Consider the following 44,014-nt stretch of genomic DNA (forward strand, 5'->3'; position numbering starts at 1 on the left):
CGCACTGCGCAACGTGCTGGCCCACAAGGGCCGACTGCTGATGACGGCACTCGCCGTCATGCTCGGCACCGCCTTCGTCGCCGGGACCATGGTCTACACCGACACCTTCGGCAACGCGCTCAGGTCCCAGAACTCCAAGAGCTACACCGACATCGCCGTCACGGTCAGCGACCGCAACGCCGTCAACCGGGGCTACGACCACGGCGGCAGGACCGCCTCCGGCCCGGCCCTGACCGAGGAGACCCGCAAGGCGGTCGCGGCGCTGCCCGGCGCCGCCGAGGCGCGCGGCGTGGTCAGCGGCTTCGCCGGCATCGCCGACCGGAAGGGCGCGCTGATCGGCGACGGCTTCTCCACCACCGGCACCAACTACGTACCGGGCGCCGACGGCACCGACGCACGCTACCCGCTGGTCGCGGGGCGCGGCCCGCGGACCTCGGGCGAGGTGGCGCTGGACGCCAGGACCGCCGAGAAGGGCGGCTACCGGGTCGGCGACACCGTCCGGGTGGCCGTCAACGGCCCGGTGATGGAGCTCAAGCTCACCGGTACCCTGCACGCCAACGACCCGCGCGTGATCTCCGGCGGTTCGCTCGCGGCCTTCGACACCGCCACCGCCCAGCAGCTCTACCTGAGCCCGGGCCGCTTCGCCGAGCTGGACGTCAAGGGCAAGCCGGGCGCCGACGACACCGCCCTGCTCGCCGCCGTCCGGCAGGCCCTCCCGCAGGGCGGTGACATCGAGGCCAGGACCGGCCGCGAGCTCGCCGACGAGCAGGACCGGATGATCGCCGAGGGCACCAAGGTCATGAGCACGGTGCTGCTGGGCTTCGCCGCGATCGCGCTGTTCGTCGGGATCTTCATCATCGCCAACACCTTCACCATGCTGGTCGCCCAGCGCACCAAGGAACTCGCCCTGCTGCGCGCCGTCGGCGCCAGCCGCAAGCAGATCACCCGCTCGGTGCTGATCGAGGCGCTGCTGCTCGGCCTGACCGCCTCGGTGGCCGGTCTGCTCGCCGGCATCGGCATCGCGGCCGGGCTGCAGTCCCTGTTGAACGGCCCGATGGACGCCAACCTGCCGGACGGCCCGCTGGTGATCAGCCCCTCCACGATCATCGCCTCGCTCCTGGTCGGCGTGCTGGTGACGGTGCTGGCCGCCTGGCTGCCCGCCCGCAAGGCCTCCCGGATCGCCCCGGTGGCCGCGATGAGCTCCACCGAGCAGCCCGCCACCCAGAAGAGCCTGCTGGTCCGCAACACGATCGGCCTGCTGTTCGGCCTGGCCGGCGCGGGCGCGCTGGCGGCGGGTGCGGGCGGCAAGGAGGCCAAGCTGGTCGGCCTCGGCGCGGGCGCACTGATGATCGGCGTGTTCGTGCTCACCCCGCTGCTGTCCCGGCCGCTGATCGCCCTGTTCGCCCCGCTGCTGCGCCGGCTGTACGGCACGCCCGGCAAGCTGGCCCAGGAGAACGCGATCCGCAACCCGCGCCGGACGGCGGCCACCGCCTCGGCGCTGACCATCGGCGTCACCCTGATCACCGCGCTGACCGTGGTCGGCGCCTCGGTGAACAAGGCCGTCGAGGAGGCGACCACGAGCGACCTCAAGGCCGACTACACGGTCGCCATGCAGAACTTCTCGATGCTCTCCCCCGAGGTCGCCGGCCAGATCGCCAAGGCACCCGGTGTCAGCGCGATGAGCGTGATGCGCAGCGTACCGGTGACGACCGGCGCGGACGGCTCCGACAACGAGTGGCTGACGGCGGTCGACGCCGCGGCCATCGACCAGCTGGCCACCGTCAAGGTCAAGGACGGTTCCGCGGACGCCCTCAGGCAGGGCCGGCTGATGGTGAGTTCGGGCACCGCCGAGCGCAACGGCTACAAGGTCGGCGACACCCTCGCCGTCACCTACCCGGATGACACCAAGGGCTCGCTCACCATCGGCGCCGTGCTGGAGGCCAACACCGCGCTGGCGGGCATCGTCGCCCCGGACACCGTGGTCGGCCCGCACGCGCTGCCCGGCTCCGGCCTGCAGAAGATCCTGGTGAAGGGCGCCAACGGCGCGGACGAGAAGCTGAAGCAGGCGCTGCGCGACGCGACCGGCGGTAACCCGCTGATCGCGGTCAAGGGCGAGAAGGACATCAAGGCGGAGACCCGCCGGATGGTCACCGACGTCCTGAACGTCATGTACGGGCTGCTCGGCATGTCCGTGGTGGTCGCGGTGCTCGGTGTGGTCAACACCATGGCGATGTCGGTGTTCGAGCGGCGCCGGGAGATCGGCATGCTGCGGGCGATCGGCCTGGACCGGGTCGGCATCCGCCGGATGGTCCGGCTGGAGTCGCTGCTGATCGCGCTGTTCGGCGGCGTGGTCGGGGTCGGGCTCGGGGTCCTGGTGGCCTGGGCGGGCAACCACGCGATCGCGGACTCGTTCAAGAACATGACCACCGTGGTGCCGCCGCTGCAGATCGTCGGCTTCCTGGTCGCGGCCGCGGTGATCGGCCTGCTGGCCGCCCTCTGGCCGGCCCACCGGGCCGCCCGGATGGACATCCTGGGCGCGATCAAGAGCGAGTAGTCCCACCCGGAATACGCCTGGGGCCCCGGACGATCGGCGATCGTCCGGGGCCCCGCGCGTGTCCGGTCCCACTGCGGGACGGACCGTCGGTGGTGCGTACAAGGATGCGTCCGCCTACGACACCGCCCCGTCCGGCGGGTGCCGGGCGGGGCGGTGCGGAGGGCGAACGGGCCGGTCAGGCGGCCGGCTTGGGCGCGAGGGGCTTCACCTTGCGGCCGAGCAGGCCGAAGAAGACGGCGAGGGTCGGCAGCAGGTAGAGCAGCCAGACCACCAGCTGCAGCACGGTCGGGTCCGGCTGGAAGTTGAACACGCCCTTGAGCAGGGTGCCGTACCAGCTGTCCTTGGGGATGGTGCTGCTGATGTCGAAGGCCACGCTGTGCAGCCCGGGCAGCCAGCCGGCCTCCTGCAGGTCGTGCACGCCGTAGGCGAGCACGCCGGCCGCGACGACCACCAGCATCGCGCCGGTCCAGGTGAAGAACTTGGCCAGGTTGATCTTCAACGCGCCGCGGTAGAACAGCCAGCCGAGCACCACCGAGGTGAGCAGGCCGAGCGCGGCGCCGATCAGCGGGTTGTAGCCGTCGTTCGTGGCCTGCACCGCCGACCAGATGAACAGCGCGGTCTCCAGGCCCTCGCGGCCGACCGCCAGGAAGGCGGTGACCACCAGGGCCGTGGTGCCCATGGCGATGGCCGCGTCCAGCTTGCCGTGCAGCTCGGTCTTCAGGTGCCGGGCGGTACGGCGCATCCAGAACACCATCCAGGTGACCAGCCCGACCGAGATGATCGACAGCGAGCCGCCCAGCGCCTCCTGGGCCTCGAAGGTGAGCTGCGAGGAGCCGAACTGGAGCACGGCGCCGAAGGCCATGCTGAGTACGACGGCCGAGGCGACGCCGATCCAGACCGGCGGCAGCTTGTCCGTGCGGCCGGTCTTGACCAGATAGGCGATCAGGATGCAGACGACCAGGCTGGCTTCGAGGCCTTCGCGCAGGCCGATCAGGTAGTTGCCGAACACGCGGGCTCCTGGGGGGTCGAGGTGGTACGGGGGGAAAGCGGTCGGGGCGTCAGCCGAACAGGGCCTGGCCCCACCACTCCCCCGGCTTGCGGACGCCCGCCGGACAGGCGAAGTGGGCGGAGCCGACGTGCTGGATGTACTCGTTGAGCTTGTCGCTGGCCGCGAGCCGCTGCTGGAGCGGCACGAAGGCCTTGCGGGTGTCCCGCTGGTAGGCGAGGAAGAACAGGCCGGCGTCCAGGCGGCCGAGGCCGTCGGTGCCGTCGGTGAAGGAGAAGCCGCGGCGCAGGATCATCAGGCCGTTGTTGGCGTCCGGGTGGGCCAGGGCGACGTGCGAGTCGGCGGGCATCGCCTTGAGGTCCGGCGCGTCGTGCTCCTTGGCCTTGCCGTACGGGGCGCCCTCGCCCTTGGTGCGGCCGAAGGTGTCCTCCTGGTCCTTGAGCGAGGCGCGGTCCCAGGTCTCGACGTGCATCCGGATCCGCCGGGCGACCAGGTAGGAACCGCCGGTCATCCACTCGGGGCCGTCGCCGGGGGCGGCCCAGACGTGCTCGGCCAGCCCGGCGGCGTCGGTGCCCGCGATGTTGTGGGTGCCGTCCTTGAAACCCATCAGGTTGCGCGGGGTCTGGGCGTCCGGGGTGGTGGAGGAGGTCTTGCCGAAGCCGAGCTGGGACCAGCGGATGTTGACGGTGCCCATGCCGATCCGGGCCAGGTTGCGGATCGCGTGCACGGCGACCTGCGGGTCGTCGGCGCAGGCCTGGACGCAGATGTCGCCGCCGCTGCGCAGCGGGTCGAGCTTGTCGCCCTTGAAGGTCGGCAGGTCGATCAGGGCCTCGGGTCGCTTGGTCCGGAGGCCGAAGCGGTCGACGGGCTGACCGTCCGGTCCGGCCTTCTCGAACAGGGTGGGGCCGAAGCCGATGGTGAGCGTGAGCCGGGAGGCGGGCAGGCCGAGGGCCTCGCCGGTGTCGTCCGGCGGCGCCTCGGGCAGGCCGTTGGCGGCGCCGGTGCCGACCTCGCGGCCGCCGGTCATCGCGGCGGCGGCCTTGGTCCACTCCTTGAGCATCTTGACCAGCGACTCGCGGGTGGCCTTCTCGGAGACGTCGAAGGCGGCGAAGTGCAGGCGGTCCTGGACCGGGGTGGCTATGCCGGACTGGTTCTCGCCGTAGAAGGGCACGTCCGCGCCGGTCTGGGCGGCCGGTGCCGGGGCGGCGTCGTCCTGCCGGGTGGCCGCGGCGACCGAGCCGACGGCGGCGGCGCCGAGCGCGACGCCCGCGCCGGCCCAGCCGATCACGACCCGTCGGCTGACGGCGCCCCCGGACGCACTCGGCGTCCCGGGCGGCTGCGCGGTGTCGACGGCCTGGGCGTTCTCGACGGCCTGGGCGTTCTCGGCGTCCATCGGCGGCGGATCCTTCTCTGTGCTGACTCGCCGATGCCGTGGCGGCCGCTTCGGGCCGCCACGGCGTCGGTGGGGTGGGAATGGTGCTCGGGGTGGAACCTGGGGCGCTACTTGACGACGACGGCGGCGGCCAGCTTCGACAGCGGCTCGCCCAGCGAGTTGACGGCGTCGGAGAAGGTCTTGCGCTCGGCCTCGGTGACCTTGTCGTACGAGGTGTAGGTGCCGTCGGCCTGCTTGTACTTGGCGAGCAGGGCCTGGATGGCGGTGAACTCGGAGTCCAGCGTCTTGGCCAGCTCCGGGTCCTTCTCGGCGGCGACCGGCTTCAGCAGCTCGTAGGCCTTCTGCGCACCCTCGACGTTGGCCTGGAAGTCGGCCAGGTCGGTGTGGCTGTAGCGGTCCTCCTCGCCGGTGATCTTGTTGGTGGCGACCTCGTCCAGCAGTTCCTTGGCGCCGTTGGCCATGCTGGTCGCGGTGATCTCGGCCTCGGGGATCTTCTTCTGCCAGTCCTTGAGGTCGTTGACCAGCTGGTCGGCGAGCTTCTTCTCGTCGTCACCGATCTTGGCGTCGGCCCAGAGCGACTTCTCCAGCTTGTGCCAGCCGGTCCACTGCTGGCCGGCCTCCAGCTTGTCCTCGCGGGTGTCGGTCTTGGGGTCGACGTCGCCGAAGCTCTCGGCGACCGGCTCGGTGCGCTCCCAGCCGGTGCGCGACGGCGCGTACAGCGACTTGGCCTTCTCCACGTCGCCGGCCTTGATCGCGGCGGCGAAGGCCTCGACGGCCGGGATGGTGGCGTCGGCCTGCTGCTGGGCGTACGTGCGGTACGCGTCGACGGCGACGGCCAGGCGCGGGTCGGCGGCGGCGGAGCTGCCGCCCTCGCCGGTCACGGTGATCTTCTGACGGATGCCGTCGCCGACCATGCCGGGCTTGCAGGCGATCTCGTACGAGCCGGCCTTGATCTCGGCGTTGATGGTGGCCTTGGTGCCGGGGCCGATGTTCTCGCGCTCGGTGACGATCTTGTCGCCGGCGGCGTAGACGTAGACCTCGGTGGTCTTCGAGCCCTTGTTGCCGATGTCCAGGACGACGTGGCCGGCCGGGAAGCTGGTCTTGGAGACCTCGCAGGCGGTGTCGGTGGCGTTGATCTTGACCGCGTCCGAGCCGCCCGCCTTGTCGTCCTTCTTCTCCGCACAGCCGGCCAGGGTGGCGGTCGCCACGGCGAGGGTGAGCAGCGCGGCTGCGGTGGAACGGCGGCGGGCGGACATGCGGGCTCCAACGGAAAAGGGCATGGGGGTGCCGGGGCAGGGCTGAGCGCCGGTGGGGCGACGAACGACGACCCCGCCTTAGCTAAGGCATACCTTACGTAAAAAGTTATTTACGTCTACACCCGCCCCCCAACCGGAAGCGAACCGCCCGCCCGCAGCGGCCCCTGGAAACCGCCGGCCCGATCGGGGCCCGTCAGTGCCCGGGCGCCCGGCGGGCGGCCGCGCGGGCCGTCCACCGGCCCTCGTGGCGGCTGATCCGGATCGGGTGGCCGAAGGTCAGGCTGATCAGCTCGGTGGTCATCACCTCGGCCACCGGTCCGGCCGCCACGCACTGGCCGTCCCGCAGCAGCAGGGCGTGGGTGGTGCTCTCCGGCAGCTCCTCCAGGTGGTGGGTGACCAGCACGCTGGCCAGCTCCGGATGCTGGTGGCGCAGCAGGTCCAGGCTGTCCAGCAGCAGCTCGCGGGCCGTCAGGTCCAGCCCGGTCGCGGGCTCGTCGAGCAGCAGCAGCCGGGGGCTCGGCATCAGCGCGCGGGCGATCAGGGCCCGGCCGCGCTCGCCCTGCGACAGGGTGGTCCACGGGGACTCGGCGATCGCGGTCATGCCGAGCGTCTCGATCAGCTGCTCGGCCCGATCCAGCACCTCGGGGCCGGGCTTGCGGTGCAGCTCCGGCTCGATGGTGTTGGCGTGCCCCGTCAGCACCACCTCGCGCACCGTCAGCGGCGAGCGCAGCGGGTGCCGGGGGTTGACGTGCCCGAGATGGGCGCGCAGCTCGCGGATGTCCACCCGGCCGAGCCGGCGGCCGAGCACGTCCACCTCGCCCCGGGTGGGGTGGGAGACCGCGCCCAGCAGGGCGAGCAGGGTGGACTTGCCCGCCCCGTTGGGCCCGAGCAGCGCCCAGTGCTCGCCCGGCTCGATGGCGAGGGTGATCCCGCGCAGCAGGTGGCGCCCGTCGCGCACGACGTCGACGTCCTGGGTGCGCAGCAGCGGGCCGTCGAAGGACGGGACGGACGAGCTCATGGGGGCGGACCTCCGGAATGCGGCGCCGGGCAGGGTACAGGGCGTGGCGCCGTACCGGACGGGCCGGCGCCGACCATCCGCGTGCAGAGTACAACCACCGCTCCGCACCGGGCCGGGCCGTCCGAGGAGTGGACGGCCCAGAACCCTGCTGTGCGGCGGGAGTTGAGGGGATGATCGAAGGCGTCGACGGGGTCGAGGGGAGAGCCGGGGCCGACGGACGGGGAAGCGGGCGGGGAGACCGGCGGAGAAGCGGGCGGGAAGCGTCGGAGCGTGACGGGTTGCCAGTTTCTGATCATTTTTGATTTGAGCAGGACACAACTTGGCAAAGATATGACCTTTCCTCTAGCTCCACCTGACTGATCGCCATCAATCTCAGTCGCAGCTCTTTTCCCTGCAGCTACCCCGACTGGAGTCAGAGTGAGCCCCACCTCCTCCTCCCGCCGCGCCCTCGCGGCCGGAGCCATCGCGGTCGTCGCCGCGCTCGTCAGCGTCGTCGTCCCCACCGGTACGGCCTCCGCCGCCACCGGCACGCGCGAGGCCGCGATAGCCCAGGCCCGCGCCAACGTCACCCGCAACGCCGGGGTGTTCGGCTTCGGCGCCGGCCAGGACCTCGTGGTCAAGGACGTCGTCCTCGACGCCGACGGCACCCAGCACGTCCGCTTCGACCGCACCTACCAGGGCCTCCCGGTGGTCGGCGGCGACCTGGTCGTCCACCAGGACGCCCGCGGCCGGCTCAAGGACTCCTCCCGCGCGGCCGCCCACGACGCCGCCGTCACGTCCACCGTCCCGAAGGTGCCCGCGCAGGCCGGCGCCGCCAACGCGATCGCGGCCGCGCCCGGCGTCCAGGACGCCACCAGCACGCCCGAGCTGGTCGTCTGGGCCGCCGACGGCACGCCCCGGCTCGCCTGGCGGACGACCGTCGAGGGCAGCGGCGAGCACGGCCAGCCGGCCGGCAAGGTGGTCGTCACGGACGCCACCACCGGCGAGCAGATCGAGACCTACGACGCCGAGCACCAGGCCGCCGGCACCGGCCACTCCGAGTACACCGGCGACATCACGATCGACACCACCGCCCAGAGCGGCGGCTACACCCTCAAGGACCCGGTCCGCGGCCACGTCACCAAGGACGCCAACAACGTCGCGGCGAGCGCGCTCAAGGCGACCTCCGGCACCCCGTTCACCAGCACCACCAACGTCTGGGGCGACGGGAAGAAGTTCTCCACCGACCGCTCCACCGCCGCCGTCGACGCCCACGCCAACACCGCCTGGACGTTCGACTACTACAAGAACACCTTCGGCCGGAACGGCATCAAGAACGACGGCAAGGGCGCCACCGTCTTCGTCCACGTCGGCACCAACTGGGACAACGCCCAGTGGTCGGACAGCTGCTTCTGCATGATGACCGGCGACGGCGACGGCAGCACCGACCCGGAGCAGGTCGACCTCGACACCATGGGCCACGAGATGACCCACGGCGTCACCAGCGCCACCGCCAACCTGCGCTACAGCGGCGAGTCCGGCGGCCTCAACGAGTCCACCAGCGACATCTTCGGCACCATGGTCGAGTGGTACGCCAACAACCCGGTCGACACCGGCGACTACCTGTTCAGCGACCAGTCCACCCCGCCGTGGCTGCGCCGCTTCGACAAGCCCTCCCTGGACGGCCGGTCGGCGGACTGCTGGAGCAGCTCGGTCGGCAAGCTCGACGTGCACAACTCCTCGGGCGTCGGCAACCACTGGTTCTACCTGGCCAGCGAGGGCAGCGGCAGCAAGACCATCAACGGCTTCACCTACAACAGCCCCACCTGCAACAACTCCACGGTGACCGGCATCGGCAACCAGAAGATCGCCAAGATCTGGTACCGCGCGCTGACCGTCTACATGACCTCCACCACGAACTACAAGGGCGCCCGCACCGCCTCCCTCAGTGCCGCCAAGGACCTCTACGGCCTCAACAGCACCGAGTACAAGGCCGTCGCGGCGGCCTGGAGCGGCGTCAACGTCAACTGACGCACCGTCAGGCGGTGAACCCGACGTGGACGTGGTCGTGGTGGGTGTCGTCGGTGAAGAACTGACTGCCGACGCCCGGGATCGCCACCGGACCGCCCACGTTGTACGAACCGGCGGCGGCCGCGTCCCGCATGAAGGACTCGACCAACTGCCGGGGCGTCGCCGGGTCCACCACCGCCCGGCCGTCGATCCGCCAGACGTCGAAGGCCCGGCCCCGCGGATGGTCGCTGGGCCGGGTCGTGCCGAAGACGTCCAACGGATGGCCGGTCCGCACCACGCTCACCGAGAGCGTGTACGGGCCGGCCAGCCGGAGCATCGCCTGCACCACGCTGTCGTGCACGGTGCCGCTGCGCAGGTCGGCGGCCGCCTCGGGCGGCAGCTCGATCCTCGGCTGGGCCAGCACCTGCGCCACCCCCGGGGAGGGCGTGGCGGCGGCCGGCCCCGGGTCTCCCGGGTTCAGGCCGGTGACGGTCCAGCGCGGCTCGGCCCGGCTCAGCCGGACGTCCACCGTCGTGCCGCCCTCCGCGATCGGGCCGTCGGACCCGCGGGTCCACTGCCGGCAGACCACCAGCACGCTCGCCGAGTCCGCGAGGATCCCGCCGTACTGGGCGTCGATCACCTCCAGGCTCGCCTCGGACACCGCCGGGGCCAGCGGCCCGGCCTGGTCCGCCAGCGCGGGCGGCAGGCCGAGCGCCGCCACCCTGGCCCGGGCCGCCTCCGCGCCCTGCCCGCCGGGCGGCCAGGCGCCGAGCGCAGCGACCAGCTCGACGGCGCGGCGCTTGACGTCGGGCTGCACCTCGGACGGGCCGGGCTGCCAGAGCGGGGGCTGCGGCAAGGGGGATGCCGCTGGCGTCGCCGGTGGCGTCTGCCCGGACGTCCCCGTCGTGGGCTGCCGGGTGCCCGAACTCGCCGGCGCCACCGGCTTCCCGGCGCCGCCCGCACAACCCGCCGCGCCCAGCAGAAGCGCGGCCGCACCCGCCCTCAGCACACCGCGCCGACCCGTACCCCGTCCACCGTCTGCGCTCGTCACGCGGCCAGTATGCGGCCGGGGCACGCGCGGCGGGCGGACGCCGCCACGGGTGTCAGCCCAGCCGGCGGATCGGCTCGCCGGCCAGGAAGGCCGCGATGTCCTCCACCGCCTCGCCGTAGTAGCGGCGGTAGTTGTCCCGCGACACGTACCCCAGGTGCGGGGTGGCCAGCAGCCGGGGCGCGGTGCGCAGCGGGTGGTCGGCGGGCAGCGGCTCGACGTCGAAGACGTCCACGGCCGCGCCCGCGATCCGGCCTTCGGTGAGCGCGGCCAGCAACGCGTCCTGGTCGACGATCGCCGCCCGGGAGGTGTTCACCAGGTAGGCCTCGGGCTTCATCAGGGCGAGTTCGGCCGGGCCGAGCAGCCCCCGGGTGCGCTCGCCCAGCGCGAGGTGGATCGAGACGAAGTCGCTGCCGCTCAGCAGTTCCTCCTTGGTGGCCGCCCGACGCACGCCGACCTCGGCGGCCCGCTCGTCCGTGAGGTTCCGGCTCCAGGCCACCACGTCCATGCCGAAGGCCAGTCCGACCCGGGCGACCAGGCTGCCGATCTTCCCCAGCCCCAGCAGCCCGAGCACCCGGCCGTGCAGATCGGCGCCGACGGTGCTCTGCCAGGGGCCGCCCTCGCGCACCGCCGTGCTCTCCGGCACGATGCCGCGGGCCAGGCCGAGCAGCAGCGCCCAGGTCAGCTCGACCGGCGGGGTGGAGGAGCTGGCCGTCCCGCAGACGGTCACGCCGTGCGCCTCGGCGGCCGCGTAGTCGATCACCGAGTTCCGCATGCCGGAGGCGATCAGCAGCCGGAGCCTCGGCAGCCGGGCGAACACCGAGGCCGGGAACGGCACCCGCTCGCGCAGGGTCACCACGATGTCGAAGTCGACCAGCGCGGCGGCGAGTTCGTCCTCCGAGCCGAGGTGCTCACGGAAGGCCGTCACCGCCACCCGGTCGGCGACCGGGGACCAGTCGACGACGCTGGTGGCGACGCCCTGGAAGTCGTCGAGGACGGCGCAGCGAAGTGTCCGAAGTGTCATACCCGCACTCTCGCAGTCCCCCCTCGGTGCACGGCACCCGGGGGAAGAGCAGCGGGTATGGCGATGACACCGGGACCAGCGGTCCGGGCCGTGGCAGCGGAACGGTCAGGGCGTGACGGGCTGCGAGCGGCCCGCCGTCCCGAAGGTCCCCGGGGCGACGGCCAGGCCGAGCAGACAGCCCGCCAGCAGGCCGGCGCCGTGGTTGTTCTCCATCGCGCACAGCACCAGCGCGGCCGCCGGGACGAGCAGCACGAACCAGTTGGCCTTGAATGCGGGGCCTCGGAGGTCCCCGCGCAGCAGGCAGGTGACGGCCAGGGCGCCGAGCAGACCGCAGACCGCCACGGAGTCGCCGCCACCGCGCGGCGACCAGCCGGCCAGGCTCACCACATGCGCGAGGACACCGCTGACGAGGAAGACCGCCAGGGTCCGCCACCACCCGAGGACCGCCTCGGCGACGGCACCGACCACGAGCAGCGCCGGCAGGTTCATCGCGATCTGCCCGAGGCCCGAGGACTGCACCAGCAGCGCGGTACCGGCCCGCCACCACTGCCCGTCGGACAGCGCACCCGGCTGCCGCATCAGATCGTCGACCACGGCGGGCACCGCGTACTGCAGGATGGCCATCACCGCCATCACGGCGAACAGCGTGACCGTGACCCAGGGCCGCCGTGCCAGGGCGGCGCGGACGACGGCCAGCACCTCCCCCGGCCGGCCGGCGGCTGCGGAGCCGCCGGCCGGTCCGACGGCCAGCACCAGCAACCGCAGCCCCGAGCCGACCACGGCGGCCGCGCTCGCGTACAACCCGATCTCATGCGGCGACATCGCCGATCCCCCGTTCGAACACGCCCGGGGCGACCCGCCCCGTTGACCTGGCTCATCATCCCGATCCGGCCGGATCCCGCGCCAGTGCGGACGATCATGAACCAGGCGTGACAGTCGTCACTGCCGCGGCATGACGGCGGGAACCGCCGCCGGACAAGCCCTACGGGCGCTCCGGGGCGCGCAGGCCGTAGCCGTCCTCGGTCCGTTCGATCCACGACGGCTCGCCGAGCTTGAAGGTCAGGACGGCCATCGGCACCCGCAACTCGCGCGGGTCCGGCCAGCAGCCCCAGACCCGCTCGATGATGTCCAGCGGGTCGTGCACCCCCTCACCCAGCTCGATCAGGGCGCGCAGCACCCGGGTGTCCTGGCGGGTGAGGTGGACCTCGCGGCCGTCCACGGTGGCGATCCGGGTGTCCGGGTCGAGCAGGAGACGACCGTCGAGCGCGGTGAGCGAGCCCTGCGGCTCCTCGACGATGCCCTCCCAGTCCATGCCGGGCAGCCTACCGAGCGGCGCCCGACTGCAGCCAGGCCGCGTGGGCACCCCCGTGGGCGGTCAGGCCCGCATCAGCGGCGCCAGCAGGGCCTCCGCCGAGGCCGTCCGGGCGTAGAGCACCGAGCGCCCGGCGCGGTGGGCGCTGACCAGCCGGGCGTCCCGCAGCGCCGTCAGGTACTGGGAGACGGCCGAGGGCGACAGCCCGGTGCGGTGGGCGAGTTCGGTGGTGGAGGCCGGGGCTGCGAGCTCGGTCAGCAGCAGGGTCCGGGAGCGGCCGAGGACCGCGGCGAGCGCGGCCGTGCCGGTGGCCGGGGCGGCGCCGGCGGCCCACAGGGTACCGATCCCCCGGGCGGGGTAGGCGAGTTGCGGCGGGTCCGGCGGGGCGACCCGGCTGAACAGCGCCGAGCCGGTGAAGGCGGACGGGATCAGCAGCAGGCCCGCCCCCGCCGTCCGGCGCGACAGCGGGCGGGACCGGCGGCGCAGCCGCAGGGTGTCCTCCGTCCAGCACAGTTCGGCGTGCAGGTCGTTCAGGGCCCGGGCCGCGCCGTGCTCGGCGACCTGACGGGCCCGGTGCAGCACGTCCGCGTCCAGGACGGCGCGGATCCGCGCCCAGTACGGCGCGAGCGCGAGATCCCAGTACGCCTCGATCGCCTCGGTGAGCCGGGCCAGGCCGGCCGCCGGGTCGGCGTACAGGGCGCGCAGCCGGGGGCCGAGCCGGCCCTGGCCGTCCCGCATCCGGTCGAGGTCGCGGCGCACCCGCTCGGCCGGGGTGGCCCGGATCGCGGCCAGTTCGCCCGCCAGGGTGGGCGCGGGCCCGGCCGGGGCGGGGTTGACGAAGTCGGGCACGTAGCCGGCGGGCGGGACGAGTTCGGCCAGCCAGCCGTGGGCCGGCCCGGCGGCGGCCAGCCGGGGCCGGACCTGTTCCACCCAGGGCTGGTGGACGGCGTGCGCGAGCCCCGAATGCAGCAGGCGCAGGCTCGGGCCCACCTCCCACATCGGCGAGACCGCGAAGCGCATCCGCGCCAGGTCGCCCGCCGTGAACAGCAGCTCCGCCGCCAACTCCGCCCCCGTGGATTCACACATGTCCGAATCGTTGGCGGTCAGGGTAGTGCAGTGGCGATCATGACGGGCATGACCTCCCACACCACCGCCCCGTCCGAACCCGCCGCCTCCCCCGTCACCGCCCCGTCCGAACACGCCGCCTCCCCCGTCACCGCCCCGTCCGAACCCGCCACCTCCCCCGTCACCGCCGCCGCCTCCGGCAGTTGGACGCTCGGTGACCGCGCCGTCCACCGGATCGGCTTCGGCGCGATGCGCCTGCCGCAGACCGGCCGGGCGCTCGTCCCGCACGCCGTGCCGCGCGACCGCGAGCAGGCCGTCCGCGTCCTGCGGCGCGCCGTCGAGCTGGGCGTCAACCACATCGACACCGCCGCCTTCTACTTCTCCCCGCTGCGCTCCGCCAACGAGCTGATCAACCGGGCACTCGCGCCGTACGCCGACGACCTGGTGATCGCCACCAAGGTCGGCCCCGGCCGGGGGCTCGACGGCGCGTGGGTGGAGCATGCCCGCACCCCGGAGCAGCTGCGCGGCCAGGTCGAGGAGAACCTGCGCCAACTCGGCCGCGATCACCTCGACCTGGTGAACCTGCGGATCGCCGGCACCGACTCGATCGCCGAACGCTTCGGCGCCCTGGCCGAGTTGCGCCAGGCCGGGCTGATCCGCGAGCTCGGCGTCTCCAACATCCACCCGCACCAGCTCGCCGAGGCGCAGGCCATCGCACCCGTCCGCTGCGTGCAGAACCCGTACGGCATCGGCGCCTCGCCGGAGCAGGACGCCCTCCTGCGGCTCTGCGGCGAACAGGGCATCGCCTTCGTCCCGTTCTACGCGATCGCCGGGGCCGGGCGGGAGTCCGGCACGGGCGAGACCGAGCCCGCCCAGGTACGGGCGGTGGCGCAGGCGCGCGGGGTCAGCCCGGCCCAGGTCCGGCTGGCCTGGACCCTGCACCGGGGCCCGCACGTCCTGGCCATCCCCGGCACCGGCGACCTGGCGCACCTGGAGGACAACATCGCCGCCGGCGCGCTGCACCTCGCACCGGAGGAGCTGGCGCAGCTGGACGAGGCCCACGCGGGCTGATCCGGAACCGGGCCGGGCCGCGACGGCGTCGCTCCGGGAGGAGCCCGTGATCGCCACCGCGAGCACGGGGGCCCGAGCGCACGTGGGCCCGAAGACCCGAACGAAGGAGTCCCGGAGCATGGCCGAGTCCGCCACCCGCTACCTCTACCTGACCCGCCACGGCGAGGCCGCCCCCGACGGCAGCGGGCTCACGGCCGACGGGCGCCGGCAGGCCGTCCTGCTCGGACGGCGGCTGGCGGACCGCCCGATCTCGGCGGTGCACCACGGGCCGCTGCCCCGGGCCGCGCAGAGCGCGCGGCTGATCGCCGAGCAACTGACCGCCGGGCGGGCAGCCAGTGGGCAGCTGGACCGCGTGAGCCCGACGGTCCGCGAGGAGGCCGGCGACTACCTCCCGTACGTCCCGTCGCGGCCTGAACTGCCCGCCGACAGCGCCGACTTCCTGCTGGACTTCCTCGCGCAGCCCACGGCGGAGGAACGCACCCGCGGTCCGGAGCTGGCGCGTCGGGCCGTCCGGCGGTTCACCGGGCCGGTGCCGGGCGGCGCGGACCGACACGAACTGGTCGTCACGCACGCCTTCCTGATCGGCTGGCTGGTCCGGCACACGCTGGACGCCCCGCCCTGGCGCTGGCTCGGCCTGAACTCCGGCAACGCGGCACTGACCGTCATCCGCTACGCGCCCGGTCGGCCGTCGGCCGTGCTGCTCCACAACGACATGCGCCACCTGCCCGACGAACTGCGCTGGACCGGCTTCTCGCCCGAGCTGCGGTGCTGAGGCCGACGCTGGCGCTAACGTCCCGTCGACAGGAATATGCAGACCGGTCTATTGTTTTCCGCATGGGAGTCAAGGGTGAGGAGACCCGGGCCCGGCTGATCGCCGGCACCCGGACGCTGATCGAGGCACAGGGCTACTTCGGGACCGGCCTCAACCAGATCGTGGCCGAGGCCGGCGCACCGCGCGGCTCGCTCTACTTCCACTTCCCCGAGGGCAAGGACCAGTTGGTCGCCGCCTCCCTCACCCAGGCCGGCCAGGAGGTCGGGGACCTGCTCGCCTCGCTGGCCGCCGAGGGCGCTGACAGCGGAGCACTCACCGAGCGGCTCACCGAGGTGTTCGCCGAGCGGCTGGCGCGGTCCGACTACACCAAGGGCTGCCCGATCGCGACCGTCGCCCTGGAGGTGGCCGGCACCAACGAGCCGCTGCGCGCCGTCTGCGCGGAAGTGTACGAGAGCTGGCAGCGCGTGCTGGCCGGCCGGCTGGAGACCGAGGGCTTCCGGCCGGCCGAGGCCGCGACGGCCGCCGGACAGGCGCTCGCCCTGATGGAGGGCGCGGTCCTGCTCGCGTCGGTCCGGCGCAGCCGCGAGCCGCTGGACCACGCCCAGCACGCCGTCCGCCACCTGCTGGGCACGCAGCCGGCCGCCGCCCGCACCGCGTAGGCCGTCGCACCGCGTAGGCCGTCGCACCGCGCGGGCCGTCGCACCGCGTAGGCCGTCGCACCGCGCGGGCCCTGACGAGGTGGGGCCGCCACCGTCCGGTGCGCGGCTCAGCCCTCTCCCCGCACTCCCAGGGGCGTCCTCGCGCCCACAAAATATACAGACCGGTCTACAGATTCAGGAGCGCCGCATGCCGCCCCTCGCGCCACCGCCCAGCACCCTCGTCCTCGGCGCCACCGGCTTCCTCGGCCGCTGGCTCGTCCTCGAACTCCTCACCCGCGGCGAGCCCGTGGCCGCCGCCGTCCGCGGCACCGACCTCCGCCACTGGCTGCGCGCCCACGGGGCCGACGACACCGCGCTCACCACCGTCGCCGCCGACCTCACCCGCCCCGGCCTCGGCCTCTCCCCCGAGGACGACGCCCGGCTCGCCGAGGTCCGCGACGTCCACAACCTCGCCGCCCGCTACCGGTTCGGCCTCACCCCCGCCCAGGCCGAACCCGCCAACGTCCACGGCGCCCTGCACGCCCTGCGGTGGTCCGCCACCCGGCCCCGGCTGCGCCGCCTGGTGCACCTCTCCGGCTACCGCGTCGGCCGCGACCCGCAGCCGCAGTACCCGCTCGACCCCCGCGCCACCACAGCCCTCTACGCGCGCCTCGGCGCGTACGAGGCGTCCAAGCAGCTCGGCGACGCCGCCGTCCGCGTCACCGCACCCCGCCTCGGGGTCCCGCTCACCACCGTCAACCCCAGCAGCGTGATCGGCCACTCGCGGACCGGCGAGGCCGGCCAGTACCTCGGCCTCGCCCAGCTCGTCCGCCAACTCCACCGCGGCCGCCTCCCCCTGCTGCCGGGCACCCGCCGCACCTTCCTGCCCGTCGTTACCGTCGACCACCTGGCCCGGTTCCTCGCCGCCGTCCCCGAGCACGACCGGGCACCCGTCCAGGCTCACAGCGTTCTGGACCCGGCCACCCCGGTCCTCCCCGACCTGATCGCCCTGATCGCCGCCCACCTCGGCGTTCGCCCGCCCCGCGGCCTGATCCCCGTCGGCCTGGTCCGTCGGCTCCCCCGCGCCCTCACCGGCGCCGACCCGGAGACCCTCACGTTCCTCTCCGAGGACCGTTACGACACCGCCTCCGCCGACCGCCTCGCCACCGCCGCCGGTCTCACCCACCCGCCCCTCATCCCGGCCCTCCGGCACTGGGCCGCCCAGCTGGTCGCCGAGGACTTCGGTGCCCCGCCCCGGTGAGCCCCCGCACAGGACGTCGAGCAGGCCGACTTCCTGTGTGCCCCCGGGCGGTGAGGAGCCGCCCGGCGGACGGGGAGGCCGCCGCCCCCGGCCGCCGGGCCCGCTCCGAACTGACGCCAGGTCAGTCCGTCCGGGCGGCCGACACGGTCCGGAGAAAGTCCCCGAGGATCCCGTTGAAGACCTCCGGCCGTTCCATGTTGGGGTAGTGCCCGGTGCCCTCGACCGTCGTCGCCCGACCGTCGGCGACGATGCCCACCAGCCGTTCGGCCGCGCCGATGTGATCCGCCGAGTCGAGGCCGCCGTTGATGGCCAGCACCGGGACCGTGATCGTCGCCGCCCGCTCCCAGGTGTCGGTGACGGGCACCTGGTGATCGGGTTCGTCGGGGGCGTGCTTGGTGATGGTCCGCCGGGTCATCTCCCGCAGCCTGTGCACGACGTCCGGGTCGACCTCGTCGAGCGTGCGGTTCGGGCCGGTCGAGAGCCGGGTGAACGCCGCGATCCAGCCCTCGATGTCGCCCGCGGCCAGCGCACGCATCTCCTCGTCCCGGATCTCGCCGATCCACGGGTCCTGGAACACCGGCTCGCTGGTGCCGACCCCGCTGATGACCAACGCGCGGACCAGGTCCGGGTGTTCGAGCGCGGTGTCGACGGCGACGGCACCACCCATCGACAGCCCGACGACGAGCGCGGGGCCGGTGTCGAGGTGGCGCAGCAGGGCGGCGAGGTCGTCGGTGTGCCGAAACGGCCCGGTCGCGTTGGAGGACCCGCCGTGGCCCCGGGCGTCCGGCGCGATCACCCGGTAGTCCCGGGCGAGGACGGCGATCTGGTCGTCCCACATGCGGTGGTCCAGGAGGCCACCGTGCAGCAGGACCAGCGGCTGCCCGGACCCGGCGTCACGGTGGACCAGGCGGCCGCGACCGTCGTCGAATTCGAATGAACAGACGTCAGAGGTGTCAGTCATGACAACCAAGTTGCCATCCTCTTCGGGAATTGGCAACCAAGGTGTCATGATGGGCGGGTGACCGATACTGACGCCCCGCTCCCGCCCGACGTCCTCGCCCGCCGGCTGATGGAGGTGTTCGACCTGGTCGGCCCGCTCTACCGGCGCGTGCTCCGCAAGGTGGAGCTGGCGGCGCCCATCGAGGGGCTGTCCGTCGGTGTGCGCGCCGTACTGCTCCTGCTCGTGGAGCACGGGCCGATGACCGTCCCGCAGATGGGCCGCGCCCAGGCGCTGAGCCGACAGTTCGTCCAGCGCATGGTCAACGACGCGGCGGCCCTGGAGCTGGTCGAGATCACCCCGAACCCCGCCCACCAGCGGTCCTCGCTGATCCGGCTGACCGACCACGGCCGGGCCGCCGTCACCGCGGCGACCGACCGCGAGCACGATCTGCTCCGCCAGGTCGGCGGCGACCTGACCGACGCCGACCTGACCGCCTGCGTGCACGTCCTCACGCAGATGCTCGAACTCTTCGACCACGTCGACGTGAACTGACCCGAGCGCGCCGGGTATTCGCTGGCTCCACCCGCCCCGGCTCAACGATGATCAGCGTATGCATCCCATGCGGCACGGCTACACCAACCACACCACGGGCGACGGCAGTGTCGTGGTGAAGCGCTACCACGGCCCGGGCCGGGAGGCCCGGCTGGCGCGCGAGCGGCAACTGCTGGCGCACCTTCAGGGCGTGCTGCCGGTGCCGCCGGTGCTCGCCGCGCAGGGGGATGAACTCACCCTCGGGCACCTACCCGGGGTACCCGCCCAGGACTTGCTGGACGCCGGGCACGGGCCCCAGGTGCTCGCCACCTGCGGACGGGTCCTGCGCCGACTGCAGGAGCTCGACCCGGGCGTGCTCGCCAACGGACCGGCCACGTCCGGTGCGGTGCTGGTGCACGGCGACTTCGGCCCCAACAACCTCCTGCTCGACCCGGTCACCTTCGAGATCACGGCCGTCCTGGACTGGGAGTTCGCCCACCTCGGCGACCCGGTGGAGGACCTCGCCTGGTGCGAGTGGATCGTACGCATGCACCACCCCGACCACCTGGACGCCCTCGACCACCTGTTCCGCGCCTACGACCGACCGGTCCCGCCCTGGCCGGAGCGCCGCCGCTCCATGCTCGCCACATGCGCTTGGCTGGAGGATTTCTGCCGCCGCCGGGATCCGAGCGGCCCGGGCGTGCGGCAGTGGGAGGAGCGGGCCCGGACCACCGCCGGGTGGTCGGACGACCGGTAGTCGACGCCCTGCGCCCCGCTTGTCGGCGCGGGCCGCCACGGGAGTGGCGCAGGACCGTGATCACCGGCCGGTCCACCACCGACAACCACTCGATCTGCTCGACCTGCTCCGCCGATCAGCACGGAGCGCGCTCGAAGACCAGGCCCGTCCAGCGGACGTCGGCGCGGCCGTGGAGGTCGGCGCGCTCGGTGCGGTGGAGCAGGTGCAGGCTCCGGACGGCGGCGAGCGCGACGGTCTCCTCGGGCCGGATGTCGAACATCCGGCGGCCCGGCGGGACGGGGCCGTGGCGCAGTGTCAGGGCGAGGCGGCCGCCCGGAGCGAGCAGTCGGCCGATGGCGTCCATCGCCAACGGCCGTTCGGCGGGGGCGAGATGCATCCAGACCGCCGTCACCAGGACGAGGTCGAAGCGTTCGGCCCCGGCGCTCAGCTGTGGCAGCCCGGGCAGTGCGTCGGCAGCCCACCGGACGCCGGAGCCGGCGTGCAACCGCTCGCCGACGGCACGGAGTTCGGCGGTCGGCTCGGCGGCCACGACCGGGTGGCCGAGGGCGGCGAGGGCGGCCGCGTCCCGCCCGGTGCCGGCGCCCACGTCGAGGACGGCGGCGGGCGGCCCGGGGTAGCAGTGCAGCAGGTCCCCGTGGACCTCGGCGAACGTCACGCTCTCGTACTGGACGGCGAGCTCCTCCGCCGCCTCACGGTAACCGGCCGTGCTCGAAAGCCCGTTCAACCCGTCCGCCCCTTCCACCCCGCGCAACCCTTCCACCCCGCGCAACCCTTCCATGCTCCGCAGCCCCTCCATGCCCCGCAGCCCTTCCACCCCGCGCAGCCCCTCCGCCCCCGCGTTCACTCCGCCTCCCGGACGACCACCGCGTCACCGGCCGCGGCCGCATCGCCGAAGAAGTCGCGCAGCTCCCGCAGGTCGGCGACCACCCGCGCCGCCCAGGACTCGGACCACGGCGTCGGGTACCCGAGGTGCGCGACCGTACGGGCCAGCACGGTGTCCTGCTGGCGCACGAGTTCACCGAGCGCCGAGTCGCGCAGGAAGGTGAAGGCGGCCGCGACCTGCTCGGGGCGCAGCACCAGCGGGCCGGTCTGCGCGGCGTCGGGCTCGCGGCGCTCGCCGCCGTACACGGGCAGCCGCGCGGCCGGGTCGGGGTGCAGGCCGTTCTCGGTGAGCGCGAGTTCCATCAGCCGGGCGGTGCTCCGCACGCCGAGCAGGAGGCCGGCGGCGGCCAGCTGGTCGTACCGGACGTCCTGCCGGTCGGGCACGAGCTCGCCGAGTTCCTTCGGCGAGCAGGTGTCGACGGCCGGGCCGGGCAGGCGGCACCAGAAATGATCCACACTCACCCGGACAGCGTAACGAACGGCGACTCACGCCTCACCGGGGTGCCAGGCGGGCCACTCCCAGGGGCGGTCGGCCCAATGGACGCGGATCGGATCGCGCGGGTCGAGGTCGGGAAAGAGCTGGTGGATCCGGGGCTCGAACTCCTCGGGGGCGAGCGGCTCCCAGCCGTGACCCTCGAAGTGGACCAGGCGGTAGCGGCTGTCGGTCCGGAAGTCGGCCACCTCGACCAGGGGCTTGGACGTGCTGTTGGTCTCCATGCCCCCAAGCATGTGGCGCGGTGGCAATCGGCGCCCGTCCAGAACCCTCTTCCGGGTCATGTCCCGGAGTCGGCGCGCTCGTTGAGCACAGGTAAAGGTACGGCGGGGGTTCGGCGGGGGTTCGGCGCTGGAAGGACGGGAACATGACTGGGCAGCCCACCGGAGGACGATGGCAGTGGCCGCAGGACGCGTGGCAGCCGCCCCCGGTACCGGCCGGTCACCCGCCGGCCCCTGCTCCGGCGCCGGCACCGGTCCGACGGCGGTCCCGGAAGGTGTGGGCCGCCGCAGCCGTCGGGACGGTCGCCGCACTCGCCGCGGTCCTGGCGACGTACGGGCCGGGGACGGGTGACGAGCTGGACGTGGTGACGCTGCCGCACACCTCGCCCTCCGCCTCCGACTCGCCCGCCGACCCGGCGGGACGGCCCGCGTTCTCCCCGCCGGCCACCACTCCCGCGCCGTCCCCGCTGCCGCCCCCCACTCCGGAGGGCGCCGGACCGGCCCCGGCCGCACCGGCCACCGCGCCGGGCGAGGACGAGTCGGCCGACGCGCAGCACGCGGCGACCCCGCGCGCGAAGCCCGGCCGCACCCCGCACCCCACCCCGTCGACCCGGGGCACCCCCGCCCCGGCCACGCCCGGCGCCGCCCCAGCTGCCCAGGCGCCCGGCGCGAGCCTCGGCCCGGGCGGCATCTGCGACCAGGCCGAACGCATCGGCCGCTGGCCCGCGGGCTCGGAGCAGGCCCGACTCTGCCGCAGCATCTACGGCTGAGACGGCCGCCCCGGCCGCCGCTCCGCCACCCCGGACCGACGAGGCGGCGGAGCGGCGGGACGGCGGCCGAAACAGCGGGCCGGCCCTACCCGGCCGCCTCCAGGAGCCCCTTGTCCAGCCGCGGCGCCAGCACCCGGGCCAGGGTGTCGGTGATGTGGCCGGTGTCGCGGTACAGCACCACGCCCTCCAGCACCGCCGGGCAGTCCGGACCGCTGCCCGGGCACAGCAGCGGGCCGAGGTCGAGGGTGCGGACGCCGTAGCGCGCGGCGAGGCCGCCGTCGAGCATCGGGTCCGGTTCGAAGGCGGTGTCGCGCGGGAAGAAGCAGGCGTCCGAGCGGCCGTCGGAGGCGGCGAGGCAGGTCGGGATGTCCTTGCCGGGCATCGGGGTGTCGCCGAGGTAGGCGAGCGGGGCCCCGAGCGCGGCGAGGCGGTCGAGGGTGCGGGTCCAGCCCTGGACGCGTTCCTCCTGGCTGCCGTAGCGGTTGAGCCCGGCCATCAGGACGAGGCGCGGTCTGGGGCCGGAGGTGAGCCGGGTCAGGGAGTTCTCGCGCCAGCGGTCGCACTCCTCGAAGGTGCGGCCGAGGACGTTGTTGCGCACGGTCAAGGTGGCGAGCGGGCAGCCGGGCTTGACCAGGACCTCCAGGGCCCAGTGCCGTTGCCCGGCCATCGCGAGTGCGGCCGATATCCACTGGCCGGCGTGCGAGTCGCCGATCAGCACGATCCGGTCGGGGCTGTCCTCGGCGCCGAACAGGCAGCGCGGGCTGCTGTCGGCGTTGAGCGCGATCTCGCAGCCCTTGCCGGGCGGGAAGTCCTCCCGGGCGCGGGCCAGCGAGGGGGTCAGGCCGAGCACCCGGGCGCCGGGGGCGAGCAGGGCGGGGCCGGACGGGGCCCCGGCCGGGGCGGCGACGGGTGCGTCGGCGGTGCCGCCGAGGGCCCGGACGGTGCCGCCGCCGAGGGTGAGGGCCGCGATCAGCGGAATGACGAGGGCGCTGGCGCCGACCGCGAGGCCCCGGCGCGGCGCCGGGCTGCTGCCGTACCGCAGCGGCTGCTCGACGAGCCGCATGGTGAGCCAGGCGGGCAGCGCGCTGGCGGCGGCGAGCGCGGCCAGGGTGGTCCAGGGCAGGGCGCCGTACCGGGCCTGGGCGATGGTCAGCACCGGCCAGTGCCAGAGGTACCAGGCGTACGAGAGGCGCCCGGCGGCCCGCAGCGGGCGGGTGGCGAGGAGGCGTCCGACGTCGGTGGCGCCGAGCGCGCGGTGGGCGGGCCCGGCGAGCAGGACGGCGGCGGTGCCGAGGACGGGCAGCAGCGCGGCGGTGCCGGGGAAGGGGGTGTCGCGGTCGTAGGACAGGACCGATCCGAGGACGGCCGCGGCGCCGCCCCAGCCGAGCACCCGCAGCGTCCAGGCCGTCCCGCGCCCCCGCTCGCGGCCGCCCGGTGCGCGGCCGGCCAGGGCACGGTTGGCCAGCTCGCGGCCGGCCAGGGCACGGTTGGTCAGCGGGCCGCCGAGCAGCGCCGCGCACGCGCCGGCCGCGAACTCCCAGAGCCGGCTGGCGGTGGAGAAGTAGGCGAGCGGCGCCGAGGTCGCCGTCCACCGGACGCACAGCAGGAGCGAGACCGCGCCGATGGCCGTGGTGGCGATCGTGATCGCGATGGTGCGGCGGCGGCCGTGCAGGTAGCGGGCGAGGCCGAGCAGCAGGACGCCCCAGAGCAGGTAGAACTGGTTCTCCACACCGAGCGACCAGAAGTGCTGGAGCGGACTCGGGTCGCGTCCGGCGGCCAGGTAGTCGGTCTGCTGGCCGACGAAGCGCCAGTTCGCGAACTGCCCGGCGGCGGCGATCAGGTCGCGGGCGAGGTCGGTGCCGCGCAGCGGGTCGAGCAGCGCGCCGCCGGCGGCCGCGGTGGCGACCAGGACGGTGGCGGCGGCGGGCAGGATGCGGCGGGCCCGGCGGGCGGCGAAGTCCCACAGGCCGATCGGTCGGCCGAGCAGCAGGCCGGTGATGAGGAAGCCGGAGATGACGAAGAAGACGTCGACGCCGACGTAGCCGCCGGCGAGGCCGGGAACGGCGGCGTGGTAGGCGAGGACGGCGAGGACGGCGACGCCGCGCAGTCCTTCGATGTCGGGACGGAAGGCGGAGCGACGGCCGGCCTGCGACGGCGCGACGGCGTCCGCGGCGGGGCGCCGCTCGGGCGCGGCCGGCCGGTCCACCCGGACGACACCGGGCAGCAGTTCGGACGGAGCGGAGGAGTCGACGGAGGCAGAGGCGGAGACGGAGACGGAGGCAGCGGCGACAGAAGAGGCGGCGGATGAGGACGGCGACGACGGTGGTGGTACGGCCGTTGACACGGCGGTGCTCCTTGCAGGGGCTGGCGGCGGTGGTCGGGGCCGCCGGGCCGATGGGGCGGCCGGGCGGCGGAGTCCGCGCCGGTGGGGCGACGCGCAAGGAAACAGGGGAGGATCCAGCTGAGTTGACTGTCAGTCACCTCAGCAGCGGAGAATCGGGGTTCAGAAGATCAGCGGATCGGCCCAGCCGGACGCCAGCAGACCGCAGAGCAGCAGCACCGCGGTGACGGCGACGGCCTCCGCGTGGCCGAAGCCCAGGTCGGACCGGCGTCGTACGGGCGGGGCGACCTCGCCCACGGCGGCTCCGTTGCCGCCGCGCAGGAGCGGCCAGAGCGACCGGACCAGCGGGATCATGGTGTACGCGGTGAGCGCGAGCAGCGCGGTGAGCGCCCAGTACGGCTGCCAGCCGTACAGCGCGACGGCGCGGACGAGTCCGGCGACGCCTGCGAGGACGACGAACCCCAGCCAGCCGACCCCGATCCGGGCGACCGTCCGGGCGAGCGAACTGCCGCCCGACACGGCGCCGGTGGGCACCCAGTCGGCACTGCGGCGGCGCAGCGCGTGCGCGATCGCGACCACGTGGCAGAGCCCGCCGAGGAGTTGGACCCGGGTGACCTCGAAGCGCCAGCGGGTGCGCGACATCGCGGGCAGCAGGACGAGCGAGACCCAGATCGGCGGCAGGAACGGCAGCACCTGCCAGGGCTCGATCTCGCCGGGGGCGAAGAACAGCATGATCAGGGCGGGCAGCGGGACGGCGAAGACGTTCACCGCACTGGTGACGTAGCCGAGGATGCCGTTCCAGAAGCAGAGCCGGGCGGAGCGGGACAGGGTCCGCCGGTCAGGCCTTTCCGATCCGCGGCGGAAGTCCGGGTCACGGACGAGCGCCAGGGAGCCGAGGCACCAGCGGTACTGCTGGCTGATGAAGGCGGGCAGGCCGGTGGGCGACATACCCTTGGCGACCAGGGCGGGCACGTACCGGGTGGTCCACCCGGCGCGGGCGAGCGAGAGGCCGGTGTAGAGGTCCTCGCTGTGGTCGATCTCGGCGAAGCCGCCGACGCGCATGAGTGCGGCGCGGCGGTAGAGGGCGTTGGTGCCGCAGCAGACGGTGCCGTCCTGCGCGTCCCGGGAGGGCTGGATCCAGCGGTAGAAGATCTCCTGGGTGGCTCCCGCGGCGCGTTCGAGCCAGGACATGTCGGCGTCCGTGTCGAAGCACTGCGGGCTCTGCACGATGCCGACCTCGGGGTTGTCGAGGTAGGGCACCAGGTGGTGCAGGAAGTCGGGGCGGGGGCAGAAGTCGGCGTCGAGGACGGCGATGACCTCGCCGCTGCCCTCGGCCAGGCCGTGGTTGAGGTTGCCGGCCTTCTTGAACCGGCCGCGGTCGGGGCGGGCGCGGTACCGGAAGCCGTAGGACTCGGCGAGTTCGCGCACCTCGGGGCGGGCGGCGTCGTCGAGGACCAGGACGGTCAGCTCGCCGGGCCACCGGACGGCGGCCGTGTGGCGGTAGGCGTTCTCCAGGACGGCCAGCGGTTCGCCGGCGGTCGGCAGCAGCAGGTCGACGCTCGGGTGGCGGGCGGGCCGCCAGGCCCGCATCAGCAGGTCGTGCGAGTCGCGGGTGAAGCGGCGGGCGCGCTGGCCGTCGGCGAGCGAGAGCAGCCAGGTGGCCGCGTTGAGCACGGTGAGCACGAGGAAGGGCCAGAGCAGCGGCCGGCTGAGGGCGAACAGGCCGAGGGTGGCGGTGGCTCCCGCGTAGGAGAGGGTGGCACAGAGCAGCACCCAGCGGCGCTGCGGGCCGAAGTACCAGTAGAGCTCCTCGTCGTCGGGCGGGCTGGGGAGGCGGAGGACCGGGTCCTCGGGTATCCGGCGCGAACCGGTGTCGGGTGCGGGCATGGCGGTGCCATGGAGTACGGGCATGCGGAAATGGCCCCCCTGGGCATGGGACGGAACGTGGCCGTTCGCCCTCAGCCTCTCACATTGGCCTAGACCAATCATGAACGAGGTATGACATCTCCGCATCGGCCCTGGTCAGTGACTTGACGTGGCATCACGTACCGACCGACCGTCCAGCGATCACGGATCCGATCCCGAGCACCGCCCGCCCGCAGCCCGCTGATCATGCCTCCTTCAGCACCTTCGTCAGCTTCTCGAACCGCAGGTCGGGGCGCAGCGGGACGCCGAAGCGCTCGTCGCCGTACGGGAACGGGGTGTAGACCCCGGTCCGGCGGAAGCCGCGCCGCTCGTACCAGGCGATCAGGTCGGACCGCTGCTCGATGACGGTCATCTCCAGCTCGTCGACGCCCCACTCCCGGCCGGCCACCCGCTCGGCCTCGGCGAGCACCACCCGGCCGAGCCCGCCGCCCTGCAGGCCGGGGCGCACCGAGAACATGCCGAAGTAGGCGCGGTCCCCGCGGTGCTCAAGCTGGCAGCAGGCGACCAGCTCGCCGTCTCGCTCGGCCACCAGCAGGACCCCGTCGGAGCGGCCGATGACCTCGGCGACGCCCTCGGCGTCGGTGCGCTGCCCCTCCAGCAGGTCCGCCTCGGTGGTCCAGCCGGCCCGGCTGGCGTCGCCGCGGTAGGCGGACTCGACCAGCTCGACCAGGGCCGGTACGTCGGCGAGGGTGGCGGGGCGGAAGACGGGTTCCCCGGCGGGCCGGGCGGGGCTGGGGATGGTCTCGGACATGGCGGGTCCCTCTCTGCGTGCACGGGCGCCGCCCGCCGCTCGATGCCTGCGGCGTGGCGCGGGCCGTCCCTGCTGACCGGCCTGCGGGCATCGTGCCACAGCGCGCGGACCGGCCCCGAGGCGCGGGACCTGCGGATACGGGCCCCGGCTCCGTCTTCGCACCCCCGCCCGCGCGGCGACGCCGGGGCGCGCGACGGCGGCCGTCCACCCGTGACGGAGGTTCAGGAAGTGGTCGGGGACACCTGGCGACGCTGGCGGGTACATGGCTACTCTGCTCCCCGGCCGGACCAACCCCCGGCCGTCCCAGGCCCCTTGGGCCCACCAGCACGGACCAGAGGAGTGTTCATGCCCCGCACTTCCCGCTCCGCCGGCACCACCGGAACCACGACCCGCCGCCGACTGCCCGCCGTGGCCGCGCTCGCCGCCGCCGCCCTGGTAGCCGGCGCCACCGCCCCGGCCTACGCGGCCGAACCCGCACCCGTCGCCCCCGTCGTCGAGGGCCGGGCGGCCTTCCACCCCGACCGCGACTTCGCCGGCTCCACCGTCGCGGCACACGAGGGGCGGTCGGGCACCGCGCCCCTCGCCGCCCTCGCCGCCACCCAGACCCCCGGCCTGGACGTCTCCAGCTACCAGGGCAACGTCAACTGGTCGGGCGCGGCCGCCAACGGCGCGCGCTTCGCCTACGTCAAGGCCACCGAGGGCACCGGCTACGTCAACCCGTACTTCGCCCAGCAGTACAACGGCTCCTACAACGCCGGACTGATCCGCGGCGCCTACCACTTCGCCCTGCCGAACAGCTCCTCCGGCGCCACCCAGGCCAACTACCTCGTCGACCACGGCGGCGGCTGGTCCGCCGACGGCAGGACCCTGCCACCCGCCCTCGACATCGAGTACAACCCCTACGGCGCCACCTGCTACGGCCTCAGCCAGAGCGCCATGGTCAGCTGGATCCGCTCCTTCAGCGACACCGTCCACGCCCGCACCGGCCGCTACCCGACCATCTACACCACCGTCAACTGGTGGTCCCAGTGCACCGGCGACAACGGCGGCTTCGGCGCCACCAACCCGCTCTGGCTAGCCCGTTACGGCTCCACCGTCGGCACCCTCCCGAACGGCTGGGGCTACCAGACCATCTGGCAGTACTCCGACTCCGGCACCTTCCCCGGCGACCAGGACCTGTTCAACGGCGCCGCCGACCGCCTGCGCGCACTCGCCCTCGGCTGACGGCCCACGGGTCGGTGCGGGGCCGCCGCAGCGTGCCCCGCACCGACCGACCCCGCGCGGAGTCAAGGGCGCCGACCCCGGTCCGGGGGCCGGGGTCGGCGCGTGCCGTGCGGCTGCGCTCAGCCGTCGATGCGGTGCTGGCTCCAGAAGGAGGTCAGGTCGACGGTGGTGGCGGCCTGCGCGGCGGCCTTGAACTCAGCGGTGGTGGAGACGCCGTACCAGTGGGACTGCGCGTAGTCCCGTAGCAGCTTGGCCATGGCGGTGTCGCCGAGCAGGCGGCGCAGGTCGTGCAGGGCGCACTTGCCGTAGCCGTACACCACCGTGGAGTAGCGCGAGGAGTTGGCGTCCCAGTACGTCATCGAGTTGGTGATCCGCTCGGCGGACGAGGCCCAGGACACGCTGTTCCAGCAGCCGGAGCCGGTCTTGCCGAGGGCGAGGTCGGTGGCGTAGTCGGTGAAGGCCTCGTCCAGCCAGGGGCCGTTGTACTCGTCGTCGCCCACGATGCCGTAGAACCACTGGTGGCCGATCTCGTGGGTGAGCGCCGTGGTGCTGACCAGGTCGAGGACGAAGCCGGGGTACTCCATGCCGCCGAACCAGAAGTTGTTGTCGATCACCGCGTCCAACTCCCCGTACGGGTAGGCCCCGAAGCGCTGGGCGTGCGCGTCGACGGCCGAGACGGCGGTGGAGAGCATCGACTGGGCGTCGGCGGCGCTGATCCCCGCCACCGAGTAGACGTTGACCTTCACCCCGGCCGGCGAGGTGCCGGATATCCGCGTGAACGGCCCGGCGCCCCAGGCGAAGTCGCGCACCTTGCTCGCGGTCGCCCTGGTGACGGTCCGTCCGGCACTGCCGGGGGTGTCCACCGAGGTGCCGGTGGCCGGCACCAGCAGGCTCGACGGGTGGTCCAGCGTGACGGTGAAGTCCGAGGCCAGCGAGTAGAAGGACTCACCGTTGTTGGTGTACGGGTCGAGGTGCCAGCCGGCCGCGTCCCGGACCGCCAGCACCGGCAGGGCGTTGCCGATGAAGGCGAACGCCCCGTCGCGGCCGAACCGGTCAGCGCCGCTCGGCACGGTGATGCCGAGGTCGAAGCCGACCGTACCGCTCTGCCCCTGGGCGAGCGGCGCCGGCAGCGCGATCCGCAGCGCGGTGCAGTTCACCGAGAGCGCGGACGGCGTCCCGCCCGTCACCTTGGTCACGGTGATCGGGGTGCTGGGGCAACTGCCGTGGTAGTTGTCCCACAGCCGCAGGTACACCTCGTTCAGCGGGGCGGCCGAGGCGTTGGTGAAGGTCACGCTCTCGTGGCCGGTCCAACTGCCGCCGGAGGCGTCACTGCTGAGGTCGACGGTGTAGGCGGGTGCGGCCGGGGTCCGGGTGGGATCGCCGGGCTGCGGCGGGGTGGTGCCGCCGGAGACGTCCAGGGTGACGTCGTCCAGGACGAACCTGGTCTGCAGGCTGGAGTCCTCCGCCCCGGTGAAGGAGAGCGTCACGGTCTGCCCCGCGAAGGCGGAGACGTCGACGGTCTTGTGCACGTAACCGGCCTGGGCGTCCAGGTTCGAGTACGTGGCCACCGTGGTGGAGCCGAGTCCGACGGCCAGTTTGTCGTAGGCGGTGCTGGTGCTGGTCTCCGCCGTGTCGACGTGCAACCAGAAGCCCAGCGAGGCGGCGCCGCACCCGGCGGGGAGGGTGACGGACTGGGAGAGCGTCTCGGTGTGCGTGGAGCCGTAGCCGTCGAGCCAGGCGAAGGAGGCGCCGGAGTGCGCACTCTGACCGCCACCGCCGGTGATCGCGCCGCTCGGCGCGGTCCAGGGCGAAGTGCCGGACTCGAAGCCGCCGTTGGCCACGACCTGGGCCGCCGTGCAGTCCGCGGCGCTCGCCACATTGGGGGTGGCGAGGGCCGCGGCGCCGGCCGTGACGAACAGTGCCGCGCCGGCCAGCGCGTGCAGGAGTCTTTTCATCGAAACCTCTCGGACGATCGAACCGGGAGCAGCAGCGTGACAGCAAAGCCCCCTCTTTGAAAGGGCCATGACAGATGCTCCGCCACCGATCGAACCCCCCAGCCCGGCACCACGCGCTCCCGCGCACCACCGGGCCACCGGAGAGGAAAGAGAGGAAGGGAGGATCGGGCGACCCGAACCGCCGCCCCGCCTGCGAGGGCGGCCCCGCGCGGCGAGCCGACGCCAGGGGCCGGTGCCGGTCAGCGCGGGTCGGTGAGCTCCGGCGCGAAGACCGTGTTCAGGGGCTCGGGGCCGATGTACTGCTGGCAGTTGCAGGGGCGCGGCTCGTACTGGAGCGGGCGGCGCTCGGCATCCCATGCGGTGGGGGCCTCGACCACCTCGTGGCAGCGGCCCTGCCTGTCGTGCTTGGCCAGGTGGTGGGTGCAGCCGCAGACCGGCTCCGGCGGGCGCTGGGCCGCCTCCACGGACAGCCGGCGGCGCTCGGCCGCGTCGAGCAGCTCGATCCTGCGCTCGTGCCGGACCTTCAGCGCCCGACGGGCATTGTTGGCGACCCAACCGCCGCCGTACAGGGCTGCGGGCAGCATCCACCATGCGATGTCGACCATCGACCGTTCCCCCGGTTCCCCCGTTGTGGCCTCGGCCAGATGATACGCCCGGCCTCGGCAGGCGGGGTCTCGGGTCAGCGGATGACCGGCAGCACCGCCCCGGTGCCGCGACCCGCCGCCGCCTCGATGAAGGCCACCGGATCGGCCACCTCGACCAGCAGGGCACGGGTCGCCCGCAGGGCGCCGTCGGCCGGAGGCGGGCCACCGACCGCCGCGATCAGGTCGAGCAGGTGGACGGTCGCCTCCATCAGCGCCACCTCGCCGAGCGCGCCGACCGTCACGCTGCCGAGCAGCGGGTGGGCCACCGTGGTGGCGGGCGGCAGGTCGGCGATGCCGGCCAGGGCGGCCGGGCCCTCGACCCCGAACCGAGCGATCAGCTCGGCGGGTTCGGCTGCCGAGGCCGCCAGTTTCGCCGCCTCGGCGACCTGCCCGGCGGCGGTGTGCGCGATGCCGTCCGGCCGGTTGTAGGCCCGCAGGATACCGGCCCCGCTGGTCACCTCGGCCGGGCCGTCCACCACGGCCTCGCGCAACCCGGCGAACATCGCCGGCACCGGTGCCACGTGCGCGTACAGCTCCCGGACGCTCCAGCCGGGCAGTCGGGTGGCGAGGTCCCACGACGCGGCATCCAGGGTCGCGCCGCGCTCCGCCCAGGAGGCCCAGGCCTCGGCCAACAGGGCTGGCACGGAGTCGTTCTGACTGATCATCGGTCCTCCTCGGAACGGCGGCTCATCGGGCTGCCACGCTACCCGCCGGTGGTCGAGGACCGGCGGCCACCCCCGCCCGACGTCCCCGAGCGCCCACCCAAGCCCGCTTACGTACGTTTACGCTGGAATCGTCCCTTGTATCCTGGTGGTGTATCCGCCTGACCGCTCAGACGCGGCCCGACGGTGTCGGCACCGAAGCGGAGGAGTCCGGACGTGGCTGAGCAGGACGGCCCGGCGAAGCGGGGACGCCTGAGTCGCCCGCTGGTGCTCGACGCCGCCGTGGCGCTGGTGGACCGCGAGGGCCTGGCCGCGCTGACCATGCGGCGGCTGGCGGCCGAACTCGGCGTGGAGTCGATGGCCCTCTACCGCTACACCCCCGGCAAGGAAGCCCTGCTCGACGGCCTGATCGAGGCCTTCTTCACCGAGATCAACGCACGGCTGCGCACCACCGCCGACACCCCCGCGAAAGGATCCGGCGACCGGCCGGACGAGCCCGCCTGGCGCACCGAACTGCGCCGGATCGCCCGGGCGTTCGCCGCCGTGGCGCACTCCCACCCGGAGATCCTTCCGCTGGTCGCGACCCGGCCGCTCAGCGTGCCGGTGGCGCGCCGGCCCCCGTCGATGCTCGTACTCACCGAGCACCTCCTCGCGGTGCTCGGACGGGCCGGCTTCGACGACGCCACCGCGCTGACCGTCTACCGCGCCTTCGTCGCGTGGAACCTCGGCTGCCTCCTGGTGGACAAGCGCCAGGTGGTCGACAACCTGGCGGAACCGGACCCGGTCCTGCGTTTGGGCCTGCACCGGCTGTCCGCCGCCGACTACCCCCGGCTGCGCGCGCTGGTCCCCCGGTTCGCCGACTTCGACCCCGAGGCCGAGCTGCTGACCGGCCTGGACAGCCTGCTGGACCTGGTGCCCGAGGCGCCCCTTGACGCCTTCTACGGCGACGGCGCATCCTGAGGATACGAGGTACACGTCGGACGTATCCGCTCATCAGCACGGCGCCGCCACCCACGTCACGGGCCGCGATCGCTGAGGCGTGACCGGCCGGGGCGCGCGCCCGACGGCGCCCGGAAGAGGTCGCCATGTCCGCTCCCTCACCCACCCCACCCCGGCACGACATCCTCCGGCTCCGCGTGACCGCCAAGGACGCGGACACCCTGCTCGCGCTGCTGCGCGAGACCCGTCCCGACACCGGCGGCCGTCCGCACGTCGAACCGGACGGGCGCATCAGCATCGACGCCTACGTCCCGGACGACCGGGTCGCTGGCCTCGAACGCGAGGGCGTCTCGGTCACCCGGATCGGGAACGCCAGCGAGGCCGGGCGCGCCGCCCAGGCCGAGGTCGGCACCGGCGACCGGTTCGCCCCCGCCGACGCCGTCCCGCACGGCCTGGCCGCCAAGCTCGCCGGCTGACCGGGGAGGAACGCCATGCCGTACCTGAACATCACCGAGGTGGAGTCCGCCCTGACCAGCCTGGCCACCGCGTACCCCACCACCTCCCACCTGCTCACCCTGCCCGAGCCCTCGATCGAGGGCCGCACCGCGCACGCCCTGCAGATCGGCGTCCCCGCCGGGACCCCCAGGGCCTGCGTGATGATGATCGGCGGCGTACACGCCCGCGAGTGGGGCAGTTGCGAGATCCTCGTCCATCTCGCCGCCGACCTGCTGGAGGCCCACCAGAACGGCACCGGCCTCGGCTACGGCGGCACCACGTTCACCGCCGACCAGGTCGGCGGTCTGCTCCAGCGGCTGGACCTGGTGTTCTTCCCGCTGGTCAACCCGGACGGCCGGCTGCACAGCCAGACCGTCGACCCGATGTGGCGCAAGAACCGCGACCCGGCCAACTCCGGTGGAAGTGCCGACCCGAACTGCGTCGGCGTCGACCTCAACCGCAACTACGACTTCCTCTTCGACTTCGCCACCGCCTTCGCCCCGACCGCCACCCCGCAGGTCTCGGCCAGCCCGTGCGACCCGCAGGTCTACGCGGGCCCGAGCGCCTTCTCGGAGCCGGAGACCCGCAACGTCCGCTGGCTGCTGGACCAGTACCCGCGCACCGGCTGGTTCGTCGACGTGCACAGCTACTCCGAGGACATGCTCTACAACTGGGGCGACGACGACAACCAGTCGATCGACCCGACGATGAACTTCGGCAACGCCCAGTACGACGGCAAGCGCGGCCTGCCGGGCGACGTCGCGTACGCCGAGTACATCCCCAAGACCGACGCCGACAACGCCGCGCTGCTCGCCGAGCGGTTCTGCCAGGGCGTCGGCGGCGTGCGCGGACGCCCCTACAAGCCGCTGACCGGGTTCCACCTCTACCCGACCAGCGGGACCAGCGACGACTACGTCTTCTCCCGGCACTTCGTCGACGGCGACCAGGGCAAGGTGCTCGGCTTCACCGTCGAGTGGGGCACCGCCTTCCACCCGCCGTGGGCGGAGATGCGGAACATCGTCCTCGACGTGGACGCGGGACTCGTGGCGTTCTGCCTGGCCACGACCTGACCACCCCGACCATCGCCCGGCAGCAGGGCGTCCGCCGCGACCTGTCGTGGCGGGCGCCCCACGCCGTACCGTGCCGCCCGAGCCGGGCGCCTCGGACCTGAGCTGCGCCTCGGACCCGGGCTGCGCCTCAGACCCGGGCTGCGCCTCAGACCTGGGCGATCAGACCCGGGCGCCGAGCATTCTGAGGACCAACTCGCCGTAGCGGCGCCCGAGTTCATCGGGCGTCTCGGTGGACCGGTCGGTGTACCAGCGGGAGACGTCGATGCCCAGCGAGGTGACCGCACGGGCCGCCGTCCGGACCTCGGACACCTGGAAGGCGCCGTCCGCCACCCCCGCCTCGATCAGCGCGCTGACCTCGCGCTCGATGTCCAGCCGCAGCGCCGCGACCACCGCGTAGGCGTCCTCGGGCAGCGCGTGCAGCTCGTAGTTGACCACCCGGCCGACCGTACGGGCCCGGGCGTGCCAGGCGGTGAACTCCTCGACCAGCCGACGCATCCGCTCCGCCGGGTCGCCCTCGCCGGCCGCCGCCCCCCGGACCAGCTCCAGCGTGGCCGCGTGCCCGGCCTGGCTGATCTCGGCCAGCAGCCCGGCCTTGGACTGGTAGTGGATGTACAGCGCGGCCGGGCTCATCCCGGCGGCGGTGGCGATGTCCCGGGTGGTGGTGGCGTGGAAGCCACGCTCCGCGAACGACTCGACGGCCGCCTGGAGCAGCCGGTACGCCGCCTCGGGGCGGGTGTCGGCACCGTCGGGCAGGGTGCGCCAGAGGTCGGCGATGGGCGTGCTGGTCATGGCGCCATCCTCCCAGAGAACTCGTACACACATTCCCGCCGACCGGTCGGCGGACTGTTGACAGGCTCCCGCACCGACACCATGCTGAGCAAGCGCTTAGTCAGCCGGTGAACCGGCATCCCCGTCGAACGTTCCGCGCGAAAGGCAGGACCCTCCGTGGCGTACTCCTTCAAGGGCCGGGTGGCCGTCGTCACCGGATCGAGCCGGGGCATCGGCCTCGGCATCGCGCGCGAGCTGGTCGCCCGCGGCGCCAAGGTCTGCCTGACCGCCCGCAACCCCGAGCCGCTCGCCGAGGCCGTGCGCGACCTGGGCGGGCCGGACAACGCCATCGCCGTCGCCGGCAAGAGCGACGACCCGGCCCACCAGGAGGAGGCGGTTGCCCGCACCCTGGAGGCCTTCGGCCGGCTCGACCACCTGGTCAACAACACCGGCATCAACCCGGTGTACGGCCCGGTCCTCGACACCGACGAGGCCGCCGCCGCCAAGATCCTCGCCGTCAACGTCCTGGCCCCGCTGGCCTGGACCCGCCGCGCGCACGCCGCCTGGATGGGCGAGCACGGCGGCTCGGTGGTCAACGTGGCCTCCGTCGCGGGCATCCGCTCCTCGCTCGGGATCGGCATGTACGGGGTCAGCAAGGCGGCGCTGATCCGGCTCACCACCGAGCTCGGCGCCGAGCTGGGCGCCCAGGGCATCCGGGTCAACGCCGTCGCCCCCGCCGTGGTCAAGACCAGGTTCGCCGAGGCCCTGTACGAGGGCCGGGAGGAGCAGGTCGCCGCCGCCTACCCGCTCGGCCGGCTCGGCGTGCCCGAGGACGTCGCGGGCGCGGTCGCCTTCCTGCTCTCCGCGGACGCCGCCTGGATCACCGGCCAGACCCTGGTCGTGGACGGCGGAGTCACCCTCGGCGGCGGCCTGTGAGCGGCGTGCCGGCGGCCGGCGCGCCGGAAACCAGCGCGCCAGTGCCCGAGGACTTCACCGGCCAAGGCGCGCCAGTGCCCGAGGACTTCACCGGCCAAGGCGTGGTGGTGACCGGCGGCGGGCGCGGCATCGGCGCCGCCCTGGCCCGGGCGTTCGCCGCGGCCGGCGCCCGGATCGTGGTCAATGACCTGGACGCCGACGCCGCCCACGCCGTGGCCGAGGACTGCGGCGGCACCGCCGCCCCCGGGGACGCCGCCTCCGCCGAGGGCCTGGCCGCCCTGGTCGGGCAGGCCCGGGCCGCGCTCGGCGAGATCGACGTGTGGTGCGCCAACGCGGGCGTCGCCCCGATCGGCGGGGCCGACGCGCCCGCCGCCGCCTGGGCGAGCGCCTGGGAGGTCAACGTCCTCGCCCACGTCCGGGCCGCCGAGCTGCTCCTCCCCCGCTGGCTGGAGCGCGGCGGCGGCCGCTTCCTCGCCACCGTCTCCGCGGCCGGGCTGCTCACCATGCTCGGCTCGGCCCCGTACGCGGTCAGCAAGCACGGCGCGCTCGCCTTCGCCGAGTGGCTGTCCGCGACCTACCGCCACCGCGGCCTCCGGGTGCACGCGCTCTGCCCGCAGGGCGTGCGCACCGACATGCTCGCCTCGACCGGCGCGGTCGGCGAGGCGCTGCTCGCGCCCACCGCGCTGGACGCCGAGGACGTCGCCGCGGCCGCGCTGGCCGGGCTGCGCGACGGCCGCTTCCTGATCCTGCCGCACCCCGAGGTCGCCGAGTACTACCGGGTCCGGGCCACCGAACCGGACCGCTGGCTCGCCGGGGTGAACCGGCTCCAGCAGGGGCTGGAGAGGAGCGGGGCGCTATGAGGGCCTGGCAGGTGGACGCGCTCGGCGAGCCGGCCGAGGTGATGCGGCCGGCCGAGGACGTGCCCCGGCCGGTGCCCGGGCCGGGGCAGCTGCTGGTCCGGGTGCGGGCCGCGGCGGTCAACTTCCCGGACGCGCTGATGGTGCGCGGCCAGTACCAGGTCCGCCCGCCGCTGCCGTTCACGCCCGGCGTGGAGCTGTGCGGCGAGGTGGCGGACGGCGCCCGGCGGGGCGAGCGGCTGATCGGCAACCCGGTGCTGCCGCACGGCGCCTTCGCCGAGTACGCGCTGCTGGACGCGGCGGCCGCCTTCCCGGCGCCCGAGGCGCTGGACGACGCCGAGGCGGCCGCGCTGCACATCGGCTACCAGACGGCCTGGTTCGCCCTGCACCGCCGGGCCCGGCTGCGGGCCGGTGAGACGCTGCTGGTGCACGCGGCGGCGGGTGGGGTCGGGAGCGCGGCGGTCCAGCTGGGCCGGGCCGCCGGGGCCAGGGTGGTCGCCGTGGTCGGCGGTCCGGCCAAGGCCGCGGCGGCCCGGGCGCTGGGCGCCGACTTGGTGGTGGACCGGACGGCCGGGGACTTCGTCGCCGCCGTCAAGGAGTTCACCGGCGGGCGCGGCGCGGACGTGGTCTTCGACCCGGTCGGCGGGGACGCCTACACCGGCTCCACCAAGTGCGTGGCCTTCGAGGGCCGGATCGTGGTGGTCGGCTTCGCCGCCGGGCGGATCCCGGCGCCGGCCCTCAACCACGCCCTGGTGAAGAACTACGCCATCCTCGGCCTGCACTGGGGCCTCTACAACACCCACGACCCGCAGGCCGTCCGCGCCGCCCACGACGAGCTGACCGGGCTCGCCGGCCAGGGCGTGGTCCGCCCGCTGGTGAGCGCCCGGGTGCCGCTGGCCGGGGCCGCCGAGGCCGTCCAGTTGGTCGCCGACGGGCGCAGCACCGGCCGGATCGCCGTCCTCGGGGAGTAGCTACCTCGCGTACTCCATCTCCGGGAAGCGCGGCGAGGGCCCGTCCAGCAGGTGATCGTCGTGCCCGCGCAGCCAGCGGTCGAAGAAGGACGCGACGTACGACCGGGTGGCCAGCACCGCCCGGTCGGGGCGGCCGTCGCCCACGTCCCTGCCCAGCTGCTCGGGGGTGATCGCACCCTGCCGGGCGAGCTGTGGCAGCAGGGACTGCGCGTCGGTGTAGGAGCCGTGCCGGGAGTCGTTCAGCGTGACGTCGGCGTGCCAGCCGGTGCTGTGCTGCCAGAGGGCGTCCCAGCCGGGCTGGTGGTGGTAGTCCCCGGAGTCCTCGTTGCGGGTGCCCATCAGCAGGAACGGGCGGTCCAGCCCGTCCTGGGCGACGGTGGGCAGGACCACCCCGGTGTGACCGTCCGGCCCGGGGAAGTGCAGTTGGCCGTCCAGGTTGACGGCGGCCGCGATCCGCGGGTCGTCGTGCATCGCCTGCACCGCGGTGAAGCCGCCCGCCGAGTGGCCGGCCATGCCGATCCGGTCGAGGTCGAGCGAGGCGGCGAGGCCGGCCGGCAGCCGCGGGTCGTGGCGCAGCCCGCCGAGTTCGTCCAGCACGAAGCGGGTGTCGTCCACCCTGGTCCGCAGTGAGGTGCGCAGCACGTCGGCGACGTCGAGGTCGGCCTGGCCGAGCAGGTCGGGGAAGACGGAGGTGGCGAGGTCCCCGTTCGGGAACGCGACCTCGGAGGCCTCGTAGGTGTGGTCGATGGTGACGACGACGTAGCCGCGCGAGGCGAGGTCCTCGACCAGGCCGGTGCCCCAGGTGCGCGGGTCGCCGAGCCCGGCCGAGTAGAACACGACGGGACGCTTGCCGCCGGGCAGGGCGGGCGCGTCGGTGCGGGCGTGGGTGCGGATGCCGGCCCAGTCGGTGCGGCCGGGTTCGAAGCCGTTGTTCATGCGGCCGACGCTCCCGGCGCTGCCGAAGTGCTCGGCGGCGGCGGGTTCCATGTACCGGGCGCGGTCGGCTCCGGTTGCGGGGCGGGCGGTCGGATACCAGAAGCTGATCATCAGCTCGCGGGGCTGCCCGGGCTTCCAGCGGTACTCCCGGCCCGGGTCGGTGAGGTGCAGGGTCGTGGTGCCGACGGGGTACGGGCCGGTGGGCTGCGGCAGCCAGGCCCGGGCCTGCTTCCCGGTGCCGCCGTCCTCCGGCACCGCCGCCACCGCCCCGGGCGCGCCGACCACCCCGAGCACCGCCGTCGCCGCCAGCAGCGCCGCTGCCACGGCCCGTCCCCGCCTGCTCATACCGTCTCTCCTCGTCCCGCGTCGATCCGTTGGCAGGACGGTACGGGCGGGGACAGGCCGAAGCCGTCATACCGGGGAGCCAAATCAACCCTGAGTACCCTGGTACGACCCCTGGGGGTAGGCGACGGGGGCCGGGTCGCGGGGCAGGCCGGGGCGGAAGATCTCCGTCGGCGACGCCGTTTCCCGCCGCCGCTGGTCGGCCGTGGGGTCGGCGATCCCCCGGCGGCGGGCGAGCACCAGCAGGGCGGGCAGCACGCCGAGCCAGAACATCGCCCGCCACGCCCAGGCCTGCGGCAGGACGGCGACCAGCACCGAGTAGGCGACGAGGGTGAAGGCCCAGCCGACGGCCCAACCGCTCTGTACCGCCCCTGATCGGCCGGCGGCGGCGCAGTCGCGCCAGCCGCACAGGGTCGGCCGGACCGCGCTCGGGCGCGCCGGACTCAGGCGTGCCGCTTCAGCTCCCGGCGGGCCAGCGAGCGCTTGTGCACCTCGTCCGGGCCGTCGGCCAGCCGCAGGGTGCGGTTGCCGGCCCAGAGCTGGGCGAGCGGGGTGTCCTGGCTGACGCCCGCGGCGCCGTACGCCTGCACGGCCTTGTCGAGGATCCACTCGACGGTGCGCGGGGTCGCGATCTTGATCGCCTGGATCTCGGTGTGCGCGCCCCGGTTGCCGACGGTGTCCATCAACCAGGCGGTCTTGAGCACCAGCAGCCGCAACTGCTCGATCCGGACCCGGGATTCGGCGATCCAGTCCTGGACCACGCCCTGCTCGGCGAGCGGCCGACCGAAGGCGACCCGCCCGCTCACCCGGCGGCACATCAGCTCCAGGGCGCGCTCGGCGATGCCGATCGCGCGCATGCAGTGGTGGATCCGGCCGGGGCCGAGCCGGGCCTGGGCGATGGCGAAGCCCGCGCCCTCCTCGCCGATCAGGTTGCCGACCGGGACGCGGACGTCCTCGAACAGCACCTCGGCGTGGCCGCCGTGGTCCGCGTCGTCGTAGCCGAAGACCGTCATGCCGCGCTTGACGGTGACGCCGGGGGTGTCGCGCGGGACGAGCACCATGCTCTGCTGGCGGTGCGGCTCGGCGTCCGGGTCGGTCTTGCCCATGACGATGAGGATCCGGCACTGCGGGTTCATCGCGCCGGTGATGTACCACTTGCGGCCGTTGACGACGTACTCGTCACCGTCACGCTCGATCCGGGTGGCGATGTTGGTGGCGTCCGAGGAGGCGACCTCGGGTTCGGTCATCGCGAAGGCGGAGCGGATCTCGGCGTCGAGCAGCGGGCGCAGCCAGCGCTCGCGCTGTTCGGCGGTGCCGAACTGGGCGAGCAGCTCCATGTTGCCGGTGTCGGGGGCCGCGCAGTTGAGCGCGGGCGGGGCCAACTGCGGGCTGCGGCCGGTGATCTCGGCGAGCGGGGCGTACTGCAGGTTGGTCAGGCCCGCGCCGCCCTCCCCCGGGAGGAAGAGGTTCCAGAGGCCCTGCTTCCGTGCCTCGGTTTGGAGTTCGGCGACCACGGGCGGGACGTTCCAGGACGGGCGGGCGGGGTCGGCGAGTTGTTCCGCCAGGACGGCCTCGGCGGGGTGCACGTGCCGGTCCATGAAGGCCAGCAGCTGCTCGCGGAGCGCGTTCGTGCGGGCGTCGTAGGCGAAGTCCATCAGTTCTCCTTGAGGGTACTCAGGCCGTGCCGGGCGAGGATCGGGGCCATCTCACCGGCCCGCTCGAAGCCGGCACCGAGGGTACGGCCCTGCTGGTAGCGGTAGTGGATGCCCTCGGCGACGGCGGCGAGCTTGAAGGACGCGAAGGCGACGTACCAGTCGAGGTCTTCTGCTTGACGCCCTGTCGATTCCGCGTAGTACGAGACGATTTCGTCGGCCTTAGGGAAACCCGGGGCGGTCATGGCGGAGGGGATGATGCCGCCGCCGACGCCGGCCAGTTCGGTGTACATCACCAACAGGCCGATGTCGGTCAGCGGGTCGCCGAGGGTGGACATCTCCCAGTCCAGCACGGCGGCGATCGCATCGGTGTCGTCCACCAGCACGTTGTCGAGGCGGTAGTCGCCGTGCACCAGCGCGGGCGCCGGGGAGGCGGGCAGCCGGTCGGCGAGCAGCCCGTGCAGCCGGTCGAGCTCGGGCAGCTCGCGGCTGCGGGACGCGGCGAGCTGCTTGGACCAGCGGCGCAGCTGGCGCTCCAGGTAGCCCTCGGGGCGGCCGAAGTCGGCCAGGCCGACCTCGGCCGGGTCGATCCGGTGCAGGACGGCGAGGGTGTCGACGAGCCGCAGGCCGAGGGCGTGCACGCGCTGCTCACCGAGGGCGGCGAGCGGGGCGACGTCCCGGTGCGCGACGCCGGGGACGCACTCCATCAGGTACCAGGGGGCACCGAGGACGTCCGTACCGGGGTCGAGCAGCAGGGTGTGCGGGACGGGCACGCCGGTGTCGCGCAGCGCGGTCATGACGCGGTGCTCACGGCCCATGTCGTGCGCGGTGGCGAGGACGTGCCCGAGGGGTGGGCGGCGCAGCACCCAGCGCGCGGCGCCGTCGGTGAGGACGTACGTGAGGTTGGAGCGGCCCCCCTCGATGAGCTCGGCCCGCAGCGGGCCCTGGACGGTGCCGGGCAGCTCGCGGTCCAGGTGGGCGCGCAGGCGGGCCAGGTCCAGGCCGGGCGGATCGGCGGGGATCTCGGGCATCGGGCGGCTCCTCGCGGTGGGACCTCGTTGACTAAGCGCTTGCTTAGCATTCAACCGGACGCCGCCCCCTGTCAATGCCACCCGCCCGCGAGGAGCCCCCGGACCCGAGGGGCGGCGACGGCCGCGCAAGCAGCCCTGACGCGCGAGAAGCCGGGCGGGCCGACTTCCCGCGCGGGGCCACGCTCAACGAACTGGCCGAAGTCCCCGGATTCAAGCGGAACTTCGACCGGGCGGTGCAGGACGGGAAGATCACGCTGGCGGGGGACTTCGCGCAGGCCGCGGCGGACAGCGTCTTCGAGACGCCGACCCTCCCCGACCCAAGGTGCCCGATCGTCACTCCGTAGTCGTCCGGAGTAGTCCCCAGTCGCTCGACCGGCGGCCCCTCGCTCCCCCGAGGGGCCGCCGCCGCCACTTCGCGGCGCTTCGCCCCGCATCAACCAACAGCATCCCCAGGGGTCCCGGGGGCTCGTCGGACAGATCGTGGATCAGATAGGGCCGAACTCGCCGGCAACGGTCGCGGCCACGAAGGACTGCCACGCCTCGATCGGGAAGAGGAGCGCCGGCCCTTCCGGATCCTTCGAGTCGCGGACGGGAGCGACACCAGGGAAGTCAGCCGAGACCTCTACGCAGGAACCGCCGTTGTCGGAGTGCGACGACTTGAACCAGGAAGCGCGGGACAGGTCTGGGCGGGTCATGGGTCAGAGTTCCTTTCGGGCCTTGTGAATCAGGTCGAGGGACGCAGCCCTGGTCAGTGCTTCCACCCGCAACCGATCGTAGGCCCTTTCCCATGCCCTGACAGTCCTGTCCTCCCTCACCACGAAGCCGTGATCCGCAGATTCCGTGTAACCGACCACAGAACGGTCGGCGAACGTCAACAGAGTGACGAACGCACGGAACGGGGCGTGCTCAGCCAGGCTGAACGGGGCGCGTGAGCTTCGAAGCAACGCCCCGAAGGACTCGCGGGGAGATGACGCCGGATCAAGCTCCTTGCGGTTCACCGCTCACATCCAATTCCACTTGAGCGGTTGCCAAGCCTAGAGGACATTGGGCACTCCTGGTAGTCACAGAACTACGGAGAGGAGTGGACGTTGAAGACCCGCAAACCCTCGCAGACCTTGCACACCCCCCGAGTTGAGGTCGTCGATCGCCTCCAGGTGGTGATCTACCTGGCCAAGACCGATTCCGGCTTCCCCGAGCGGGAGTTGCGCATGTGCGAGGCCTACGCGCACGCCTTCCGCTGGGACGTCGCCCTGATCGTCGTCGACGACGAGGTCGACGCGCCGGGGCCGGAGCGGCGCCCCATGCTCCAGGCCGCCCTGCAGCGACTCCTGGACAACCGGGCCGGCGCGATCCTGGTCCCGAGCAAGGCGGCGATCTCGCCGATCGAGGGCGAGTTCAACGAGTTCGCCGAGCGCGTGGAGAAGGCCTCCGGGTTCATCCAGGTGGCGACCCGCCGATGACTACCCGCTACACGATCATCCCCGCCGACGCCCTCAACGGCGCCTCGTACCCTGTGTGGGCCATCCGCGACCACCAGACCGGCCAGCTGGTGAAAGCCCTCCCGCCCCGCCCCGAGCCGCTGCGGTTCTACTCCTACGACCGGGCGGAGACGTGGGTGCGCAGGAACGAGACGCCCACACCGGCCGAGGGGGTCGCGCGATGACCACCCGGACCGACCACCACGAGGTCCGCCTGATCGACTCCCGGAGCCCGCACTTCCTCCTCCTGGAGTGCCGGGGAATCTGGGACCGCGAGCGCCACGAGTACCTGCGCGTCCCGGGCTCCTCCCGCCGGATCAGGCGCTTCTACACCCTCACGTCCGCGCAGGCCTACCTGCACATGCCGCCCGCGGCCGCCTGACTCCAGAGCTGCCGCCGGCCGGGGCACCCCGGCCGGCGGCAGCTCCGTCAGCCTTGGGTGAGGCATCCCGCTTTGTCGGGTTGGCCTGAGTGGCTGTTGTCCGTTCGTCGGCGTGGCGGTGATCGTGCGTATGCATCGCGGGAAGTCCGGTGCATCGATGAACTGCCAGCCCCTAGCATGCGTGGGTGAACCTTTCCCATCTCGGCGCGCCGATCAGGCCGATGATCCGCGTCCACGGCGGGTTCGCCAACCGGATGTACCGGCTCGACACCGACCAAGGGTCGTTCGCGGTGAAGGAGTTGAACCTCGTCGACCGCCGCTGGACCTACCACGTCGAGGACGTGTTCAGGTTCGAGCGGGCGGCCTTCGCCGCCGGCATCCCGATGCCGGAGCCGATCTCGGCCAGCCACCACACGCTCGTCCACCGATGGGTCGAGGGAGAAACGGTGCCCAAAGCACCGGTGTCGGCGGCGTACGCGTTCGATATCGGTGAGATCCTCGCGCGCATCCACGCGCTCGACGTCGCGTGGACCCACGTGTCGATCGAGGATCCGACGTCACGGGACTGGCCCGAGCTCGCCGCGCGGGCGGCGGCGACCGGACAGCCGTGGGCCGACGAACTCGCCTCCCACGTCGAGACGTTCCTCGCGATT

Annotated in this window: 47 protein-coding genes; 21 read left to right on the forward strand and 26 right to left on the reverse strand. The window is 73.6% G+C overall.

Features of this window, described 5'->3' with window-relative positions:
* Positions 1-2,554: ABC transporter permease (locus ACIOJE_RS37240; protein ID WP_400782669.1), on the forward strand; the 2,554-nt coding region annotated here is incomplete at its 5' end.
* A 175-nt stretch (positions 2,555-2,729) separates the two neighbouring features.
* On the opposite strand, the gene efeU is transcribed toward ACIOJE_RS37240, so the two are convergent.
* The 4 genes from efeU to ACIOJE_RS37260 form a co-directional block, all read right to left on the reverse strand.
* On the reverse strand, positions 2,730-3,563 hold the full coding sequence (gene efeU / locus ACIOJE_RS37245; protein WP_280683422.1) for an iron uptake transporter permease EfeU: 834 nt from the start codon (positions 3,561-3,563) through the stop codon (positions 2,730-2,732).
* Positions 3,564-3,612: 49 nt separating this feature from the next.
* Positions 3,613-4,953: an iron uptake transporter deferrochelatase/peroxidase subunit gene (gene efeB, locus ACIOJE_RS37250; RefSeq protein WP_400782672.1), complete on the reverse strand. Its 1,341-nt coding sequence runs from the start codon at positions 4,951-4,953 to the stop codon at positions 3,613-3,615.
* Positions 4,954-5,060: 107 nt separating this feature from the next.
* Positions 5,061-6,209 (reverse strand): iron uptake system protein EfeO, encoded by a 1,149-nt coding sequence (gene efeO, locus ACIOJE_RS37255; protein WP_400782674.1) that lies wholly within the window; start codon positions 6,207-6,209, stop codon positions 5,061-5,063.
* A gap of 193 nt (positions 6,210-6,402) precedes the next feature.
* The gene (locus ACIOJE_RS37260; protein WP_400782676.1) at positions 6,403-7,227 is read right to left on the reverse strand and encodes an ABC transporter ATP-binding protein; all 825 of its coding nucleotides are present in this window, start codon (positions 7,225-7,227) and stop codon (positions 6,403-6,405) included.
* Positions 7,228-7,644: 417 nt separating this feature from the next.
* On the opposite strand from ACIOJE_RS37260, the gene ACIOJE_RS37265 reads away from it, so the two are divergent.
* Positions 7,645-9,237, forward strand: coding sequence for a M4 family metallopeptidase (locus tag ACIOJE_RS37265; protein ID WP_400782679.1), 1,593 nt, complete (start codon positions 7,645-7,647; stop codon positions 9,235-9,237).
* Between the two features lie 7 nt (positions 9,238-9,244).
* On the opposite strand, the gene ACIOJE_RS37270 is transcribed toward ACIOJE_RS37265, so the two are convergent.
* From ACIOJE_RS37270 to ACIOJE_RS37290, 5 genes are all read right to left on the reverse strand, one after another.
* On the reverse strand, positions 9,245-10,072 hold the full coding sequence (locus tag ACIOJE_RS37270) for a hypothetical protein (protein WP_400782681.1): 828 nt from the start codon (positions 10,070-10,072) through the stop codon (positions 9,245-9,247).
* Positions 10,073-10,319: 247 nt separating this feature from the next.
* Positions 10,320-11,288 (reverse strand): D-2-hydroxyacid dehydrogenase family protein, encoded by a 969-nt coding sequence (locus tag ACIOJE_RS37275; protein WP_280683411.1) that lies wholly within the window; start codon positions 11,286-11,288, stop codon positions 10,320-10,322.
* A 105-nt stretch (positions 11,289-11,393) separates the two neighbouring features.
* Entirely contained in the window at positions 11,394-12,110 is a 717-nt protein-coding gene (locus tag ACIOJE_RS37280) for a rhomboid family intramembrane serine protease (protein ID WP_400782684.1), read from the reverse strand.
* Positions 12,111-12,270: 160 nt separating this feature from the next.
* Positions 12,271-12,600, reverse strand: coding sequence for a hypothetical protein (locus ACIOJE_RS37285; RefSeq protein WP_400782685.1), 330 nt, complete (start codon positions 12,598-12,600; stop codon positions 12,271-12,273).
* 63 nt (positions 12,601-12,663) lie between these two features.
* Positions 12,664-13,686 carry a DUF5937 family protein gene (locus ACIOJE_RS37290; protein WP_400782687.1) on the reverse strand — a complete coding sequence of 341 codons (1,023 nt, stop codon included), beginning with the start codon at positions 13,684-13,686 and terminating at the stop codon, positions 12,664-12,666.
* A gap of 48 nt (positions 13,687-13,734) precedes the next feature.
* Here ACIOJE_RS37290 and ACIOJE_RS37295 point away from each other — a divergent pair, with 48 nt between their 5' ends.
* The 4 genes from ACIOJE_RS37295 (at position 13,735) to ACIOJE_RS37310 (ending at position 17,407) form a co-directional block, all read left to right on the forward strand.
* On the forward strand, positions 13,735-14,736 hold the full coding sequence (locus tag ACIOJE_RS37295; RefSeq protein ID WP_400782689.1) for an aldo/keto reductase: 1,002 nt from the start codon (positions 13,735-13,737) through the stop codon (positions 14,734-14,736).
* Positions 14,737-14,854: 118 nt separating this feature from the next.
* Complete coding sequence (locus ACIOJE_RS37300; RefSeq protein WP_400782691.1) at positions 14,855-15,508, forward strand: histidine phosphatase family protein; 654 nt, start codon at positions 14,855-14,857, stop codon at positions 15,506-15,508.
* 62 nt (positions 15,509-15,570) lie between these two features.
* Positions 15,571-16,167 (forward strand): TetR/AcrR family transcriptional regulator, encoded by a 597-nt coding sequence (locus tag ACIOJE_RS37305; RefSeq protein ID WP_400782693.1) that lies wholly within the window; start codon positions 15,571-15,573, stop codon positions 16,165-16,167.
* Between the two features lie 187 nt (positions 16,168-16,354).
* Complete coding sequence (locus ACIOJE_RS37310) at positions 16,355-17,407, forward strand: SDR family oxidoreductase (RefSeq protein ID WP_400782695.1); 1,053 nt, start codon at positions 16,355-16,357, stop codon at positions 17,405-17,407.
* 121 nt (positions 17,408-17,528) lie between these two features.
* On the opposite strand, the gene ACIOJE_RS37315 is transcribed toward ACIOJE_RS37310, so the two are convergent.
* Entirely contained in the window at positions 17,529-18,368 is an 840-nt protein-coding gene (locus ACIOJE_RS37315; RefSeq protein WP_400782698.1) for an alpha/beta fold hydrolase, read from the reverse strand.
* A gap of 57 nt (positions 18,369-18,425) precedes the next feature.
* Between ACIOJE_RS37315 and ACIOJE_RS37320 the strand changes: the two genes are divergently transcribed.
* Entirely contained in the window at positions 18,426-18,899 is a 474-nt protein-coding gene (locus ACIOJE_RS37320; RefSeq protein WP_280683393.1) for a MarR family winged helix-turn-helix transcriptional regulator, read from the forward strand.
* Positions 18,900-18,957: 58 nt separating this feature from the next.
* Positions 18,958-19,635: a phosphotransferase family protein gene (locus tag ACIOJE_RS37325; protein ID WP_400782701.1), complete on the forward strand. Its 678-nt coding sequence runs from the start codon at positions 18,958-18,960 to the stop codon at positions 19,633-19,635.
* Positions 19,636-19,750: 115 nt separating this feature from the next.
* On the opposite strand, the gene ACIOJE_RS37330 is transcribed toward ACIOJE_RS37325, so the two are convergent.
* From ACIOJE_RS37330 to ACIOJE_RS37340, 3 genes are read right to left on the reverse strand one after another with little or no spacing between them, the layout of a single operon-like run.
* Entirely contained in the window at positions 19,751-20,479 is a 729-nt protein-coding gene (locus ACIOJE_RS37330) for a class I SAM-dependent methyltransferase (protein WP_400782703.1), read from the reverse strand.
* Positions 20,476-20,979 carry a hypothetical protein gene (locus ACIOJE_RS37335; RefSeq protein WP_280683388.1) on the reverse strand — a complete coding sequence of 168 codons (504 nt, stop codon included), beginning with the start codon at positions 20,977-20,979 and terminating at the stop codon, positions 20,476-20,478. Before ACIOJE_RS37335 ends, ACIOJE_RS37330 begins: the two co-directional genes overlap by 4 nt.
* A gap of 24 nt (positions 20,980-21,003) precedes the next feature.
* A complete protein-coding gene (locus tag ACIOJE_RS37340) occupies positions 21,004-21,234 on the reverse strand; it encodes a hypothetical protein (protein WP_280683386.1) in 231 nt (76 codons plus the stop codon).
* A 272-nt stretch (positions 21,235-21,506) separates the two neighbouring features.
* On the opposite strand from ACIOJE_RS37340, the gene ACIOJE_RS37345 reads away from it, so the two are divergent.
* Entirely contained in the window at positions 21,507-22,001 is a 495-nt protein-coding gene (locus ACIOJE_RS37345) for a hypothetical protein (RefSeq protein WP_280683384.1), read from the forward strand.
* A gap of 85 nt (positions 22,002-22,086) precedes the next feature.
* Here ACIOJE_RS37345 and ACIOJE_RS37350 read toward each other — a convergent pair whose 3' ends face one another.
* From ACIOJE_RS37350 to ACIOJE_RS37360, 3 genes are all read right to left on the reverse strand, one after another.
* A complete protein-coding gene (locus tag ACIOJE_RS37350; RefSeq protein WP_400782705.1) occupies positions 22,087-24,345 on the reverse strand; it encodes an acyltransferase family protein in 2,259 nt (752 codons plus the stop codon).
* A gap of 159 nt (positions 24,346-24,504) precedes the next feature.
* Positions 24,505-26,253 (reverse strand): glycosyltransferase family 2 protein, encoded by a 1,749-nt coding sequence (locus ACIOJE_RS37355; protein WP_400782707.1) that lies wholly within the window; start codon positions 26,251-26,253, stop codon positions 24,505-24,507.
* Between the two features lie 199 nt (positions 26,254-26,452).
* The gene (locus ACIOJE_RS37360; protein ID WP_400782709.1) at positions 26,453-27,019 is read right to left on the reverse strand and encodes a GNAT family N-acetyltransferase; all 567 of its coding nucleotides are present in this window, start codon (positions 27,017-27,019) and stop codon (positions 26,453-26,455) included.
* Between the two features lie 345 nt (positions 27,020-27,364).
* On the opposite strand from ACIOJE_RS37360, the gene ACIOJE_RS37365 reads away from it, so the two are divergent.
* A complete protein-coding gene (locus ACIOJE_RS37365) occupies positions 27,365-28,243 on the forward strand; it encodes a lysozyme (protein ID WP_400782711.1) in 879 nt (292 codons plus the stop codon).
* 119 nt (positions 28,244-28,362) lie between these two features.
* Here ACIOJE_RS37365 and ACIOJE_RS37370 read toward each other — a convergent pair whose 3' ends face one another.
* The 3 genes from ACIOJE_RS37370 to ACIOJE_RS37380 form a co-directional block, all read right to left on the reverse strand.
* The gene (locus ACIOJE_RS37370) at positions 28,363-30,198 is read right to left on the reverse strand and encodes a M1 family aminopeptidase (RefSeq protein ID WP_400782713.1); all 1,836 of its coding nucleotides are present in this window, start codon (positions 30,196-30,198) and stop codon (positions 28,363-28,365) included.
* Between the two features lie 239 nt (positions 30,199-30,437).
* Positions 30,438-30,803, reverse strand: coding sequence for a hypothetical protein (locus ACIOJE_RS37375; protein ID WP_280683374.1), 366 nt, complete (start codon positions 30,801-30,803; stop codon positions 30,438-30,440).
* 74 nt (positions 30,804-30,877) lie between these two features.
* Positions 30,878-31,507 (reverse strand): maleylpyruvate isomerase N-terminal domain-containing protein, encoded by a 630-nt coding sequence (locus ACIOJE_RS37380; protein ID WP_400782716.1) that lies wholly within the window; start codon positions 31,505-31,507, stop codon positions 30,878-30,880.
* A gap of 213 nt (positions 31,508-31,720) precedes the next feature.
* Between ACIOJE_RS37380 and ACIOJE_RS37385 the strand changes: the two genes are divergently transcribed.
* The 3 genes from ACIOJE_RS37385 to ACIOJE_RS37395 all read left to right on the forward strand — a co-directional run bounded on the left by ACIOJE_RS37385 (position 31,721) and on the right by ACIOJE_RS37395 (position 34,008).
* Positions 31,721-32,464 carry a TetR/AcrR family transcriptional regulator gene (locus ACIOJE_RS37385; protein WP_280683370.1) on the forward strand — a complete coding sequence of 248 codons (744 nt, stop codon included), beginning with the start codon at positions 31,721-31,723 and terminating at the stop codon, positions 32,462-32,464.
* A 125-nt stretch (positions 32,465-32,589) separates the two neighbouring features.
* Positions 32,590-32,919 (forward strand): hypothetical protein, encoded by a 330-nt coding sequence (locus tag ACIOJE_RS37390; RefSeq protein ID WP_280683368.1) that lies wholly within the window; start codon positions 32,590-32,592, stop codon positions 32,917-32,919.
* A gap of 15 nt (positions 32,920-32,934) precedes the next feature.
* The gene (locus ACIOJE_RS37395) at positions 32,935-34,008 is read left to right on the forward strand and encodes a M14 family metallopeptidase (RefSeq protein ID WP_400782719.1); all 1,074 of its coding nucleotides are present in this window, start codon (positions 32,935-32,937) and stop codon (positions 34,006-34,008) included.
* Between the two features lie 159 nt (positions 34,009-34,167).
* Here ACIOJE_RS37395 and ACIOJE_RS37400 read toward each other — a convergent pair whose 3' ends face one another.
* Positions 34,168-34,797, reverse strand: coding sequence for a TetR/AcrR family transcriptional regulator (locus ACIOJE_RS37400; protein ID WP_280683364.1), 630 nt, complete (start codon positions 34,795-34,797; stop codon positions 34,168-34,170).
* 156 nt (positions 34,798-34,953) lie between these two features.
* Between ACIOJE_RS37400 and ACIOJE_RS37405 the strand changes: the two genes are divergently transcribed.
* The 3 genes from ACIOJE_RS37405 to ACIOJE_RS37415 all read left to right on the forward strand — a co-directional run bounded on the left by ACIOJE_RS37405 (position 34,954) and on the right by ACIOJE_RS37415 (position 37,540).
* Positions 34,954-35,712 carry an SDR family oxidoreductase gene (locus ACIOJE_RS37405; RefSeq protein WP_280683362.1) on the forward strand — a complete coding sequence of 253 codons (759 nt, stop codon included), beginning with the start codon at positions 34,954-34,956 and terminating at the stop codon, positions 35,710-35,712.
* 74 nt (positions 35,713-35,786) lie between these two features.
* Positions 35,787-36,572 carry an SDR family oxidoreductase gene (locus ACIOJE_RS37410; protein ID WP_400782721.1) on the forward strand — a complete coding sequence of 262 codons (786 nt, stop codon included), beginning with the start codon at positions 35,787-35,789 and terminating at the stop codon, positions 36,570-36,572.
* Positions 36,569-37,540, forward strand: coding sequence for an NADPH:quinone oxidoreductase family protein (locus ACIOJE_RS37415; protein WP_400782723.1), 972 nt, complete (start codon positions 36,569-36,571; stop codon positions 37,538-37,540). Before ACIOJE_RS37410 ends, ACIOJE_RS37415 begins: the two co-directional genes overlap by 4 nt.
* Here ACIOJE_RS37415 and ACIOJE_RS37420 read toward each other — a convergent pair whose 3' ends face one another.
* The 4 genes from ACIOJE_RS37420 to ACIOJE_RS37435 form a co-directional block, all read right to left on the reverse strand.
* A complete protein-coding gene (locus ACIOJE_RS37420; protein WP_280683358.1) occupies positions 37,541-38,821 on the reverse strand; it encodes an esterase in 1,281 nt (426 codons plus the stop codon).
* Between the two features lie 84 nt (positions 38,822-38,905).
* The gene (locus tag ACIOJE_RS37425; protein ID WP_280683356.1) at positions 38,906-39,133 is read right to left on the reverse strand and encodes a hypothetical protein; all 228 of its coding nucleotides are present in this window, start codon (positions 39,131-39,133) and stop codon (positions 38,906-38,908) included.
* 128 nt (positions 39,134-39,261) lie between these two features.
* Positions 39,262-40,473 (reverse strand): acyl-CoA dehydrogenase family protein, encoded by a 1,212-nt coding sequence (locus ACIOJE_RS37430; protein ID WP_400782726.1) that lies wholly within the window; start codon positions 40,471-40,473, stop codon positions 39,262-39,264.
* On the reverse strand, positions 40,473-41,501 hold the full coding sequence (locus tag ACIOJE_RS37435; RefSeq protein WP_400782727.1) for a phosphotransferase family protein: 1,029 nt from the start codon (positions 41,499-41,501) through the stop codon (positions 40,473-40,475). The genes ACIOJE_RS37430 and ACIOJE_RS37435 overlap by 1 nt, the downstream gene beginning before the upstream one ends.
* A gap of 74 nt (positions 41,502-41,575) precedes the next feature.
* Between ACIOJE_RS37435 and ACIOJE_RS37440 the strand changes: the two genes are divergently transcribed.
* Positions 41,576-41,845, forward strand: coding sequence for a hypothetical protein (locus tag ACIOJE_RS37440; protein ID WP_400782730.1), 270 nt, complete (start codon positions 41,576-41,578; stop codon positions 41,843-41,845).
* A 141-nt stretch (positions 41,846-41,986) separates the two neighbouring features.
* Here ACIOJE_RS37440 and ACIOJE_RS37445 read toward each other — a convergent pair whose 3' ends face one another.
* On the reverse strand, positions 41,987-42,196 hold the full coding sequence (locus tag ACIOJE_RS37445) for a DUF397 domain-containing protein (protein ID WP_280683328.1): 210 nt from the start codon (positions 42,194-42,196) through the stop codon (positions 41,987-41,989).
* Positions 42,197-42,199: 3 nt separating this feature from the next.
* A complete protein-coding gene (locus ACIOJE_RS37450; RefSeq protein WP_400782732.1) occupies positions 42,200-42,499 on the reverse strand; it encodes a Scr1 family TA system antitoxin-like transcriptional regulator in 300 nt (99 codons plus the stop codon).
* A 90-nt stretch (positions 42,500-42,589) separates the two neighbouring features.
* Between ACIOJE_RS37450 and ACIOJE_RS37455 the strand changes: the two genes are divergently transcribed.
* From ACIOJE_RS37455 to ACIOJE_RS37470, 4 genes are all read left to right on the forward strand, one after another.
* A complete protein-coding gene (locus ACIOJE_RS37455; protein ID WP_400782734.1) occupies positions 42,590-42,961 on the forward strand; it encodes a hypothetical protein in 372 nt (123 codons plus the stop codon).
* Positions 42,958-43,164, forward strand: a complete 207-nt coding sequence (locus ACIOJE_RS37460; protein ID WP_280683323.1) for a hypothetical protein — start codon at positions 42,958-42,960, stop codon at positions 43,162-43,164. Before ACIOJE_RS37455 ends, ACIOJE_RS37460 begins: the two co-directional genes overlap by 4 nt.
* Entirely contained in the window at positions 43,161-43,361 is a 201-nt protein-coding gene (locus ACIOJE_RS37465; protein ID WP_400782737.1) for a hypothetical protein, read from the forward strand. The genes ACIOJE_RS37460 and ACIOJE_RS37465 overlap by 4 nt, the downstream gene beginning before the upstream one ends.
* 221 nt (positions 43,362-43,582) lie before the next feature.
* The coding region (locus tag ACIOJE_RS37470) for a phosphotransferase (RefSeq protein ID WP_400782739.1) at positions 43,583-44,014 on the forward strand (432 nt) is incomplete at its 3' end.

This window comes from Kitasatospora sp. NPDC087861, assembly GCF_044742585.1.
Taxonomy (GTDB): domain Bacteria; phylum Actinomycetota; class Actinomycetes; order Streptomycetales; family Streptomycetaceae; genus Kitasatospora.

Bases quoted from the DNA above. Each gene is read 5' to 3' on its own strand.
- efeB (WP_400782672.1), bottom strand. From the start codon at position 4,953: ATGGACGCCGAGAACGCCCAGGCCGTCGAGAACGCCCAGGCCGTCGAC.
- efeO (WP_400782674.1), bottom strand. From the start codon at position 6,209: ATGTCCGCCCGCCGCCGTTCCACCGCAGCCGCGCTGCTCACCCTCGCC.
- ACIOJE_RS37260 (WP_400782676.1), bottom strand. From the start codon at position 7,227: ATGAGCTCGTCCGTCCCGTCCTTCGACGGCCCGCTGCTGCGCACCCAG.
- ACIOJE_RS37275 (WP_280683411.1), bottom strand. From the start codon at position 11,288: ATGACACTTCGGACACTTCGCTGCGCCGTCCTCGACGACTTCCAGGGC.
- ACIOJE_RS37280 (WP_400782684.1), bottom strand. From the start codon at position 12,110: ATGTCGCCGCATGAGATCGGGTTGTACGCGAGCGCGGCCGCCGTGGTC.
- ACIOJE_RS37285 (WP_400782685.1), bottom strand. From the start codon at position 12,600: ATGGACTGGGAGGGCATCGTCGAGGAGCCGCAGGGCTCGCTCACCGCG.
- ACIOJE_RS37290 (WP_400782687.1), bottom strand. From the start codon at position 13,686: ATGTGTGAATCCACGGGGGCGGAGTTGGCGGCGGAGCTGCTGTTCACG.
- ACIOJE_RS37295 (WP_400782689.1), top strand. From the start codon at position 13,735: ATGACCTCCCACACCACCGCCCCGTCCGAACCCGCCGCCTCCCCCGTC.
- ACIOJE_RS37300 (WP_400782691.1), top strand. From the start codon at position 14,855: ATGGCCGAGTCCGCCACCCGCTACCTCTACCTGACCCGCCACGGCGAG.
- ACIOJE_RS37305 (WP_400782693.1), top strand. From the start codon at position 15,571: ATGGGAGTCAAGGGTGAGGAGACCCGGGCCCGGCTGATCGCCGGCACC.
- ACIOJE_RS37310 (WP_400782695.1), top strand. From the start codon at position 16,355: ATGCCGCCCCTCGCGCCACCGCCCAGCACCCTCGTCCTCGGCGCCACC.
- ACIOJE_RS37315 (WP_400782698.1), bottom strand. From the start codon at position 18,368: ATGACTGACACCTCTGACGTCTGTTCATTCGAATTCGACGACGGTCGC.
- ACIOJE_RS37325 (WP_400782701.1), top strand. From the start codon at position 18,958: ATGCATCCCATGCGGCACGGCTACACCAACCACACCACGGGCGACGGC.
- ACIOJE_RS37340 (WP_280683386.1), bottom strand. From the start codon at position 21,234: ATGGAGACCAACAGCACGTCCAAGCCCCTGGTCGAGGTGGCCGACTTC.
- ACIOJE_RS37355 (WP_400782707.1), bottom strand. From the start codon at position 26,253: ATGCCCGTACTCCATGGCACCGCCATGCCCGCACCCGACACCGGTTCG.
- ACIOJE_RS37360 (WP_400782709.1), bottom strand. From the start codon at position 27,019: ATGTCCGAGACCATCCCCAGCCCCGCCCGGCCCGCCGGGGAACCCGTC.
- ACIOJE_RS37365 (WP_400782711.1), top strand. From the start codon at position 27,365: ATGCCCCGCACTTCCCGCTCCGCCGGCACCACCGGAACCACGACCCGC.
- ACIOJE_RS37370 (WP_400782713.1), bottom strand. From the start codon at position 30,198: ATGAAAAGACTCCTGCACGCGCTGGCCGGCGCGGCACTGTTCGTCACG.
- ACIOJE_RS37375 (WP_280683374.1), bottom strand. From the start codon at position 30,803: ATGGTCGACATCGCATGGTGGATGCTGCCCGCAGCCCTGTACGGCGGC.
- ACIOJE_RS37380 (WP_400782716.1), bottom strand. From the start codon at position 31,507: ATGATCAGTCAGAACGACTCCGTGCCAGCCCTGTTGGCCGAGGCCTGG.
- ACIOJE_RS37390 (WP_280683368.1), top strand. From the start codon at position 32,590: ATGTCCGCTCCCTCACCCACCCCACCCCGGCACGACATCCTCCGGCTC.
- ACIOJE_RS37395 (WP_400782719.1), top strand. From the start codon at position 32,935: ATGCCGTACCTGAACATCACCGAGGTGGAGTCCGCCCTGACCAGCCTG.
- ACIOJE_RS37400 (WP_280683364.1), bottom strand. From the start codon at position 34,797: ATGACCAGCACGCCCATCGCCGACCTCTGGCGCACCCTGCCCGACGGT.
- ACIOJE_RS37415 (WP_400782723.1), top strand. From the start codon at position 36,569: ATGAGGGCCTGGCAGGTGGACGCGCTCGGCGAGCCGGCCGAGGTGATG.
- ACIOJE_RS37420 (WP_280683358.1), bottom strand. From the start codon at position 38,821: ATGAGCAGGCGGGGACGGGCCGTGGCAGCGGCGCTGCTGGCGGCGACG.
- ACIOJE_RS37430 (WP_400782726.1), bottom strand. From the start codon at position 40,473: ATGGACTTCGCCTACGACGCCCGCACGAACGCGCTCCGCGAGCAGCTG.
- ACIOJE_RS37435 (WP_400782727.1), bottom strand. From the start codon at position 41,501: ATGCCCGAGATCCCCGCCGATCCGCCCGGCCTGGACCTGGCCCGCCTG.
- ACIOJE_RS37440 (WP_400782730.1), top strand. From the start codon at position 41,576: ATGCCACCCGCCCGCGAGGAGCCCCCGGACCCGAGGGGCGGCGACGGC.
- ACIOJE_RS37445 (WP_280683328.1), bottom strand. From the start codon at position 42,196: ATGACCCGCCCAGACCTGTCCCGCGCTTCCTGGTTCAAGTCGTCGCAC.
- ACIOJE_RS37460 (WP_280683323.1), top strand. From the start codon at position 42,958: ATGACTACCCGCTACACGATCATCCCCGCCGACGCCCTCAACGGCGCC.
- ACIOJE_RS37465 (WP_400782737.1), top strand. From the start codon at position 43,161: ATGACCACCCGGACCGACCACCACGAGGTCCGCCTGATCGACTCCCGG.